General features: G+C 70.1%; 56 protein-coding genes and 1 pseudogene (2 of these 57 only partly in view). 32 read left to right on the top strand and 25 right to left on the bottom strand.

Going from position 1 to position 56,434, the window contains the following annotated elements:
* A protein-coding gene (locus IG04_RS0105265) for an FAD-dependent monooxygenase (protein ID WP_036013711.1) crosses the window boundary here: on the bottom strand, positions 1-547 show its beginning. 917 nt of this gene lie to the left of the window's left edge; only the first 547 of its 1,464 coding nucleotides appear in the window; the start codon lies at positions 545-547; its stop codon lies beyond the left edge, outside the window.
* 182 nt (positions 548-729) lie between these two features.
* On the opposite strand from IG04_RS0105265, the gene IG04_RS0105260 reads away from it, so the two are divergent.
* Complete coding sequence (locus IG04_RS0105260) at positions 730-1,866, top strand: carboxylate-amine ligase (RefSeq protein ID WP_248782516.1); 1,137 nt, start codon at positions 730-732, stop codon at positions 1,864-1,866.
* A gap of 10 nt (positions 1,867-1,876) precedes the next feature.
* On the opposite strand, the gene IG04_RS0105255 is transcribed toward IG04_RS0105260, so the two are convergent.
* From IG04_RS0105255 to IG04_RS0105250, 3 genes and pseudogenes are all read right to left on the bottom strand, one after another.
* Positions 1,877-3,160, bottom strand: coding sequence for a cation:proton antiporter (locus tag IG04_RS0105255; protein ID WP_036013708.1), 1,284 nt, complete (start codon positions 3,158-3,160; stop codon positions 1,877-1,879).
* 127 nt (positions 3,161-3,287) lie between these two features.
* A pseudogene (locus IG04_RS48875) lies at positions 3,288-3,347 on the bottom strand (hypothetical protein); the annotation flags it as partial.
* A gap of 4 nt (positions 3,348-3,351) precedes the next feature.
* Entirely contained in the window at positions 3,352-3,627 is a 276-nt protein-coding gene (locus IG04_RS0105250; RefSeq protein WP_030475377.1) for a zinc ribbon domain-containing protein, read from the bottom strand.
* A gap of 78 nt (positions 3,628-3,705) precedes the next feature.
* On the opposite strand from IG04_RS0105250, the gene IG04_RS0105245 reads away from it, so the two are divergent.
* Positions 3,706-4,053: a hypothetical protein gene (locus IG04_RS0105245; RefSeq protein WP_144065246.1), complete on the top strand. Its 348-nt coding sequence runs from the start codon at positions 3,706-3,708 to the stop codon at positions 4,051-4,053.
* Between the two features lie 60 nt (positions 4,054-4,113).
* Here IG04_RS0105245 and IG04_RS0105240 read toward each other — a convergent pair whose 3' ends face one another.
* Both IG04_RS0105240 and IG04_RS0105235 read right to left on the bottom strand, forming a co-directional pair.
* Positions 4,114-4,530 (bottom strand): ankyrin repeat domain-containing protein, encoded by a 417-nt coding sequence (locus IG04_RS0105240; RefSeq protein ID WP_030475375.1) that lies wholly within the window; start codon positions 4,528-4,530, stop codon positions 4,114-4,116.
* Positions 4,527-6,725 (bottom strand): catalase, encoded by a 2,199-nt coding sequence (locus tag IG04_RS0105235; RefSeq protein ID WP_030475374.1) that lies wholly within the window; start codon positions 6,723-6,725, stop codon positions 4,527-4,529. Before IG04_RS0105235 ends, IG04_RS0105240 begins: the two co-directional genes overlap by 4 nt.
* A gap of 143 nt (positions 6,726-6,868) precedes the next feature.
* Here IG04_RS0105235 and IG04_RS0105230 point away from each other — a divergent pair, with 143 nt between their 5' ends.
* On the top strand, positions 6,869-7,312 hold the full coding sequence (locus IG04_RS0105230) for a DUF4383 domain-containing protein (protein ID WP_030475373.1): 444 nt from the start codon (positions 6,869-6,871) through the stop codon (positions 7,310-7,312).
* 78 nt (positions 7,313-7,390) lie between these two features.
* Here the strand turns inward: IG04_RS0105230 and IG04_RS0105225 are convergent, their stop codons facing one another.
* Positions 7,391-8,581, bottom strand: coding sequence for a zinc-dependent alcohol dehydrogenase (locus IG04_RS0105225; RefSeq protein WP_030475372.1), 1,191 nt, complete (start codon positions 8,579-8,581; stop codon positions 7,391-7,393).
* Positions 8,582-8,692: 111 nt separating this feature from the next.
* On the opposite strand from IG04_RS0105225, the gene IG04_RS0105220 reads away from it, so the two are divergent.
* Together IG04_RS0105220 and IG04_RS44975 are read left to right on the top strand one after the other, a co-directional pair.
* Entirely contained in the window at positions 8,693-9,382 is a 690-nt protein-coding gene (locus tag IG04_RS0105220) for a HemK2/MTQ2 family protein methyltransferase (RefSeq protein WP_051768971.1), read from the top strand.
* Positions 9,324-9,551: a CDGSH iron-sulfur domain-containing protein gene (locus tag IG04_RS44975; RefSeq protein WP_084400989.1), complete on the top strand. Its 228-nt coding sequence runs from the start codon at positions 9,324-9,326 to the stop codon at positions 9,549-9,551. Before IG04_RS0105220 ends, IG04_RS44975 begins: the two co-directional genes overlap by 59 nt.
* Here the strand turns inward: IG04_RS44975 and IG04_RS0105215 are convergent.
* Positions 9,473-10,435: an iron-containing redox enzyme family protein gene (locus IG04_RS0105215; RefSeq protein WP_245815990.1), complete on the bottom strand. Its 963-nt coding sequence runs from the start codon at positions 10,433-10,435 to the stop codon at positions 9,473-9,475. The two genes, IG04_RS44975 and IG04_RS0105215, sit on opposite strands and share 79 nt — an antisense overlap.
* 34 nt (positions 10,436-10,469) lie before the next feature.
* The gene (locus IG04_RS0105210; RefSeq protein ID WP_051768925.1) at positions 10,470-11,429 is read right to left on the bottom strand and encodes a carboxylate-amine ligase; all 960 of its coding nucleotides are present in this window, start codon (positions 11,427-11,429) and stop codon (positions 10,470-10,472) included.
* A gap of 114 nt (positions 11,430-11,543) precedes the next feature.
* On the opposite strand from IG04_RS0105210, the gene IG04_RS0105205 reads away from it, so the two are divergent.
* Both IG04_RS0105205 and IG04_RS0105200 read left to right on the top strand, forming a co-directional pair.
* Positions 11,544-11,936, top strand: a complete 393-nt coding sequence (locus IG04_RS0105205; RefSeq protein WP_051768923.1) for a hypothetical protein — start codon at positions 11,544-11,546, stop codon at positions 11,934-11,936.
* A gap of 251 nt (positions 11,937-12,187) precedes the next feature.
* Positions 12,188-12,769 carry a LysM peptidoglycan-binding domain-containing protein gene (locus IG04_RS0105200; RefSeq protein WP_030475367.1) on the top strand — a complete coding sequence of 194 codons (582 nt, stop codon included), beginning with the start codon at positions 12,188-12,190 and terminating at the stop codon, positions 12,767-12,769.
* An 84-nt stretch (positions 12,770-12,853) separates the two neighbouring features.
* Here the strand turns inward: IG04_RS0105200 and IG04_RS0105195 are convergent, their stop codons facing one another.
* A complete protein-coding gene (locus IG04_RS0105195) occupies positions 12,854-13,066 on the bottom strand; it encodes a DUF2795 domain-containing protein (protein ID WP_030475366.1) in 213 nt (70 codons plus the stop codon).
* An 84-nt stretch (positions 13,067-13,150) separates the two neighbouring features.
* Positions 13,151-14,107: a threonine ammonia-lyase gene (locus IG04_RS0105190; RefSeq protein WP_245815991.1), complete on the bottom strand. Its 957-nt coding sequence runs from the start codon at positions 14,105-14,107 to the stop codon at positions 13,151-13,153.
* A 160-nt stretch (positions 14,108-14,267) separates the two neighbouring features.
* Here IG04_RS0105190 and modA point away from each other — a divergent pair, with 160 nt between their 5' ends.
* The 6 genes from modA (at position 14,268) to IG04_RS0105160 (ending at position 20,163) form a co-directional block, all read left to right on the top strand.
* Positions 14,268-15,038: a molybdate ABC transporter substrate-binding protein gene (modA, locus tag IG04_RS0105185; protein ID WP_030475364.1), complete on the top strand. Its 771-nt coding sequence runs from the start codon at positions 14,268-14,270 to the stop codon at positions 15,036-15,038.
* The gene (gene modB / locus IG04_RS0105180; RefSeq protein WP_030475363.1) at positions 15,035-15,832 is read left to right on the top strand and encodes a molybdate ABC transporter permease subunit; all 798 of its coding nucleotides are present in this window, start codon (positions 15,035-15,037) and stop codon (positions 15,830-15,832) included. Before modA ends, modB begins: the two co-directional genes overlap by 4 nt.
* The gene (locus tag IG04_RS0105175) at positions 15,829-16,875 is read left to right on the top strand and encodes an ABC transporter ATP-binding protein (protein WP_030475362.1); all 1,047 of its coding nucleotides are present in this window, start codon (positions 15,829-15,831) and stop codon (positions 16,873-16,875) included. Before modB ends, IG04_RS0105175 begins: the two co-directional genes overlap by 4 nt.
* 108 nt (positions 16,876-16,983) lie before the next feature.
* Positions 16,984-17,757 (top strand): HD domain-containing protein, encoded by a 774-nt coding sequence (locus IG04_RS42265; RefSeq protein ID WP_030475361.1) that lies wholly within the window; start codon positions 16,984-16,986, stop codon positions 17,755-17,757.
* 26 nt (positions 17,758-17,783) lie between these two features.
* Positions 17,784-19,082 carry a phenylacetate--CoA ligase PaaK gene (paaK, locus tag IG04_RS0105165; RefSeq protein WP_030475360.1) on the top strand — a complete coding sequence of 433 codons (1,299 nt, stop codon included), beginning with the start codon at positions 17,784-17,786 and terminating at the stop codon, positions 19,080-19,082.
* A gap of 58 nt (positions 19,083-19,140) precedes the next feature.
* Complete coding sequence (locus tag IG04_RS0105160; RefSeq protein WP_030475359.1) at positions 19,141-20,163, top strand: LLM class flavin-dependent oxidoreductase; 1,023 nt, start codon at positions 19,141-19,143, stop codon at positions 20,161-20,163.
* A gap of 42 nt (positions 20,164-20,205) precedes the next feature.
* Here IG04_RS0105160 and IG04_RS0105155 read toward each other — a convergent pair whose 3' ends face one another.
* A complete protein-coding gene (locus tag IG04_RS0105155; protein ID WP_030475358.1) occupies positions 20,206-20,961 on the bottom strand; it encodes an NYN domain-containing protein in 756 nt (251 codons plus the stop codon).
* Positions 20,962-21,191: 230 nt separating this feature from the next.
* Between IG04_RS0105155 and IG04_RS0105150 the strand changes: the two genes are divergently transcribed.
* From IG04_RS0105150 to IG04_RS0105135, 4 genes are all read left to right on the top strand, one after another.
* Complete coding sequence (locus IG04_RS0105150; protein WP_030475357.1) at positions 21,192-21,584, top strand: hypothetical protein; 393 nt, start codon at positions 21,192-21,194, stop codon at positions 21,582-21,584.
* A 101-nt stretch (positions 21,585-21,685) separates the two neighbouring features.
* Positions 21,686-23,047 carry a flavin monoamine oxidase family protein gene (locus IG04_RS0105145; protein ID WP_030475356.1) on the top strand — a complete coding sequence of 454 codons (1,362 nt, stop codon included), beginning with the start codon at positions 21,686-21,688 and terminating at the stop codon, positions 23,045-23,047.
* A gap of 290 nt (positions 23,048-23,337) precedes the next feature.
* Positions 23,338-25,641 (top strand): cellulose binding domain-containing protein, encoded by a 2,304-nt coding sequence (locus tag IG04_RS47610; RefSeq protein ID WP_030475355.1) that lies wholly within the window; start codon positions 23,338-23,340, stop codon positions 25,639-25,641.
* A complete protein-coding gene (locus IG04_RS0105135) occupies positions 25,641-27,311 on the top strand; it encodes a cellulose binding domain-containing protein (protein ID WP_030475354.1) in 1,671 nt (556 codons plus the stop codon). The genes IG04_RS47610 and IG04_RS0105135 overlap by 1 nt, the downstream gene beginning before the upstream one ends.
* Before the next feature lie 56 nt (positions 27,312-27,367).
* Here IG04_RS0105135 and IG04_RS0105130 read toward each other — a convergent pair whose 3' ends face one another.
* Together IG04_RS0105130 and IG04_RS0105125 are read right to left on the bottom strand one after the other, a co-directional pair.
* Positions 27,368-27,829: a P-loop NTPase family protein gene (locus tag IG04_RS0105130; RefSeq protein WP_030475353.1), complete on the bottom strand. Its 462-nt coding sequence runs from the start codon at positions 27,827-27,829 to the stop codon at positions 27,368-27,370.
* 38 nt (positions 27,830-27,867) lie between these two features.
* Positions 27,868-28,839, bottom strand: coding sequence for an EamA family transporter (locus tag IG04_RS0105125; protein WP_211257670.1), 972 nt, complete (start codon positions 28,837-28,839; stop codon positions 27,868-27,870).
* Between the two features lie 54 nt (positions 28,840-28,893).
* Here IG04_RS0105125 and IG04_RS0105120 point away from each other — a divergent pair, with 54 nt between their 5' ends.
* A complete protein-coding gene (locus IG04_RS0105120; RefSeq protein WP_030475351.1) occupies positions 28,894-29,448 on the top strand; it encodes a CGNR zinc finger domain-containing protein in 555 nt (184 codons plus the stop codon).
* On the opposite strand, the gene IG04_RS0105115 is transcribed toward IG04_RS0105120, so the two are convergent.
* Both IG04_RS0105115 and IG04_RS0105110 read right to left on the bottom strand, forming a co-directional pair.
* The gene (locus IG04_RS0105115) at positions 29,445-30,137 is read right to left on the bottom strand and encodes a hypothetical protein (RefSeq protein WP_030475350.1); all 693 of its coding nucleotides are present in this window, start codon (positions 30,135-30,137) and stop codon (positions 29,445-29,447) included. The two genes, IG04_RS0105120 and IG04_RS0105115, sit on opposite strands and share 4 nt — an antisense overlap.
* Positions 30,138-30,195: 58 nt before the next feature.
* Complete coding sequence (locus IG04_RS0105110) at positions 30,196-31,614, bottom strand: aldehyde dehydrogenase family protein (RefSeq protein WP_030475349.1); 1,419 nt, start codon at positions 31,612-31,614, stop codon at positions 30,196-30,198.
* 66 nt (positions 31,615-31,680) lie between these two features.
* On the opposite strand from IG04_RS0105110, the gene IG04_RS0105105 reads away from it, so the two are divergent.
* Positions 31,681-32,274, top strand: coding sequence for a TetR/AcrR family transcriptional regulator (locus tag IG04_RS0105105; protein WP_159460439.1), 594 nt, complete (start codon positions 31,681-31,683; stop codon positions 32,272-32,274).
* Positions 32,275-32,293: 19 nt separating this feature from the next.
* On the opposite strand, the gene IG04_RS0105100 is transcribed toward IG04_RS0105105, so the two are convergent.
* The 3 genes from IG04_RS0105100 to IG04_RS0105090 all read right to left on the bottom strand — a co-directional run bounded on the left by IG04_RS0105100 (position 32,294) and on the right by IG04_RS0105090 (position 35,005).
* On the bottom strand, positions 32,294-33,421 hold the full coding sequence (locus IG04_RS0105100; protein ID WP_030475347.1) for a BMP family lipoprotein: 1,128 nt from the start codon (positions 33,419-33,421) through the stop codon (positions 32,294-32,296).
* An 82-nt stretch (positions 33,422-33,503) separates the two neighbouring features.
* The gene (locus IG04_RS0105095; protein ID WP_245815992.1) at positions 33,504-34,028 is read right to left on the bottom strand and encodes a GNAT family N-acetyltransferase; all 525 of its coding nucleotides are present in this window, start codon (positions 34,026-34,028) and stop codon (positions 33,504-33,506) included.
* The gene (locus IG04_RS0105090; RefSeq protein ID WP_030475345.1) at positions 34,025-35,005 is read right to left on the bottom strand and encodes a hypothetical protein; all 981 of its coding nucleotides are present in this window, start codon (positions 35,003-35,005) and stop codon (positions 34,025-34,027) included. The genes IG04_RS0105095 and IG04_RS0105090 overlap by 4 nt, the downstream gene beginning before the upstream one ends.
* A 134-nt stretch (positions 35,006-35,139) precedes the next feature.
* On the opposite strand from IG04_RS0105090, the gene IG04_RS0105085 reads away from it, so the two are divergent.
* The 6 genes from IG04_RS0105085 (at position 35,140) to IG04_RS0105060 (ending at position 41,658) form a co-directional block, all read left to right on the top strand.
* Positions 35,140-35,706, top strand: coding sequence for a MerR family transcriptional regulator (locus IG04_RS0105085; protein ID WP_030475344.1), 567 nt, complete (start codon positions 35,140-35,142; stop codon positions 35,704-35,706).
* Positions 35,703-38,036 carry a VIT domain-containing protein gene (locus tag IG04_RS0105080; protein WP_030475343.1) on the top strand — a complete coding sequence of 778 codons (2,334 nt, stop codon included), beginning with the start codon at positions 35,703-35,705 and terminating at the stop codon, positions 38,034-38,036. Before IG04_RS0105085 ends, IG04_RS0105080 begins: the two co-directional genes overlap by 4 nt.
* A 210-nt stretch (positions 38,037-38,246) precedes the next feature.
* Positions 38,247-38,618, top strand: a complete 372-nt coding sequence (locus IG04_RS0105075; RefSeq protein WP_144065249.1) for a hypothetical protein — start codon at positions 38,247-38,249, stop codon at positions 38,616-38,618.
* A 63-nt stretch (positions 38,619-38,681) separates the two neighbouring features.
* Entirely contained in the window at positions 38,682-40,079 is a 1,398-nt protein-coding gene (locus IG04_RS0105070) for a fatty acid desaturase (protein WP_030475341.1), read from the top strand.
* 10 nt (positions 40,080-40,089) lie between these two features.
* Positions 40,090-40,701: a TetR/AcrR family transcriptional regulator gene (locus tag IG04_RS0105065; protein WP_036013703.1), complete on the top strand. Its 612-nt coding sequence runs from the start codon at positions 40,090-40,092 to the stop codon at positions 40,699-40,701.
* A gap of 12 nt (positions 40,702-40,713) precedes the next feature.
* Complete coding sequence (locus IG04_RS0105060) at positions 40,714-41,658, top strand: SDR family NAD(P)-dependent oxidoreductase (protein ID WP_036013699.1); 945 nt, start codon at positions 40,714-40,716, stop codon at positions 41,656-41,658.
* On the opposite strand, the gene IG04_RS0105055 is transcribed toward IG04_RS0105060, so the two are convergent.
* Positions 41,651-42,007: a 5-carboxymethyl-2-hydroxymuconate Delta-isomerase gene (locus IG04_RS0105055; protein WP_030475338.1), complete on the bottom strand. Its 357-nt coding sequence runs from the start codon at positions 42,005-42,007 to the stop codon at positions 41,651-41,653. The two genes, IG04_RS0105060 and IG04_RS0105055, sit on opposite strands and share 8 nt — an antisense overlap.
* Before the next feature lie 125 nt (positions 42,008-42,132).
* On the opposite strand from IG04_RS0105055, the gene IG04_RS0105050 reads away from it, so the two are divergent.
* The gene (locus IG04_RS0105050) at positions 42,133-43,608 is read left to right on the top strand and encodes an alpha/beta fold hydrolase (protein WP_144065250.1); all 1,476 of its coding nucleotides are present in this window, start codon (positions 42,133-42,135) and stop codon (positions 43,606-43,608) included.
* Here the strand turns inward: IG04_RS0105050 and IG04_RS0105045 are convergent, their stop codons facing one another.
* Positions 43,609-44,373 carry an SDR family oxidoreductase gene (locus tag IG04_RS0105045; protein ID WP_030475336.1) on the bottom strand — a complete coding sequence of 255 codons (765 nt, stop codon included), beginning with the start codon at positions 44,371-44,373 and terminating at the stop codon, positions 43,609-43,611.
* A 101-nt stretch (positions 44,374-44,474) separates the two neighbouring features.
* Here IG04_RS0105045 and IG04_RS0105040 point away from each other — a divergent pair, with 101 nt between their 5' ends.
* A complete protein-coding gene (locus IG04_RS0105040; protein WP_030475335.1) occupies positions 44,475-45,314 on the top strand; it encodes a helix-turn-helix transcriptional regulator in 840 nt (279 codons plus the stop codon).
* Here the strand turns inward: IG04_RS0105040 and IG04_RS0105035 are convergent.
* Entirely contained in the window at positions 45,307-45,783 is a 477-nt protein-coding gene (locus tag IG04_RS0105035; RefSeq protein WP_338043493.1) for a GNAT family N-acetyltransferase, read from the bottom strand. The two genes, IG04_RS0105040 and IG04_RS0105035, sit on opposite strands and share 8 nt — an antisense overlap.
* A gap of 148 nt (positions 45,784-45,931) precedes the next feature.
* On the opposite strand from IG04_RS0105035, the gene IG04_RS0105030 reads away from it, so the two are divergent.
* From IG04_RS0105030 to IG04_RS0105010, 5 genes are all read left to right on the top strand, one after another.
* On the top strand, positions 45,932-47,497 hold the full coding sequence (locus IG04_RS0105030; RefSeq protein ID WP_051768914.1) for a sigma-70 family RNA polymerase sigma factor: 1,566 nt from the start codon (positions 45,932-45,934) through the stop codon (positions 47,495-47,497).
* Between the two features lie 99 nt (positions 47,498-47,596).
* The gene (gene mptB, locus IG04_RS0105025; RefSeq protein ID WP_051768912.1) at positions 47,597-49,015 is read left to right on the top strand and encodes a polyprenol phosphomannose-dependent alpha 1,6 mannosyltransferase MptB; all 1,419 of its coding nucleotides are present in this window, start codon (positions 47,597-47,599) and stop codon (positions 49,013-49,015) included.
* The gene (gene lnt, locus IG04_RS0105020) at positions 49,002-50,492 is read left to right on the top strand and encodes an apolipoprotein N-acyltransferase (protein WP_245815995.1); all 1,491 of its coding nucleotides are present in this window, start codon (positions 49,002-49,004) and stop codon (positions 50,490-50,492) included. Before mptB ends, lnt begins: the two co-directional genes overlap by 14 nt.
* A gap of 171 nt (positions 50,493-50,663) precedes the next feature.
* Complete coding sequence (locus tag IG04_RS0105015) at positions 50,664-52,313, top strand: choice-of-anchor B family protein (RefSeq protein ID WP_030475330.1); 1,650 nt, start codon at positions 50,664-50,666, stop codon at positions 52,311-52,313.
* Positions 52,314-52,365: 52 nt separating this feature from the next.
* Positions 52,366-53,232: a hypothetical protein gene (locus IG04_RS0105010; RefSeq protein ID WP_030475329.1), complete on the top strand. Its 867-nt coding sequence runs from the start codon at positions 52,366-52,368 to the stop codon at positions 53,230-53,232.
* Positions 53,233-53,306: 74 nt separating this feature from the next.
* Here IG04_RS0105010 and IG04_RS0105005 read toward each other — a convergent pair whose 3' ends face one another.
* From IG04_RS0105005 to IG04_RS0104995, 3 genes are all read right to left on the bottom strand, one after another.
* Positions 53,307-54,035, bottom strand: a complete 729-nt coding sequence (locus IG04_RS0105005) for a response regulator transcription factor (RefSeq protein ID WP_084401041.1) — start codon at positions 54,033-54,035, stop codon at positions 53,307-53,309.
* Positions 54,036-54,237: 202 nt separating this feature from the next.
* A complete protein-coding gene (locus IG04_RS43715) occupies positions 54,238-55,029 on the bottom strand; it encodes a glycoside hydrolase family 20 zincin-like fold domain-containing protein (protein ID WP_276326647.1) in 792 nt (263 codons plus the stop codon).
* 34 nt (positions 55,030-55,063) lie between these two features.
* On the bottom strand, positions 55,064-56,434 hold the 3' portion of the coding sequence (locus IG04_RS0104995) for a HAMP domain-containing sensor histidine kinase (protein WP_030475326.1). The gene runs 327 nt beyond the window's last position; only the last 1,371 of its 1,698 coding nucleotides appear in the window; its start codon lies off the right edge, out of view — the gene reads right to left on this strand; the stop codon is at positions 55,064-55,066.

Raw genomic sequence — 56,434 nt, 5'->3', positions numbered from 1 at the left:
CTGCCGCCATCTCGCCCATCAACGTGTCGTTGCGGGAGGGTTCGCCGGGGAATCCGACGCCGAGGAGTTTGCGTACGGTGCTGCGCGCGCCGTCGCAGCCGACCAGGTAACGCGACCGCAGCCTCTCGCCGCCGGCCAGTTCGACCGTCACGCCCTCGTCGTCCTGCTCGAGCCCTGTCACCGCGCAACCGGGCCGGACCTGCGCGCCCAGTTCGATCGCGTGATCCCGGAGCAGGCCCTCGACGATCGGCTGCGGAATCCCCAGCAGTGACGTGTAGTCGGAGTCCAGGCCCTCAGGAGTCGGTTTGGGGATACCGGCGAAGGAGCCTCCGACCGGACGCTGCCTGCCGTGTTCCAGAAAACGGTCCACCAGCCCGCGCATCGCCAGGATCTCGAGACTGCGAATGTGCAGACTGACTATTCGAACGAACGACGAAGCGGGCTCGGGCTCCTTCTCCAGGACGAGCACCCGCACGTCGTGCAGCCGGAGTTCGGCGGCCAGCATCGCGCCGGTCGGCCCGCATCCGGCGATGACGACATCGAACATGAACCACCCGTTTTTCGCAGGTCCCGGTATCAGCGGCTCAGTGTGGGACATCGTGGGAAGTGCCGCAACCGAAATACCCGAGCGAAAACGCGGTCCGCCCCTGCCGGCTGACGGCCGCATCTGACGTTTTCTTCTTGCCACGAATGGGTATTCGCCGGTCCCGATGAGCAGGACGGTGTGACGTGGCGAGACCGCCATCGAAGGACATGTGGTGTCCCACGGTGGGTGTGGAGGAGGAGTTCCTCCTCGTGGATCCGGAGACCGGTGTCCCCGTGAACCGGGCGGACGAGGTGGTCGCCGTAGCGCGCGAGCAGCTCGGTCTCGAACTGGAGCACGAGCTCACCGGCGCCCAGGTGGAGATCAACACCACGGTGTGCCGCGATGTGGAGCAGGCCCGGCGCGAACTGGTCGAGGCTCGCCGTTCGGTCGCGCGGGCCGCGCGCACGGTGGGATGCAGGGCCATCGCGGTCGGGGCGCCTCCGCTGGGCGACGCGACGGGGGAGGTGACGGACAGCCTGCGGTACCGGCGGATCGCGCGCGAGTTCGGTGCCCTGGCTGAACAACAGCTCATCTGCGGCTGCCACGTCCACGTCGCCGTGCCCGACCGGGAGACCGCCGTCCAGGTGTGCAACCACGTGCGTCCGTGGTTGCCCGTGCTGGGGGCGGTGACCGCGAACTCGCCGTTCTCCGGTGGCGAGGACACCGGCTTCGCGAGCTGGCGGTCGACGGTGTGGTCGCGCTGGCCCGTGTCCGGGCCGCCGCCGGTCTTCACCTCGTGGCAGCACTACGAGGAAGTCTGCGACACCATGATCGAGGCGGGCACCGCCCTCGACCGGGCGATGATCTACTGGGACGTCCGGCCCGCCACCGAACTGCCGACGGTGGAGGTGCGCGTCTCGGACGTCGCGGCGACCGTGGCCGAGGCCGTGCTGCTGGCGGCTCTCGTCCGGGCACTGGTCGCCCAGGCCATCGTCGACGTCGAACGCGGGGTGCAGGCGGAACCGGTTCCCCAGGAGACGTTGCGGCAGGCGTGCTGGGGAGCGGCCAACGAAGGCCTGCGCGGCAGCACGCTGGACGTGCTGTCCGGCGAGTCGAGGCCGCTGCGGCGCCAGCTCGACGACCTGGTGACCCGATTGACGCCGGTGTTCGAAGCCAACGGCGATCTGCCTGCGGTACACCGAGGTCTGCGACTGCTGGATGGCCAGGGAACGGGTGCCGAGCGCCAGCGCCGGGCGTTCCGCGCGGGGCAGGTGGGATCGTTGCTGGACCTGCTCGACATCGACAACGCCGACCGCGCCGGACCCCGGCTGCGTCCCTGAACCGCTGACCTCACACGTGGGTGTCAGAGGTCTCTTCGTGCTGTGCCTGGGCTTTGCGCCGTCGTTTCCGGTCCAGCAGCCACATGACCGGGGACGCGGAGACCCCGTGCAGGAGGATCGAGCCGATCACGACGAGCCCGACGACCTGCCACAGCGCGGTCTGCTCGGCGAACTCGCCGTGCTGCAGGGCGTACACGAGGTAGAACAACGAGCCGACCCCACGCACCCCGAAGAACGCGATGACGGTCCGTTCGCGCGGACCGGTCCTGCCGCCGAGCAGGCCGATCCACCCCGCCAGCGGCCGCACGAGCAGCAGCACCGCCGCGGCGACGAGGACCTGCCGCCAGCCCACGCCCGCCAGCAGTCCGGTGGCGGCGGCACCGCCGAGCAGGAAGACGATCAGCACGGTGAGCATGCGCTCGGCCTGCTCGACGTAGCGGTGCAGGACCTGGTGGTAGCCGTGGCGGCGTTCGCCCGCCCGGACCGCGCACGCGCACACGAAGACCGCGACGAACCCGTACCCCTCCACCAGTTCGGCGATCCCGTAGGCGAGGAACGTCGCCGCGAGCGCCACGAAGCCCTCCGCGTGCTCGGCCAGGCGGAACTTCTTCGACGGTGCCGAGAAGAACAGCTTGCCCAGCGCCCAGCCGATCAGCAGGCCGACCGCGACCGCGGCCGCGAGCCGCCACAGCACGTCCACCGCGAGCCAGTGCCCGAGCCACTGCGACGGCGCCGCCCCGGCCAGGCTGATGGCGATGGCGGCGTAGGTGAACGGGAACGCCAGCCCGTCGTTGAGCCCCGCCTCCGAGGTGAGCGCGAACCTGGCCTCGTCCTCGTCGGAGTCCGGGTGCTCGGCGGGTTCGGCGACCTGCACCTCACTGGCCAGCACCGGGTCGGTGGGCGCGAGCACGGCCGCGAGCAGGACGGCGGCCCCGGCGCCGAGGCCCAGCGCACCCCAGCCGAGCAGGGCCACGGCGAGCATGGACAGGGGCATGGTGATGGCGAGCAGCCGCCAGGTGCTCGCCCAGCCGCGCAGGCTGACCTGGCGGTTCAGCGCGAGGCCCGCGCCCATCAGCGAGATGATCACGCAGAGCTCGGTCAGACGCAGGAGCACGCCGCTGTGCGCGACGGGGTCGGGATCGGGCAGGGCGTCGGCCACCGTGAACGTCAGGGCGCCCGCGCCGAGGAACAGCATCGGCATGGAGATCGGTGCGCGGTCGAGCAACCGGGGGAGCAGTGCGGCGGTGAGCGTCGCCAAGCCCGCACCGGCGTACAGCAGCGGTCCTGGATCCACTGTCTGCCTTCCGTTGAGCCAGATCTGATCAGGTACCCGTTCACTGAGGTCTAGGTAACATCAGTGATTCGTCTATTGCTGGACGAAAGTCCCCGTCTTGTCCAGGTAGCTGGTGGGGGTAGACGCTTCACGGCCACCTGCCGAGGTTGAGCGCGGCGTTCTCATCCCGATCGAGGACCAGGCCGCAGTGCTCACAGGCGTAGGTGTACTGATCGGAGAGGCAGTTTGGTTTTCACTGCCTGACAGCCCGAGCACGTCTTGGAACTGGGGAACCAGCGGCTCGCGACGTCGAGACGGCCGCCGTTCCAGGTGGTTTTGTAGGTGAGCTGGCGTCTGATCTCACCGAAGGAGACATCCGCCAGGTGCCGGGCCAGCGTGCGGTTGCTGAGCATGCCCGAGACATTGAGGTCTTCCACGACGACGGTGCCGTACTCGCGAGCCAGTCCGGTGGTGAGTGTGGATCGCATTCCGCCGGAGGGCGGCGGTGCGATGGTGAACCCTGTTGCGCTTCATCGGGACGCGCCGGGACGCTCTCGGTGCGCTGCATGACCAAACCTGACTCCGGTCGTCACGGTTATCCCGGTCCGGCCGGGGTATTTCTGACCATGGCCACCACACCGTCAGCGCCGCGCGGCGAACCACCCCGGCCGCCGGACAACCGAAAGCCGGTATCCGAACGCGGAAGTACCGTCACCGAGCACCTCGAGAACGGTGCCGTCGTGACGTACTTCGATCCCTCCCCGTCCGCCGAGCCGCCGTTCCGGCGTGCGGTCGCGGTCGGGCCGGAGATGGTCGACCCCGGCACGAACCTGCGGTGGATCCCGGTGATCCGCAGCGACCTGACGCTCGACATGGTGATGTGGCCGCTGGTCGTGGACATCGCTCCGAGGTAGGCCGGTTCGTCCGCGAATCGCGGGCGAGGCAGCGTGGCGCCGCCCCGCCCACGTGCGGTTTCACCGGGTATGCGCACCCAGGACGGGCTCCAGCAGCGCCAGCATCTCCGGCAGGTCGAAGTGCCGGGCGACGTCGAGCGCGGACCTCGGTCCGAGAGCGGGGTCCGCCCCCGCGGCGAGCAGCAGGCGGACGATGCGCTCCGAGCGCCGGAACACCGCGGCTCCCAGGGCGGTCTGTCCCCGGTCGTTGATCCTGCCGGTGTCGGCGCCCCGCTCCAGCAACGCCTCGACCGCGTCCGGATGGCGGTGGTAGGCGGCGAGGATCAGCAGGGTGTCGCCCGCACCGTTGGTGAGGTTGACCGGTATCCCCGCGTCGACCGCCTCGGCCAGTCGCGCCGTGTCCCCGGCGCGGGCCAGGTCGAACATCGAGCGGAGGAAGGCCAGCTCCTGCTCGGTGAGCGCTTCCTGGCCGCTCATGCGATGGCCGGGGGGAAGCGGTCCCACACGCGGTGGGCACCGAGCAGCGTGGTGACCTCCGCGAGGACCTTCGACGGGTCGTCGTCGACCACGATCCCCGGTCCCGTCCCGCATCCCGCGGCTTCCAGGGCGGTGCGTCCGGTGCCCCACGCCCCGATGGCCTTGGCATGGCGGAAGCACTCCTGGATCATGAGGGCGACGCGCGGGTCGGTGGCGTTGCCCGCGACCAGCAGTGCGTCGAACTCGATCGATCGCGCGGTGTGGAACGTGCGCTGCGCGACCAGATCGCTGTCGCCGAGCGGCCCGCCGGTCGGAGCGATCAGCAACGGCACCATTCCGCCCGCCAGGACGGTCTCGCGCACCGTGCGCACGCCGTCGAGATCGGCTGGGTCGACCACGATCCCGATGATGCGACCATCCGGGGGCCACGTGTGCCCGACCTGCGACAGGGCCGGACTGGGCGTGACCTTCTTCAGCCTGGCCGTCGCCGGCACCGGAAGTCCCAGCCCCCTGGCCACCCCCGCGCACAGCGTGGCGTCGACGCCTGCCAGCACCAGCAGCTCGCGTTCCTTGATCGCCTGCTCGTAGCACTTGCCCAGTTCGAAGGTGAACGCGTTCACGAGGTGTTCCTTCTCGACCGGCGACAGGCTCTGCCAGAACAACCTCGGCTGCGTGAAGTGGTCCGCGAACGACTTAGGCGCCTCACGGACCTTGACGGCCCTCGGCAACGGTTGCGCCACCTCGACGAGCGGCCGGTCCTGGGCCTTCGCGACGAACGGGTTGCCGCCGTCGAGCGTGTTCGGCCGGTAGGGGGCGACGCCCGCGTGCACCGCGTGCTGGTGGAACCCGTCGCGGAGCATGTCGTTGACCGGCGCGTGCGGGCGGTTGATCGGGATCTGGTTGAAGTTGGGACCCGCGAGCCTGGTCAGCTGGGTGTCCAGGTAGGAGAACAGCCGGGCCTGCAGCAGCGGGTCGTCGGTGACGTCGACGCCCGGCACCAGGTTGCCGACGTGGAACGCCACCTGCTCGGTCTCCGCGAAGTAGTTCTGCGGGTTGCGGTTGAGCGTCAGCATGCCGATCGGCTGCACCGGCGCGAGCTCCTCCGGGACGATCTTCGTCGGGTCGAGCAGGTCGATGCCCTCGAAGGTCTGTTGTGGACTGTCGGGCATGATCTGCAGGCCGAGCTCCCACTGCGGGTACGCGCCGGACTCGATGGCGTCGGCGAGGTCGCGGCGGTGGAAGTCGGGGTCGAAGCCGCCGGCCAGCTGGGCCTCCTCCCACACCAGGGAGTGCACGCCCAGCTTCGGCTTCCAGTGGAACTTCGCGAGCACGGTCTCGCCCTCGGCGTTGACGAGGCGGAACGTGTGGACGCCGAAGCCTTCCATCATGCGGTACGAGCGGGGGATGCCGCGGTCGGACATGTTCCACATGACGTGGTGGGTGGCCTCGGTGTGGGTCGAGACGAAGTCCCAGAACGTGTCGTGCGCGCTCTGTGCCTGCGGGATCTCCCGGTCCGGGTGGGGCTTGCCCGCGTGGATCACGTCCGGGAACTTGATCCCGTCCTGGATGAAGAACACCGGCATGTTGTTTCCCACCAGGTCGAAGTTGCCCTCCTTGGTGTAGAACTTCGTCGCGAACCCGCGGGTGTCCCGCACGGTGTCCGCCGAGCCGCGCGAGCCCAGCACGGTCGAGAACCGCACGAACACGGGCGTTTCCACGCCGTCGCCGAGAAAGCCGGCCATGCAGACGTTCGACGCGGTGCCGTAGCCGACGAACACGCCGTGCGCCCCGTACCCACGCGCGTGCACGACGCGCTCCGGAATGCGTTCGTGGTCGAAGTGCATGACCTTCTCACGCAGGTGGTGGTCCTGCAGCAACGTCGGCCCGCGTTCTCCGGCCTTCAGCGAGTGGTCGGTGTCGTGCAGCCGAGCGCCGGTGGAGGTGGTGAGGAACTCACCCTGCTGGCCCCGGGACAGCTGGGGTGCTCCGGTCGGGGCGCCCGTCGGCGACACCGTCTCCGGTCCGGTCTGGTCGGGCTTGGGCGGCAACGGCCCCCGCGGCTCGGTCGGCTCGTCGAGCGACGGCGGCTCACTGCCCGGGGTGCCGGGGATCGGCGGGTTCACCAGTTCGGTGACCTTGTCGACCGCCTTCTCCAGCGCCGCCTTCACGAGCTTGCCTGGCTTGTGGCTGGCCACTGCATCCTCCTACCGCACGGGAATGTCAGTGAGGGAGTATCCGGTGATTCGCGGACACCAACCACTCGAGCACAAACGTTTGGCGCGACTTCGCGGGGGTAGCCGATCGCGTCCGAAGAGGGCTCATATCCGAGGGAGTCGTCATGTCCCGAACCGAAACGGCGCGACGTGGCACCGTCCAGATCGCCGCGATGGTCGTCGCCGCCGTGTTCACGCTGGTGGGCATCGCCGGGTTCATCCCAGGCCTGACCACGAACTACGACATGCTGGAGCTGGCCGGCCACGAGTCCCAGGCGTTGCTGCTGGGGCTGTTCGCGGTGTCGGTCTTCCACAACATCGTGCACCTCGCCTTCGGCGTGGCCGGCTTCCTGATGGCCCGCACGCCCGGCGGCGCGTACTGGTACCTCGTCGGCGGCGGAGCGATCTACCTGGTGCTGTGGCTGTACGGGTTGGTGATCGACCACGACAGCCAGGCCAACTTCGTGCCGCTCAACAACGCCGACAACTGGCTGCACCTGTTCCTCGGCGTCGGCATGATCGCCCTCGGTCTGGCGCTGGGCCGCAGCCGCGTCGCGCGCACGCGCTGATCGGAGTGCCGGTATTCCTGATGACAGCGAAACGGTGGGCATCGCAAAGGCGATGCCCACCGTTTCGCCGTAGCGGTTCTAGCTCGCGGGTTGCAGCAGGACCTTCTGAGCGCCGTGGAGCTTCTTCTGGAACATCTCGTAGGCGCGCGGGGCTTCCTGCAACGGCAACCGGTGGGTGGCGAAGTCGTCGACGCCGAGCGGATCGTCGGTGCCGGAGAGCAACGGCAGGATCTCGTCGACCCAGCGGTGCACGTTCGCCTGTCCCATGTGGAGCCTGATCTGTTTGTCGAACAGTTCCATCATGGGCATCGGGTCGATCATGCCGCCGTACACGCCGGACAGCGAGATCGTGCCGCCGCGCCGCACGGAGTCGATGGCGGCGTACAGCACGCTCAGGCGGTCGATGCCCGCCTTCTCGGTGATCAGCGCACCGACGGCCTTGGGCAGTGCGGCCACCAGGTTGTGCGTGATCCGGGCGGCCGGTGCGCCGTGCGCCTCCATGCCCACCGCGTCGATGACGGAGTCCGCGCCCCGGCCCGAGGTGAGTGCGCGGACGGCGTCGCCGATGTTGTCGTGGTCGCGTGTGTCGATCACCGTTGCCCCGTGCGCTTCGGCGCGTGCCAGGCGTTCGGACACGAGGTCGATCCCGATGACCAGGCCGGCGCCCTTGTGCAGGGCGACGCGGGCGCACATCTGCCCGATCGGCCCGAGGCCGAAGACCACGACGGAGCCTTCCGCCGGGATCTCGGCGTACTCGACCGCCTGCCAGGCCGTCGGCAGCACGTCGGACAGGTAGACGAACCGGTCGTCCGGCGGGCCGTCCGGCACCTTGATCGGCCCGTACTGCGCCTGGGGCACCCGCAGGTACTCGGCCTGGCCGCCGGGCACCTGCCCGTAGAGCACCGTGTAGCCGAACAGCGCCGCGCCCTTGCCCTGGCTGGTGACCTGGGTCGTCTCGCACTGCGACTGCAGGCCGCGCTCGCACATGAAGCAGTGGCCGCAGGAGATGTTGAACGGCACGACCACCCGGTCTCCGGCCTTGAGCGAGGTGACCTCCGCGCCGACCTCCTCGACGACGCCCATGGGTTCGTGTCCCAGGACGTCGCCCTCGGTCATGAACGGGCCGAGCACCTCGTACAGGTGAAGATCCGAGCCGCACACACCGGTGGAGGTGACTCTGATGACGGCGTCCGTCGGAGACACGATCCGGGGATCGGGCACCGTCTCCACCCGGACGTCGCGCTTGCCGTGCCAGGTGACCGCCTTCATCGAGGCTCCTTCCCGAAAAACACAGTTGTGAGGCGGGTGCCCCCGTGACCGGCCCGCAAACACGCGATGTCAGCTTGTTTCAAGGCCTTGTGGCAGGCCGATTCCACGTTCGTGATGTTGCTCAGAGCGCGGGGCGTGTACGCGCCCCAAGACGACACCGCGCTTCTGCTTGAAGCGCTCCACGCGGCAGCGATCCCCAGGGGCGCCCGCGTTCTGGACATCGGGACCGGCACGGGCGCGCTCGCGCTGGCCGCCATGCGCGCCGGTGCCGCCGATGTGACCGCTGTGGATGTTTCCCGGCGTGCCGTGTGGACGGCACGGATCAACGCGTTGATGAACCGCGCGCCGATCCGTGTCCGCCAGGGCAACGTGCTCGACGTCGTGAGAGACGAGAGCTTCGACCTCGTGCTGGCCAATCCGCCGTACGTGCCCGCGAACTGCGTCGCGCGAGGAAGGGCGAGGGCGTGGGACGCCGGGCTGGACGGCCGCGAGCTCCTGAATCCCTTGTGCGCCTTATCGTTCGACCTGCTCGCGCCCGGCGGCGTGCTGCTGATGGTCCACTCCGCACTGTGCGGAGTGGACCTGACGTTGCAGCAGTTGCGTGAGTGCGGGTTGAAAGCCTCTGTCGTGCAACGGCGCCGGGTGCCGTTCGGGCCGGTGATGCGGTCCAGGACGGCGTTCCTGGAACGGCACGGCCTGATCGAGCCAGGACAGGTGGACGAGGAACTGGTGGTGATCCGCGGTGACCGAAGCCCGCTCGCGCAGGGTGACGATCGTGCCGAACGGCCCCGTGCTGGTTGAGGGGCCGGTCGAACTCGTCACCGACGACGGCGTGACCCACACGAGCGATCGGTTCGTCGTCGCGGTGTGCGCGTGCCGCCGCAGCAAGCGCTATCCGTTCTGCGACACCAGCCACCGTCGCCGGGTCCGCAGTGACGACTCGCCCGAGTCCCAGGACGACAGCAGGTGAGCGGCGAGCCGTGACTCGAGGTGTTCCGTCGCCTGGATGCCGAACACCACGTCGGCCCTGAGTGACGGTTCCTGCTCCAGCAACGAGCCGATGACGTCGTTGCGCATGATCTGCTCGTGCACGGCGTCGGCCTCGATGTGCTCGGTGAAGAACTCGACACATCGCGGGTCGGCGCCCAGGCGCTCCAACGCCTGGGCCATGCGCCGGGCACTCGGCGCCGTCGTGATCTCGGCTGCCGCGAAGTGGCCGACCAGGGCGCCGCGCGACGACCGGTGCAGGCCGAACAGCGACATCATGTTGACGATCGCGATGGCGGGCGCCGGCACGTCGTCGAGGTAGTGCAGGTAGCCGGGGGACATCCCCGCGCCTTCGAGCAGGTCGGCGTAGAGCCGGGAATGCATGCGATCGGCGCGTCCACCGCCGAACTCGTCGAACTCCACCGCCACCAGCGCGGCCTTCGCCCTGCCCCGTAACCGGGGGATGACCCACGCATGCGGGTCTGCTTCCTTGTGGTGGTACACCGAACGATGCGCGAAGTACTCGCACATCTGGTCCCAGGTCCCGTTGTCGCGCAGGTGGTGTGACACCCCGCTGCCGGGAACGTGCTCGACCAGCAGGTCTCCCAGGGCCGCGTCGAGGTCCTCGCCGCCGTCCACGTCGGACCGGAGTCGGGTGAGGAACACGTCCTCGATCCGAGCCCGCAGCCGCAGGAGTTCCGGATCCCACTCCCAGGCCGGGTGCACGCCGTCGAAACCGCCGTAATGCAGCTCGTACAACATGTGCAGAGCGATGGTCAGGTCTTCGCCGTACGGGTCGGCGTCGGCGAACTCGATGACGCGTCCGTCGGGTTCACCGTTCAGCGTGGCGACGACCCGCTCTGACAAGGGGCCGCGCGGCGAGGGTAGTTGCACTCCGATGTCATACCCGCGCGGCGACCAACTCACGCACGAGCGCCAGTTCGCGGCGCTCCTCCAACGCGGGCGTCACGTGCTCGACCAGGTCGTCCAGCAGCACGGTCGCGGGCACGCGGCACTCCCGCCACGGGTCGACCGCGTCACCGCCGATGCCGTACCTGGACGCGGTCCACACGGCGGCGGCGAGCACGTCGTCGCGCACCGCGGAAGGTTCCACGCCTTTCTGGACGTCCTCGTGGGCGGCGTGGACGAGAGCACGGGACAGTGCGGCCTGCAGCACTGCGCCGTCGACCTCCGCAGCGGCGTCCGCCGCGCGGAACTCCACGGTCGGCAGCCGGGATGCCAGCCGCACCAGCCAGAACGACTGCGCCGCGTCCACGAGCGTTCCGCAGGTCACCATCCGGGCGACGTGGGCGTCGTAGTCCCGCGCGTCGCGGAACAGCGGAGGCACGCCCGAGCCGGGGAACCTCGACTGCAGCACCATCCGCCAGCTCGCGTAGCCGTGGCCGGAGGAGTTGGCGGACAGGGCCAGCAGCGTCGGCAGCCACGGCCGTACGTGGTTCAGCACGGCCACCGCGGTCTCGCGGTCCGGCACACCGACGTGCACGTGGCAGCCGCACGCCTCGTAGTCCTCGACGACGCCCGCGTACATGTCGAGGACGCGGTGGAACCGTGAGCCGTCCGCGATGACCGAGCGCGTCGCGGCTTTGACCGGCGTGCCGCGGGAGATCAGCTCCACGCCTTCCGCACGGGCGGCGCCGGCGAGCATCGCGCGGGCCTGCGTGAGTGCCTCACCCAGGGCGGCCACACCGGTGCACGGTCCGGTCGCGGCCTCCACCTGGGTTCCGGCCAGCTCCGCGTGAAACTTCGTCAGTTCGGTGTCCCGCACCCTCGCCAGCACGGCCTGCGCGCGCATCACCGTCCGCTGGGACGCAGCGTCGACGAGCAGAAACTCTTCTTCCACCCCAACGGTGTCAGCGCACGCATCCGGCAAGTGCCCATCTCCGCTCTTCTGGACCTCGCCGCCCGAGTACCCGTGCGGGATAGGGGCGAACCACAACGGGGTACTCGGGCCGGTATGGACGACAAGACGATCGAGGCGCTGGGCAAGCTCCGCAAGGCGCTGGAGACCACCGAACGCGCCCGTGGTCACCTGTACTCGTTCCACCAGCTCACCGGCACCGCCGACTTCGAGCTCGGTGACGCGGTCACGGCGTTGCGCGAGGCGGGGCACACCGACCACGCGAACCGCGTGCAACGCGAGCTGCTCGGCCGCAACGTCCTTCCTGGACGGTGGACCTTCCAGATCGTCGAGGACTACGACGACATGTACCACGACGTGTTCCGCGACGTCGAACGCGCCGTCCGGGACGACTTGGCGGACGGCGAGCGGCACGGTTTCGAGAAGCAGCTCAAGCGCGAGCGTCAGCGACTCAGTGCCGCCGCGTACTCCGAGCACACCGACAGGTGAGCGAACACGTCATTTCGGCCGTTTACACATCGATCCCGGGAAAACGACCTATCGGGTGATCTTGCCCGCGTCCGGCCATGCGGATCCGGCGCGACGTTCCTACGGTCCTGCCAGCGGTCGTGAGACCGCCGCACCACCAGGGTTCGCCGTACGCTCACCTGTCCAGCGGCACGCCCTGTCCATGCCATGGACGAATTCCTCGTCGGACAGGCACCCCTCGCGGGCGAGAGCGGGACGGGGTTCAAAGGGACATGCGTCATCTCCGTGGCAACTTCACCAGTCGCGCCGTGCTCATCGCCTTCTCCGCGACGGCGCTCGTCACCGCAGGCGGCACGATCGCCTCAGCCTCGGCGCCGGTCGACTGGGACCGGATCGCACAGTGCGAGAGCGGCAACAACTGGTCGACCAACACCGGCAACGGCTACTACGGCGGACTCCAGTTCAGCCAGTCGACCTGGCAGGCCAACGGCGGCTCCGGCCACGCCCACCAGGCGTCCCGCGAGGAGCAGATCCGCGTCGCCGAAAACGTTCTGCGGACTCAGGGTCTGGGAGCGTGGGGCGTGTGCGGACGACGTGCCACCGGCGGTGAGCAACCGGCGCGCAAGGGGCAGGTCCCGGCCGGTCGCAAGGCCGCGTCGCGCGTGGTGCCGCTGGCCGCGCCGTCCACGAGCAACCCCGACGGCGACTACACGATCAAGTCCGGTGACACGCTGAGCGGCATCGCCGCGGAACTGCGCGTCGACGGGGGCTGGCAGGCGCTGGTGGCCAAGAACGCCCGCTACCTGACCAACCCGGACCTCATCAGGCCGGGCGACAAGATCGCGACGAAGTGACGTCCGGCGCGGGACCTGCCGGCTGACAGGTCCCGCGCCGTCACGGCGACCGCAAGCCGTGCCGGTCGTTGTCCCCCAACGAGTTCACGGCCGGGTCGTGCCGGACGACAGCGCGTCCAGCACCTCGGACGGAGAGGTGTAGCGGCGGTGGGGGAGGTGGTGCAGCCGGCGGCGGAGGTCGGTGCCGAGGTCGTGGACTTCGGCACAGATGACGATGCGCACCTTGTCGGCCGGGTAGGACAGGTCGTCCAGCACCTGCCGCAACTCGGTCTCCCCGTCCTCCTCCGTGGTCTCCATGTCAGCCGAGTACCCAGCGTTGAAGTGCGAAAACCAGCTCCACGGCCACGCCGCGAGACCGTCGAAACCGTTGCGCGCAGCGGCCTAGGAGTTCGTCCAGCGGGCCATGTCCGCGAAGGTCACGTTCCCGCCGCACACCACGATGCCCAGCCGCGCGCCGGGACCGACCCGGTCGAGCACGGCGGGCGCCGCCGCCACCAGGCACCCGGCGGCGGGTTCCGCCCACACCTTCTGCGTCTCGGCCAGCGTGACCGACCCCCGCACGGCGTCCGCGTCGGACACCACCAGGACGTCCTCGACCAGCGCGACGGCGTGGTCGTAGGTCAGCTGCGACACGTGCGGCGCCGAGAGGGTCGAGACGATCGACGTCGGCGCGATCTCCACCGGACCACCCGCGGCGAGTGCGCGGTGCATCGCGTCCGCGCCCTCGACCTCGACGCCCCACACGCGCACGCCGGGCACGAGCGCGTGGAACGCCGTCGCGACGCCCGCGATGAATCCACCGCCGCCGATGCTCACCAGCACGTCGGTGACGGCCGGCGCGTCGGTCGCGAACTCCAGGCCCGCGGTGCCCTGCCCGGCGACCACGACCGGGTCGTCGTAGGGGTGCACGAGCGTCGCGCCCGCCTCCACCAGGTCGTTCAGCAGCGCGAACGCCGCCGCCAGGCCGTCGGTGAGCCGCACGTCCGCACCGGATGCCCGAGCGAGTTCGACCGAGCGCGCGGGCGCCGTGGAGGGCATCACGACGGTCGCGGCCACGCCGAGTTCGCGCGCGGCGACGGCCAGCGCTATCCCGTGGTTGCCGCCGCTGACCCCGACGACACCAGCCGCCCGTGCATCGGCGGACAGCGAGAGGATCTTCGCGAACGCGCCGCGCGTCTTGAACGAACCGCTGCGCTGCAACAGTTCCAGCTTCACCGTCGTCGCAACGCCCAGCAGCGCGGACAGTCCCGGCGAGGGGAGCGTGGGCGTGCGCAGCACCCGTCCGTCGAGCACCTCGGCCGCGGCCCGGACGTCGTCGATGGTCAGCAGCTCCGCCATGGCGCCAGCCTAGGGTGCGCCGAACCGCCACGGTACGCCGTAGCAGCGATCCGCAGAAGCTCCTCAGGGTGGGCATTGCATCCGTAGAAGCGGAACCTAAGATGAGGGAGTGCCGAATCTGCGGATCGGCCTTGAAGTCGACCGCCTGGAGGCCGGGACCATGTCCAGAATCGCGAACAGCGTGCTCGTGGGCGCCGCGCTGGTGCTCGCGGGGTGCGGCTCCGGCGACCGGGCGGCCACCGCGTCCGGGACCGTCACCGGTGACGTCACCGTGTTCGCGGCGGCGTCGCTGACCGAGACGTTCACCCGGCTGGGCGAGGACTTCGAGGAGGCCAACCCCGGCACGAAGGTCAGGTTCAACTTCGGCGGCAGTTCGGCGCTCGCGCAGCAGCTCGACCAGGGCGCGCCCGCCGACGTGTTCGCGAGCGCCGCTCCTGCGAACATGAAGCAGGTGACCGACACGAAGACGATCACGGACGCGCCGAGGACGTTCGCGAAGAACAAGCTCGCCATCGTGGTGCCGAAGGGCAACCCCGGCGGGATCTCGCGACTCGCGGACTTCGCCGACGCCGGCAAGAAGATCGCGCTGTGCGCGGAGCAGGTGCCGTGCGGTGCCGCGTCGAAGAAGGTCTTCGAGCTCGCCAAGGTCACGCCCGCGCCGGACACGCTGGAGCAGGACGTCAAGGCGGTGCTCACCAAGGTCTCGCTCGGCGAGGTCGACGCCGCGCTCGTCTACCGGACGGACGCGAAGGCCGCGGGCGACAAGGTCGAGGGCATCGAGTTCGCCGAGTCCGCGCAGGCGGTCAACGACTACCCGATCGCCCCGCTGGCCAAGGCACCCAATGCCGTGGCCGCCAAGGCCTTCGTGGACTTCGTGCTGTCCGGCAAGGGCCGCGCGGTGCTGAGCGCGGCGGGCTTCGACAACCCGTGAGGCGCAACCGAGTGCACGGACGGCTGCCCGTCGTCCTCGTCCTGCCCGCCGTCATCGGCCTGGCGTTCCTGCTGGTGCCGCTCGCCGGGCTGCTCATCAAGACTCCCTGGGCCTCACTGTCCACTTCGCTCAGTGCCGAAGTCGGTGAGGCGCTGCGGTTGTCGCTGATCTGCGCCTCGCTGGCGACGGTGCTGTGCCTGTTCCTCGGCATCCCGCTGGCCTGGCTGCTGGCTCGGTCCGGCCTGCCGGGACGAGGATTCCTGCGCGCGCTTGTCACCGTGCCGCTCGTGCTGCCACCGGTCGTCGGCGGCGTCGCGTTGTTGCTGGTGCTGGGCCGGCGCGGGCTGATCGGCGAGCACCTCGACGCCTGGTTCGGCATCTCGCTGCCGTTCACCACCGCCGGGGTCGTCGTCGCGGAGGCGTTCGTGGCCATGCCGTTCCTGGTGATCTCGGTGGAGGGCGCGCTGCGGGCCGCCGATCCGCGTTACGAGGAGGCGGCGGCCACGCTGGGTGCGTCCCGGTGGCTGACGTTCCGGCGGGTGACGCTGCCGTCGGTGCTGCCCGGCGTGGTGGCGGGGGCGGTGCTGTGCTGGGCGCGGGCGCTGGGGGAGTTCGGTGCGACGATCACGTTCGCGGGCAACTTCCCCGGCGAGACGACGACCATGCCGCTGGCGGTCTACCTGGCCCTGGAAACGGACCCGGACGCGGCGATCGTGCTGAGCATCGTGCTGCTGCTGGTGTCCGTCGGTGTGCTGGCCGGTCTGCGCGACCGGTGGATCAGCGGGCCGACGTGACCCTGAAAGCGGACCTGCGCGTCACGCGCGGCACCTTCACCCTCGACCTCGGCCTGACGATCGCACCGGGCGAGGTCGTCGCGCTGCTCGGCCCGAACGGCGCCGGCAAGTCCACCGCGCTCCGCGCCCTGGCGGGCCTGCTCCCGTTGACGTCAGGGCACATCACCGTCGGTGAGTCCACCTGGGACGGTGCGGACGCGTTCCTGCCCGCCGAGAAACGGCCGATCGGCGTGGTGTTCCAGGACTACCTGCTCTTCGCGCACATGTCCGCGCTGGAGAACGTCGCGTTCGGCCTCAGATCCCGTGGCACGCGGCGGAACGAGGCACGGGCCGAGGCGGCGCGCTGGCTTGGACGGGTCGGGCTGGACGGCTACGCGCAGACCAAGCCGCGTTCGTTGTCGGGCGGGCAGGCGCAACGGGTCGCTCTCGCTCGTGCCCTGGCCACCGGCCCGAGCCTGCTGCTGCTCGACGAACCGCTCGCCGCGCTGGACGCGAGCACCCGCCTGCAGGTCCGCTCGGAACTGGGCCGGCACCTCGCGGACTTCGGCGGCCACACGCTGCTGGTCACCCACGATCCGTTGGACGCCATGGTGCTGGCCGACCGGCTGGTGATCCTGGAAGGCGGCCGTGCGGTGCAAACGGGGCCGCCGGCGGAGGTCGCCCGCCAGCCGCGCACCGACTACGTCGCCAACCTCGTCGGCCTGAACTTCTACCGCGGCACCGCATCGGGCACCGAGGCCGGCCTGGAGGGAGGCGGCACGCTCACGATCCCGCGGCCCGTCGACGGACCGGTGCACGTCGTGTTCCCGCCCAACGCCGTGAGCCTGCACGCGGAACGGCCGGGGGGAAGCCCGCGCAACGTCTGGCCTGTCACGGTCGACGCGATCGAGCAGCACGCACACACCACCCGCGTCCGCCTGGACGGCGCGCCGAACGTGCTCGCGGACATCACCACCGCCACGCTCGCCGACCTGCGGCTGCGTCCGGGAGACGCGTTGTGGGCGGCGGTGAAGGCGACCGAGGTCCACGTCTATCCGGCCTGAACCGCCCGCGCCCCGCGCCGAACTGCGGCGGCAGTCCGGCCCCCATGTGATCCAAACCCCGCGGAACGACGGTGGCCGAGGCGGTGCGCCAGAGCTTACGGTGGACGGGTGACGATCACAGCGGAGGTTGTGAGCCAGGCGGACGAGAAGATCCGGCGCCTGGAGTCCCAGCTGGTTCGTGAGTACGGCGACGTGCCACCGAGCCTCGTGCACGAGTGGATCGAACGGGCGCGAGCGCGGTTCGGAGGTGCGCGGCTGCAGGACTACGTGCCGTTGTTCGTGGCCCGTGAGGTGCGGGCTTCGGCGCGGGCGTTCCCGGTCGAGGCGACGGAGGGAACGTTCCTGTCGACCTGGGCGTGCAACACCGCCCGCCGCCTGCTCGCCGCCGAGCTGCCCCGTCGCTGGGCGCACACGGCCGGGGTGGCACGCCGTGCCGAACACGTGGCGCGCGTGCTGCCCGAAGAGGAACGCGAGCTGCTCGTCGCCGCGGCCTGGGTGCACGACATCGGCTACGCCGCCGAGGTGAGCGACACCGGCCTGCACTCGCTCGACGGGGCGCGCTACCTGCGCAGGGCGGGCGTGTCGGAACGGATCTGCGGCCTGGTCGCGCACCACTCCGGCGCGTCGGCCGTGGCCGAGCTCGTCGGGCTGGCAGGTGCCCTCGGGGAGTTCGCGGACAACCGCGGCCGTCTGCGGGACGCCCTCTGGTACTGCGACATGAGCACCGGTCCCGATGGCAGTCCTACGACGGTGCAGGGCAGGCTGGCCGAGATCCGGCAGCGAAGGGGACCGGACGACCCGGTGGTCCGCGCCCTCGCGATGAACGGCGACGAACGCCTCGCGGCGGTCCGGCGCACCCACCGGCTGCTCCGCCGGGCCTGAGCCGGACGGTCGTCTACGGTGGCGGCATGCTGGACCTGAGCCCGCGGCCGGGCGACCTGGAGGCCATCGAAACTGCCTCGATCGACGAGTTGCGGGCGTTGCAACTCGAACGGCTGCAGTGGTCGGTCCGCCACGCCTACGAGAACGTGCCGCACTACCGCGCCTCCCTCGACGCCGGTGGTGTGCACCCCGGTGACGTGAAGTCGCTGGAGGACCTGGCGAAGCTGCCCTTCACGACCAAGGCCGACCTGCGGGACAACTACCCGTTCGGCATGTTCGCCGTTCCGCGCGCGGAGGTCTCCCGCGTGCACGCCTCGTCGGGAACGACCGGCAAACCGACCGTCGTCGGCTACACGAAAGCCGACCTGGACACGTGGGCGAAGGTCATGGCGCGCAGCATCCGCGCCGCGGGCGGCCGGGCCGGGCACGTCCTGCACAACGCCTACGGCTACGGCCTGTTCACCGGCGGACTCGGCGCGCACGCGGGCGCGGAACTGCTGGGCTGCACGGTGGTTCCGGTGTCCGGTGGCATGACCGAGCGCCAGGTCCAGCTGATCCGCGACTTCGAGCCGGACGTCATCATGGTGACGCCGTCGTACATGCTCTCGATCATCGACGAGATGGAGCGGCAGGGCGTCGATCCGCGCTCGACGTCGTTGAAGGTCGGCATCTTCGGCGCCGAGCCGTGGACGAACGACATGCGCCACGAGATGGAACGCCGCCTGGACATGCACGCGGTGGACATCTACGGGCTGTCCGAGGTGATCGGGCCGGGCGTGGCGAGTGAATGCGTGGAGACCAAGGACGGTCTGCACGTCTGGGAGGACCACTTCTATCCGGAGATCATCGACCCGGTCACGGGTGAGGTGCTGCCCGACGGCGAGGAGGGCGAGCTCGTCTTCACCTCGCTGACCAAGCAGGCGATGCCGATCATCCGCTACCGCACGCGTGACCTGACCCGGTTGCTGCCGGGCACGGCGCGGACCATGCGACGGATCGAGAAGATCACCGGCCGCACCGACGACATGATCATCCTGCGCGGCGTGAACCTGTTCCCGACCCAGATCGAGGAGCTGATCCTGCGCGTTCCCGCGCTGTCGCCGCACTTCCAGTGCGTGCTGAGCCGCACCGGCAACCTCGACGACCTGACCGTGCTGGTGGAGTACCGCGAGGACGCCGCGGCCGGGGACGCGGGGGAGGAGCTGCGGCGGCTGGTGAAGAACTCGATCGGCGTCACCGTCGCGGTGGACGTCGTCGCGCCGGGCGGGATCGAGCGGTCCGTCGGCAAGATGAAGCGGATCGTGGACCGCCGGCCGAAGCGCTGATCGGCACGTGACGCACGAGTCACAGGCATTTACTTGAACATTGAACTATCTTGGCAGCATGAAGAAGATCGGTTTTCTGTCGTTCGGGCACTGGACGGACAGCCCGCACTCGCAGACGAGGTCGGCGGCCGACACGTTGCTGCAGTCGATCGACCTGGCCGTGGCCGCCGAGGAGCTCGGCGCGGACGGTGCCTACTTCCGCGTGCACCACTTCGCCCGGCAGCTCGCGTCGCCGTTCCCGCTGCTCGCCGCGATCGGCGCGAAGACCGAGCGCATCGAGATCGGCACCGGCGTGATCGACATGCGCTACGAGAACCCGATGTACATGGCCGAGGACGCGGGCGCCGCCGACCTCATCGCCGGTGGCAGGCTGCAGCTCGGCATCTCGCGGGGATCGCCCGAGCAGGTCATCGACGGCTGGCGGCACTTCGGCTACGGGCCCGGTGAGGGCGAGACCGACGCCGACATGGCCCGCATGCACGCCGAACTGTTCCTGAAGATGCTGGAAGGCGGCGGCTTCGCGGAGCCCCACCCCCGCCCGATGTTCCCGAACCCGCCCGGCCTGCTCCGCCTCGAGCCGCACGCGCCGGGCCTGCGCGACCGGATCTGGTGGGGCGCGGGTTCCAACGGCACCGCCGCCTGGGCAGCCCAGCAGGGCATGAACCTGATGAGCTCCACCCTGAAGTTCGACGAGGGCGGCGCGCCGTTCCACGTGCAGCAGGCCGACCAGATCAGGGCGTTCCGCAAGGCCTGGACCGAGGCCGGCTGGAAGCACGAGCCGCGCGTCTCGGTGTCACGCAGCATCTTCGCGCTCACCACGGACCTCGACCGCATGTACTTCGGCGGCGACGGCAAGAGCACCGACCAGGTCGGTTTCATCGACGGCCCGAACAAGGCGATCTTCGGCCGTTCCTACGCGGCCGAGCCCGACGTGCTGGTCGAGCAGCTCGCGGGGGACGAGGCGATCGCCGAGGCGGACACGCTGCTGCTGACCGTGCCGAACCAGCTCGGCGTCGAGTTCAACGTGCACGTCCTGGAGAACATCCTGACGCACGTGGCACCGGCACTGGGCTGGCGCTGACGGGTCAGCAATCTCTATTGCTTCAGTGTTGACCGAAAAGAATCATCGACGACGGTCCCGCACGTAGACCGCCGACTTCTTGCCCTGAACACGGCGGTCGACCTCGAACAACGTCGTCGCGGTGATCAGGTCGCTGAGCTTGGAGTAGCCGTACGTGCGGGAGTCGAACTCGGGCCGCTGCTTGGTGATGATGCTGCCGACCGCGGCGAGCGAGGCCCAGCCGTCCTCGTCGGACGCCGCCTCGACGGCGTTGCGCAGCAGCTTGACGAGGGTGGTGTCGCCCTTGAGTTGGGCGACGGACACCGTGGACTTCCGCGTCAGCGGCGTTTCGGTAGGGGCTTCGGCCTCGGGGTAGGCGAGGTTCTCGACGTAGATGAACTTGTCGCAGGCCGCGACGAACGGCTTGGGCGTCTTGCGTTCGCCGAAGCCGTAGACGGTGAGCCCGGACTCGCGCAGGCGGGCGGCGAGGCGGGTGAAGTCGGAGTCGCTCGAGACGATGCAGAAGCCGTCGAAGCGGTCGGAGTACAGCAGGTCCATCGCGTCGATGACCATCGCCGCGTCGGTCGCGTTCTTGCCGGTCGTGTAGGCGAACTGCTGGATCGGCTGGATCGACTGGGCCAGCAGGTGGTCCTTCCAGCCCTTGAGGCTGGTGCCGGTCCAGTCGCCGTACGCGCGCTTGACGTGTGCGGTGCCGTACTTGGCGATCTCGGCCAGCAGCGCCTCGGTGATCGAGGGCTGGGCGTTGTCCGCGTCGATCAGCACCGCGAGTTTGACGGCGCTCTCATTGGCAGTGACCACGGTCGTTCGCCTTTCAGGTGACCTGGCGCGGCGTCGGCGCGCGTTCGTCGGCCATGAGCGGAGGGTACTCGATCATCACCTAAGTGCACTGTGCGTCCGCTTCGTGTTCACCGGACACCTCATGACCCGGTTGCGACACCCGTCCGACACGATCGGCCAAAGCGGCACGAACGCCCTGTTCCCGCATTACGGTGGTGGTGGCAACGGGCGTGAGAGAGGCGGAACCGGGCGTGACGTCCTGGGTTGAAGTGATCAACTATGTCCGGCTGCGGTACGAGGTGCTGGAGGAGTCGGACGCCTGGCTGCGCTTCCGTCTCGACACCGACGGCGCGCGGACCCAGCAGGTCTCGGTGCACCACCTGCCGGACCTCGGCGGAGCGGCGTGGGTGGAGATCTCCTCGCCGGTCGGCCGCGCCGCGGACGTCGACCTGCGCCGTTTCCTTGAGCTCGCGGGCGAGTCGCAGGTGGGTGGGGCGGCCGTGGTGGACGGTCTCGCGTTGCTCAAGCACATGGTGCCGCTGGAGGACCTGAGCGTGCGGGAGGAGTTCGAACGCCCGCTCGCGTTGCTGGTCGCCCGCGCGGACGCCATGGAGCACGCGCTCACGAGCGGCGACGACTTCTGATGGTGCGGCTCGGCACGCCGGCTGGGCCACGCCACTAGGGCCTGTATCGCTGCGCGGCTCCTGCCTTGACTGCCAGGTCGGTTCTGCCCATCGTGTGCGTCGTGACTGGACTGGAGCAGCATTCCGCCGACGTCGTTGTCGTCGGCGCCGGCTACGCGGGTCTCGCGGCCGCGTCGCGCCTGACGGCTGCCGGACTCGGTGTGGTCGTCCTGGAGGCCGCGGACCGCGTGGGCGGCCGGGCGGTCAGCGAGGTGCTGCCGTCCGGAGTGCGCGTCGACCACGGCGCACAGTGGATCGGCCCGTCCCAGAAGCGGTTCCACGAGCTCGCGGCGCAGTACGAGTGCGGGACGTTCCCGGCCTGGGAGACCGGCCGGCACGTCGAGGTCTGGCACGACGGCACCCGGAGCGACTACTCCGGCACGTTGCCGAAGTCCGGTCCCGGCATCGTCGAGTACGGGCGCGTCACCGCGCTGCTCGACGAGCTCGCGCTGACCGTCGACCTGGACCAGCCCTGGCTCACGCCCAGCTTCGAGGTCCTCGACGCGATGTCCGCCGAGGAGTTCTTCCACTCGCAGACCGACGACGAGGACGCGCTGCGCAGGCTGGCGCACGCGGTGCAGGGCGTGTGGTGTTGCGAGCCGAGGGAGATCTCGTTCTTCCACGTGTTGTTCTACGTCGCCTCGGCGGGTGGTTACGGGCAGCTGGTCTCCGGAAGCGCGCAGGACTCCCGTTTCGCCGACGGCGCGGATGCTCTCGCCCTGGCGATGGCCGCGTCGCTGACCGTCCGGCTGGGCGAGCCGGTGCTGACGATCCGGCACACGGCCGACGGCGTCGAGGTGATCACCGGCAAGGCGGTGGTGCGGGCGCGGCGGGCGATCGTCACCGTGCCGCCCGCGGCGTTGGGACGCATCGGCTTCGAGCCCGCCTTACCTGCCGCGCGGCGCGGCTGGACGGGCCACACGCCGATGGGGCGGGTCGCGAAGGTGCACGCGGTCTACGAGGAACCGTTCTGGCGCAAGAAGGACCGCTCCGGCATCGCCGCCCTCCACGGCCGTAACCCCGTGGGAGCGGTGTTCGACAACTCGCCGCAGGACGCGTCACGAGGTGTGCTCGTCGCGTTCGTCCACGGCGACAGCGTCGACCGCTGGGCCGCCGCGCCCGACGACGTTCGCCGTGCCGATGTCCTCGCTGCGCTGGCGGAGGTCGCGGGCGCCCGTGCGCGCATGCCCATCGACTATGCCGAGATGGCCTGGTCCGAGGACGGCTGGACCATCGGCGGCTACGCGTGCTTCGTCTACCCCGGCGGCTGGACGCAGTACGGCGAGCACGGCTGGCGTGCCCCGACCGGTGCCCTGCACTGGGCGGGGACCGAGACGGCGTCGGTCTGGAACGGTTACGTCGACGGCGCCATCACCTCGGGTGACCGTGCCGCAGACGAGGTGCTCTCCGCGTCGAGGAGCTGAGTCTCCACTGTGGAGCGTCCGCTCCGGAGGCGGCGAACTTGATCCTGAATCCATTCTGGCGGTCGTTGAAAGTGCGGTCAAATAGACTTCTGCAAACGTTGCAGATTCCCTAATTCACATATCTGATGTTCACATGCTCGAACATTTCTGCGAATCTCGCACGAATTGTTGACGGGGACTTCGTGGGCTATTCACAATTCGATTCCGCAGTGTGAGCCGCCCCACAACCGCGGTCCGAACAGTCCCTGGAGGCATGCGTGTCCCGAAGTCAAGGCCTACGTCGAGCAGCTGTGCTCGGCATTGTGGGCACAGTCGCCGCGGCGGGTATCGCCGTGCTGGTGAACACGGCCGACGCGGCCCCTGGCGCGGGCGCGCTCACCGGGTTGGACACCTCGGCGGGCAATCGCCGGGCACCCGTCAGCGGGTTGTACGACTGGAGCAGGGCCGGTTATCGCGGAGGCCAGAACCTCCCCGGTCCGAGCGAGATCAACTCCAGCGCGGCGTGCCAGATCACCGCCGCCGAACTGGCGAGCCAGTTCGCTGTGAAGCCGAACGACGGACTCGACGACTCGGCGGGTCTGCAGGCGGCCATCGACTCGATCAGGACGACCTGCTCGCCGTCGGCGAGCTACTCCAGGCTCAGCCTGATCACGCTGCCCGCCGGCGAGCTGGCGGTCTCGCGCGAACTGCACGCCGACGCGGACTACCTGATCATCCGCGGCGCCGGCAGGGACGCCACGAAGATCACCTTCCGGCCGGACGCGAACACCCTGTACGACTCCCTGACCCCGGACGGTTCGGACTGGGACGAGGACGGGATGACGTCCGGGCAGGGCAAGGGCGGCTGGCTGTGGCCGGGCCGCGGCCTTTTCCGGGTGCAGTCGCGGGGCGTGCACTCCAGCTACGCGAGCGACTACGCGGCGGCACCGGAGAACCGCAAGGACATCTTCGAGGGCACGGTCAACGTGCACTGGAAGGCCGGCTCGAAGCTGCGCGCCAAGCCGGGTGACGCGGTGAACTCCGCCAAGCAGGGCGACCGCGTGGTCCACCTGGCGACGAACGCGAACATGGCGGCCATGACCGTCGGGTCGTTCATCAACATCCGCGCGGCGAACTCGGTGAAGTTCTACGAGCAGCAGAAGGCCACCGGCACCGACTTCCCGATGCTGAACATGCACATGCGGGCGCAGATCTTCACGATCTCGGCCGTGGACACGGCGAACAAGACCGTCACGCTCGACAAGCCGCTGGAGTACGACGTCCCGGTGACGTCCACTTCGGACGGTTCCGCGCCGATCGCGGGCGCCGCCTACGACTCCAAGGCCTCCCCGCTGGTGGACCCGGTCGTCGGCGTCGGCTTCGAGGACTTCGGCTTCTCCCAGGCGATGCCCGGCCTCAACCAGGCCGACTCGATCAACAACTACGGCAACATGGCTCCCGCCGCCGAGATGCACGGCATCGTCTTCAAGTGGGCGGCGAACTCGTGGGTGAAGGGCATCCGCGCGGAGATGACCGGGTCGCACCCGATCGTCACCGAGGAGGCCAAGAACCTGCAGATCGTGAACAACGAGCTCGACGGTTCGTGGAACAAGGGCAAGGGCGGCAACGGTTACTTCCGCGGCTCGCGTGTCTGGGACTCGCTCTACACCGGCAACACCTCGCGCAACCTGCGGCACTTCACGTTCCAGTGGTCCGCCTCGGGCAACGTCGTGATCGGCAACGACTTCGACTCCGACCTGAACCTGCACGGCGGCTGGGAGCGCAACAACCTCTTCGAGCTGAACACCGTGCGGGTGCCCTACGCCCACCGGTCGGCCAACTGCCGCGCCAACTGCGGTGAGGAGGGTGGCGGCGGACCCGACAGCTCCAGCTGGTTCCCGATCTGGTGGGGCGCGGGCAAGAAGGCCGTCAAGTGGTCCGGCGCGTCCGGTCCCCGCAACGTCTTCTTCAACAACACCATGACGAAGCAGACCGTGGCCGGCGGCCCGTTCAACGACTACTACGCCGACCACGCGCGGATCTACCAGTTCGGCTGGAACGGCACGGGCTACCAGCACCTCGACATCGGCGGCACGCCGATCACCGACTGGGCGTCGAACGAGCAGCGCGACTTCACCGGCGGCCACGGCGTGGACGCCACGAAGACCGACTCGGCGGCGTCACTGTTCCTCAGCTCGATCAACGGCACCCCGCCGACCAGCACCACCACGTCGACGACCACCACCACGACCACCACTACGACGACGAGCACCACGACCACGACGACCAATCCGCCGTCGGGCTCGTGTCTCACCGCCAAGATCACCCAGACCTCGGTGTGGAGCAGCGGTTACGGCGCCGACGTGACGCTGACCAACGGCTGCGCCACCGCGACGTCGTCGTGGACGATCGAGTTCGACCTGCCCTCGGGCACCACGGTCAGCAGTTCGTGGAGCTCGGTCCGCACCTCGACCGGCCAGCACCACAAGTTCACCAACGTGAGCTTCAACGGTGCCATCAAGCCGGGCACCAGCACGAAGTTCGGCTTCAACGCCTCGGGCACCGGGCTCCCCACCGGCTGCACCGTGAACGGCAACTCCTGCGGAGGCAACTGATGGGCACCAGGGCACTGGCATTGGCCGGGGTCGCCGCGACCGTCGCGGCACTGCTCAGCGGCGCGTCCGCACAGGCAGCGGCACCCGTGCTGAAGGCGGCGGTCACCCAGACGTCGGTGTGGAACGGCGGTTACGGCGCGGACGTGACGATCACCAACTCCGGTGACGCCGCGAGCACGTCGTGGACGGTCGAGTTCGACCTGCCGTCCGGCACCACGATCACCAGTTCGTGGAGCTCGGTCCGCACGTCCACGGGCCAGCACCACAAGTTCACCAACGCGGGCTTCAACGGTGCCGTCAAACCCGGTGCCAGCACGAAGTTCGGCTTCAACGCGTCCGGCGGCGGCCTGCCGGCGAACTGCACGATCAACGGTGTGTCGTGCGGCGGCGGCACCACCCCGCCCGTGGACACGCAGGCGCCCACCGTGCCGACCAGCCTGCGATCCACCGGCGTGACCTCCAGTTCGGTGTCGCTCGCATGGACGGCGTCGACCGACAACGTCGGCGTCACCGGCTACGAGGTGCTGCTCGGCAACGCGGTCAGCACGACCGTCACCGGCACGTCGGCGACCGTCAGCGGCCTGTCGCCGGCCACCGCGTACTCGTTCTCGGTGCGTGCCAGGGACGCGGCGGGCAACAGGTCGGCGGCGAGCACCGCCGTGAGCGCGACGACCAGCCCAGGCAGCGGCGGCGGCAGCACCGTCGACGTGTCCACCGCGGCACAGCTCCAGGCAGCGTTGGCGGCGGCCACTCCCGGCCAGACGATCAGGATGGCGGCGGGCACGTACCGCGGCTCGTTCGTCGCCAACGGCCGGGCGGGCACCGCGTCCCAGCGCATCACCCTGAGCGGCCCGCGTGACGCCGTCCTCATCAACGACGGCCCCAGCGGCGTCGCCCCGTCCTGCCCCGCGCCCACCGCGGGCTGGGACTCCGGCTACGGCCTGTGGCTCTTCGGGTCCCCGTACTGGAACCTCACCGGGTTCACCGTGCAGGAGTCGAAGAAGGGCATCGTCCTCGACAACTCGCACCACACCACGATCGACGCGGTCTCGGTGCACCACCTCGACGAGGAAGCGGTCCACTTCCGCCGTTCCTCGGCCGACGGCATCATCCGCAACTCCACGATCACCGACACCGGCCTGGTTCAGCGCGGCTACGGCGAAGGCGTGTACCTCGGTTCCGCCAACTCGAACTGGGCCTGCCACGGCAACAACGGCGGCATCGACCGCAGCGACCGCGTCCAGGTGCTGAACAACAGGATCGGCCCGAACGTCGCGGCCGAGGCCATCGACGTCAAGGAAGGCACCTACGACGGTGTTATCCGCGGCAACACCTTCGACGGCCAGGGCATCAGCGGTCAGAACTCGGCCGACTCCTGGGTCGACGTCAAGGGCATCGGCTACGTGATCGAGGACAACACGGGCACGTTCCGCAGCCCCGGCACCTTCGCCAACGGCTACGAGACGCACAACACCAGCACCACCCCGGCCCTGCCCAACGGCTGCGGCAACACCTGGCGCAACAACCGTTCGGACCTCGGCGGCGTGGGCCAGTACGCCATCTACGTCACGTCGGTGTCGAAGTGCTCGGCGCTGCCCAACGTCGTCCACTCCTCCAACACCGTGACCGGGGCGGTGAAGGGCCTGACCAACGCTCCCGTCACCCCGTAACACCTCCTGTCACGACCGTGCCCGGCGCTCCACTGTGGACGCCGGGCACGGTCGTGTCACGAGTGCTGCGCGAGGAAGCGAGCCGTCGCCCGCGGACTCCGGAACACGTGCAGCCGCGCGTTGCCGGCGTGAGCCGTGATCGCGTCCAGCAGGAGCGGCCGGTACCTGCGACGCCACGACCACACCCAGCGCCAGAAGTCGGCGTTCTCGCGGGACCTGAGCAGTGCGCGCCAGGCGCAGCGAGGGAAGGAGTAGTCGAGCAGGAGCACGGTGTCCGCCCTGCGCAGCCGGACCTCGAGGACGTCGTGGGGGCCGAGGTCGCCGTCCATGATCCACCGGTCTTCGGCGGCGAGTTCGCCCTGGACGATGGACCAGAGGTCGTGCGGGGTCGGTTCCAGGTCCGGTCCCCAGAAGTGCTTGTCGAGTTCGATGACGGGCAGCCCGGTCGCGGTGCCCAGGGCCGTGGCGAGGGTGGACTTCCCGGCGCCGCCACGGCCGAGGATGACGACGCGTTCCATGGCCGCGATCGTGCCAGAGGAACCGCGCCGCGCAGGACCTAGACGTGCGCGGGCGTGGCGACCGGTTCCACTGTCTGGCGTTCGGCGCGGACCGAGGCGATGCCGCCCAGGATCAGCAGGCCGCCGAGCAGCTGCAACGGCGAGAGCCCCTCGCCCAGCAGGAGCCAGGCGAACAGCGAGGCGGAGACGACCTCCAGCAGCGCGATGAACGACGCCAGCCGTGAGCCGAGGATCCCCGAGGCGGTGATGCCGCTCGCGTAGGCCAGCGCGGTGCCGATGACCGCGACGACGAGCAGCGGCACCCACCAGGGCGTGGGGGTGCCGAACAGCGGCACGTCGCCGAACGTGGCGGTGAACGGCAGCAGGCCCGTGGCTCCCACCAGGGCCAGCACCGGTACGGCGAGCAGCAGGCCGGCGCCGGCGAGTGCCACCGGCGGCAGGCCGTTGTTGGGGCGGGCGGCGATCACGAAGTACACGGAACACCCGATGGCGGCACCGAAAGCGGCGGCCAGGCCGATGGGGTCCACGGCCTGGATCGCGCCGGGGCCGATCACCAGCACCAGGCCGCCGACCGCGAGGACCGAGCCGACCAGGACGACGGGTGCGGGTGTGCGCCTGCTGACCGCCCAGGTGAAGCCGACGAGGAGGAGCGGCGCGAGGAACTCGATGAGCAGTGCCGTCGCCACCGGGATCCGCTGGATGGCGGCGAAGTAGAGCACCTGGGTGACCGCCACGCCCACCAGGCCCATGCCCAGCACCGGCCAGCGGGCCTGCCGCAGCAACGTCCAGCGGCCGCGCATCAGGACGAGGACGAACGGCAGCAGCACCAGACCGGCGGTGAGCGCGCGGACCGTGACGGCGGCGGCGGGGGACCAGCCGGCCTCCAGCAGCGGTTTGACGAACGCGCCGGAGGTACCGAACGAGATGAACGAGACCGCCGCCGCGATCAGGCCCGTGGACTTCGACGGAATCCCCATGGTCGCGTGCCTCCCGGTTCCGGACAGTGTCATGGTCTAACCTGGCTCATGACCCTGACGCTAGGCCGGTCTCGGTAAGGAGTCAATTTGCGTTTTGCCCCTGACACGGAGGAGTCGCTCGCGTTCGTCGTGGCACTGTGCAACACGGACCCGTCGGCGTCGCGTGGCGGCGATGACGAGCTGGCCACCGTCGGCCAGTTGACGGCCCTGCTCGGCCGGTTCCACTACTCGGGGCGCATCGACGGCGACGAGGCTGAACTGCGGGACGTCCATCTGACGCGCGCGCTGCTCAGGCGCGTGTGGTTGCTCGGCCGCGATGACGCCGTCGAGGCCGTCAACAAGATGTTGCGCGACGCGAAGGCGCTGCCGCATCTCGTGCGGCACGACGACCTCGACTGGCACATGCACGCCACCGAGCCCACCTCGCCGCTCGCCGAACGCATGCGGGTCGAGGCCGCGCTCGCCCTCATCGACGTGATCCGGATGAACGAGATGGATCGCCTGCGGGTCTGCGCGGCCGACGACTGCGAGGGGCTCCTGCTCGACCTGTCCCGCAACGGGTTGAAGCGGTTCTGCACGGTGCGGTGCGGCAACCGGATGAACATGATCGCGTTCCGCGAACGGCGTGCGGACGGTGGCTAGCCGCTGAACGTGAATCCGGTGCGCACGCGCAGTTCCGTGGTGGCGCAGTCCCCACCCGCGCGTTCGGCGACGAAGGTGTACTCGCGGTCGCTCGTCGTCGGGAACTCGGTGTTCACCAGGACATCGCGCGACACGGCCTCGGCGACGGTCCTGCCGTCGAGCTCGACGTGCCACCTCACCTCGGACTCGCAGCCGTGCAGTTCGACCGAGAGCCCGCCGTGTCCCGTGCGCGCCGGAGTGCGGCCGAGACCGCCGAACCGCGTCTTCACCTGCGCCCCGGCCGCCAGTTCGTACACGTGCACGGGCGCGCAGACCGTGGCTTCTCCGCTGCCGGCGCACTCCTGCACGGTCCGGGGAGCGTCACCGCCCACGACCCGGGTGCTCACGTGGTCCGGCAGGTTCGCCAGCATGACGGCCGCCAGGGCGATGGCTCCCAAAGACGCGATCATCGTCAACGTCGACACCACCACGGCGCGCACCCGGCGCTGCACGGCCTCCGAGCGCTCGCGTGCCTCCAGTTCGAGCGTCTGGAGCAGTTCCGGCTTGTCCGTGGCCGCCGCGACGAGCATCGCCATCTGGCGGGTGGCGAGTGCGGCGGAGCGGGACGCCATCAGCGACGCGATGAGCGCGATGACGGCACTGATGATCCCCGCTACCCACGACACCCGTTCGACCCAGTCCCAGAACACCGCATGATCAAAGCAGAACAACGGGATTCAGTGAGGCAGAACGGCGACGACCGTCACGTCACCCGCGGCGCATCACGCGCTGGGCGAGGCGCGATCCGAGGCCGCCGAACGGCGGCTGGGCGAGGCGGAGCGTGTCGAACGCAAGAGGCTTGCGCAGCACGGGCTTGAGGTGGGAGAAGGCGTTCCACGAGTACCGGCCGTGATAGGCGCCCATCCCGCTGGCGCCGACGCCGCCGAACGGCAGCCCGCTCGCCGCCACGTGGATCAGGCCCGCGTCGTGGACGACCGCGCCGGAGGACGTTCGCTGCTCGAACAGGCGGCGGGTGCGGGCGGACGACGTGAACACGTACAGCGCGAGGGGCTTGTCCCAGGCGTTGACGACGTCGATCGCCTGCTCGGCGGAGTCGACCGCGACGACGGGCAGCACGGGGCCGAAGATCTCCTCGCGCAGCACCGGATGGGCCGCGTCCGGGCCAACGGACAGACGGTCGCCACTCAAGGTCACGACCGTGGGCGCGAGGTACCGCTCCGCCCGGTCGTGGTCGCCGCCGATCACCACGTTCGTGCCGTCCAGCAGGGACACGAGCCGGTCGAACTGCCGCTCGTCCACGATCCGGCCGTAGTCCTCGCTCGCCCGCAGGTCGGCACCCCACAGGTCCGTGATCGCCCTCCCGAGCGCCTCCACGAGTGCGGGGACCCGGTCGGGGGTGGTCATCACGTAGTCGGGGGCGACGCACGTCTGGCCCGCGTTGGTGAACTTCGCCCACACCAGCCGCCGCGCCGCCTGGTCGAGGTGGGCGTCGTCGTCGAACCAGACGGGTGACTTGCCGCCCAGTTCCAGCGTCACCGGCGTCAGGTGCTCTGCCGCGGCCCGCATCACGATCCGGCCGACCGTGCCGCTGCCCGTGAAGACGATGTGGTCGAACCGTTGCGCCAGCAGTTCGGTCGCCTCCGGGACAGCACCCTCGACCACGCGCACGGTGCCGTCGGGGAAGTAGGCGGGCACGAGCCGCGCGATCAGTGCCGACGTCTCCGGCGCCAGCTCGCTCGGCTTGAGAACCGCCGTGTTGCCCGCCGCCAGCACACCGACCAGCGGGTCGAGCAGCAGCTGCATCGGGTAGTTCCACGGTGCGATCACCAGCACCACGCCGAGCGGCTCGGGCACCAGCCGCGCCCGCGCCGGCCACAGGCCCAGCGGCACCGGGCCGCGCCTGGATCGCGACCACCTCCGCAGGTGGCGCAGCGTGTGGCTGATCTCCGCCAGCACCACGCCGATCTCCGTCAGCTGCGCCTCGCCCGCGCCTTTGTGCAGGTCGCTCCACAGGGCAGCCTCGAACGCGGCCTCGTTCTCGGTGAGCATCGCGCGCAACGCCCGGAGACCGGCGGTACGGGCGGCCAGGGGACGGGTGACGCCGGAGTCGAACACCTCGCGGGCGCCGGAGACGGTCGCGGCGATGTCAGCTGTCGTCGTGGGCATGCGCCCCACCGTACCCCAATACGAAACAGATCCTTTTCGTTTCTTCGCCCGGGTATGCTGGCCGGGATGACGAAAGCCGACGCGGCACAGGGGCGCCCCAAAGACCCGCGGGTGGACGCGGCCCTGATCACCGCGGCGATCGAGGTCCTCACCGAGTCGGGGTGGGCCTCCTTCACCACGACCGCCGTCGCCAAGCGTGCGGGCGCCTCGACCGCGTCCCTCTACCGCCGCTGGCCCTCCAAGCAGGCCCTCGCCGGCGCCGTGGCCCGGCACATCGCCCAGGCGGAGCTGACCGGGATCAACACCGGCACCCTCGAGGGCGACCTGCGGGAACTCCTGGCGCGCAAGCGGAAGATCCTCGAAGCCGCCACCGGTCCCGCGTTGCTCTCGCTGATGGGCCAGGCCGCGCACGACCCGGACCTGCGCCGGATCCTGCACGACGACGTCTACCTGGCGGTGCGCGGCGAGCTCGGCGCGCTCATCGGCCGGGCCACCGGCCGAGGGGAGCTCGCGAACGCCGTCGGCAGCGCGCAGGTCGACGTGCTGACGCTGGTGCTGATCGGCACCGCCCTGGCCCGGTCGGTCTTCGTCGAGACCGGCGCCCACGACGCCGCCGAGGCCGAACTCCACCTCCTGCTCGCGGCGATCAACCTCGCCTGATCCCCGGCCGCGCGGTCGGCTAGACCGCGTCCGCGACCTTGATCCTGCCCTCGATGATCTGGGCCCTGTAGCCCTCCAGGATGCCCTGCAGCTTCGCGTCGATCTTGCCGCCCGACGTCGCGTAGCCCACGCCGTCCGACTTCAGGTCGAAGACCTTCGGCAGCGACGCGAGGTCGTTCGCCGCGGCGGCGTGGAAGAAGTCGTAGACGGCGACGTCCACGCGCTTGAGGCTGGAGGCCACGATGACGTCGCGGTTGGCCGCGACGGCGGGCTGGTTGTACTGGTCGGCGTCGCAGCCGATCGCCAGCACGCCCGCCTCCTTCACCGCCGCGAACACGCCGATGCCGGACGCGCCCGCCGCCGGGTAGACGACGTCGGCGCCCTTGTCGATCAGGCCCTTCGCGGCCTCCTGGCCCTTGGGCGGGTCCTGGAAACCGGTGAAGTCGCCGGCCGGGGTGATGTACTTCTTGTCGATCGAGACCTTCGGCGCGGCGGTCTTCGCGCCCTGGAAGTAGCCCGCCTCGAACTTCTGGATCAGCGGGATGTCCACGCCGCCGACGAAGCCCACGTGGCACTTCCTGCTCTGGTACGCGGCGACGACGCCCGCGAGGAACGCGCCCTCCTGCTCGGCGAAGACCAGCGGCGTCACGTTCGCGACACCGTCCACAGCGGAGTCGACCAGGCCGAACTTGACGTTCGGGAACTCCGGCGCGACCACCTTGAGCGACTCGGTGTAGGCGAAACCGACGCCGACGATCGGGTTGAAGCCCTCGGACGCGAGCTGGCGCAGGCGGGTCTGCTTGGCCGACTCGTCCTCGTTGGGCGCCGCGGACAGCTCGCGGGTGTTCTCCTTCTTCACGCCCATGTCCGCGATGGCCTTGTCGAACCCGGCGGCGGCCAGATCGTTGAACGACGCGTCGCCGCGGCCACCGATGTCGTAGGCCAGACCGATCTTCAACGCGCTGCCGTCGACCTTCTTGTCGTTGGCGGTGCTGGTGCTCGACGTGGCGGGCGCGGTGGGCGGCGCCGAGAACTCGCAGCCCTTGCCCGACGCGGCGGGGGTGGTGCCACCACCGGAGTCCTTCGCACAGGCGCTCACCACCATGAGGCTGGTCAGCGCGATCGCGGCCACGGCGGTGCCACGCATACGACGACGCACGGTTCGTCTCCTCTAACTCGGCTTGGAGAGGCGGACGCTACCTCGCACCTCGGCCAGACCGGTTGAGAGTTCACTTACTGGGATCGAGGAATTTACGGAAGACGAGGAAATCGCACGGGCACGCGAGGTGCGGCACCAGGAACGGATAAGCGCTTTCCAGGCTGTCCTTGCGCACGAGCCGATAGCCGGTGCGCGTGTACCAGCCGCGGAGGAACTCCTTCACCGGGTGCTCCCACGTCTGCGGGACGAGCAGCTCCAGCTGCATCTCCGCGAAGCCCTGCTCACGGCCCCAGTTCTCGGCGAACGACACGAGGTCCGTGCCGATGCCGGTGCCACGCTCCTCGGGCGCGGCGACCAGCATCCCGAACTCGCCCACACCGTCCTCGATCTCCTGCACGCGCACGGAACCCACGATGCGATCGCCCGACCACGCCACCGCGATCTGCCCGGTGGCGACGAGCTCCGCCACCTCGGCCTCGGTGGTCCGGGACTGGCCTTCGAGCCAGATTCCCTTCTCGGCGTCGCAGTACACGCGGTTGATCAGGGCGGCGATCTCCGCGGCGAGTCCCGTGTCGGAGATCAGGACCGGACTCACCACGGCGACGGCTGGGTGATCTTGGCGAGCTCGTCGGCGTGCTGGAGCACCCCGAGTTCGCGCAGCATCCGATCGCGCTGCACCGGGTCGTGCGCGACGTGCGAGGCGTGCAGTGCCTTGCGCAGCCGGGCTTTCCGACGCGGCGTCCACGGGCTTGCGATGGCGAGCTTCGCGGCGCGCAACGCCGCCTTGTCACGGGTGCGCGCCAGGGCGTCGCGGCCGTCGTCACCCAGGCCCAGCAACGACAACACGCGTTCGCGCAGCTCACGCCCGACGCGCGCCCAGGTGGTCGTGCGCCGGCGCGAAGCGCGGATCTCGATACCGAGCGCCAGGTGCAGCATGACCAGGCCGAGGACCGGACCGAGCAGGACGCGGGCGGTGCCGGCGACCGGGCCGGACAGGCTGAAGGCCGCGAAAGCGGCGAACGCCGTCAGCGCCCACGCCACGAGGCGAGCGGGACCGGGACGGCCGTTCTGGCGCACGCCACCGCGCATCGCCCAGCCGCACGCCACGAGCGCCGCCTCCATCACGGAGAACAGGACGACCCGTTCCACGACGTCGGTGATGCCCAGGCGCTGCTCGAAGAACCGCCACGAGGTGTCGACGCTGACGCCGATGCTCATCAGCGCGACGGCGTAGAAACCCTTGGCCCCGGCGGGCTTCGAGGGCTCGGTGGCCGGTTCCGGAGAGGGGGTCTCGGCCTTGTCGAGCTCAGCGATGAGTTCCGGCGTGAGCAGCACATGGCCGTTCGTGTCGCTCATGCGGTTACTGGCGCGCCACTCGTTCACGATCGTCCTGGTGTGGGAACTGCTGGGCACCGCCTGGCCCTGCTTGTGCAGCCAGCGGCGAACGTCCTCGACTGTGCAGTCGCGCGGAAGGCAGTGGTCCAACGCGTATCGGATCTTGGCCGACTGCGTCCTCAGCCGGGCTAACGCGGCGCTGTGGTCGGTCAGGGTGCCGACCTCGTCCGTGGTCACTCGTGCTCTCCGTCCTCATGTGGGGTGGCTTGCAGGGGCGCGCGGACGCGCCGGACCCTACCCGGCTGCCGGGCGTGAACATCATCAGGTTTACGACGTTGACACTGTCATGGTTGCAGTGTCAGTATCAACGGGTGTGGACGCTCGACGAGTTGCTGGACCGCGTCTCCGCCGCACTGACGGCGGAGTACTCGGGCGCGCCCAACGGCCGCGTCCGGGACGTGCCCGACAAGCGGGCCGTCCGCTGGTACGCGACGACGGGGCTGGTCGACAGACCGTCCGCGATGCGCGGCCGCACGGCGTTGTACGAGAAGCGCCACCTGCTCCAACTGGTGGCGGTGAAGAGACTGCAGTCCCAGGGGAGGGCGCTGGCCGACATTCAAGCCGAGCTCGCGGGCGCCACCGACACGACGCTGGCGGCCATCGCCCGCGTACCGGAAGACCTGCTCCTCACGGCTGAAGCACCACCGCCAGAGGCCGTTCGCCCGAGGTTCTGGGCCGAACCTGCTGCCGCACCGGCCGCGCCACCCGCACCCGCCGAGGCGTTCGCGCTGAACGGCGTCGCGCTCGGGGGAGGTGCCGTCGTGCTGGTGCCGGGGACGCCGACGGCCGCCGACCGCGCGGACATCGCCGCCGCCGCCCGGCCACTGCTCGACCTGCTCGCCGCCCGCGGCCTGCTCAACGAAAGGGAATCGTCATGACCTTGTCCGTCGCCCCGATGAAGGCCGCCGAAGCCGACCGCATCGGCCGGACGACCGAGGACGCGGGTCTGGGCGCGTTGCGCACCGAACGCGGCAACCTGCCGCTGGAGCGCCTCGGCGTGCGAGCCTCCATCACCGGTCTCGTGGGCCGCGTGGTCCTGACGACCGGGTTCGTGAACACCCACGACACCGCTCTCGAAGCGACCTACGTGTTCCCGCTGCCGGACCGTGCCGCCGTTACCGGGATGAAGATGACGGCCGGTGACCGCACGGTGGAAGCCGATCTGCAGGAACGCGCCCAGGCTCGCCAGACGTACGACGACGCGATCGCGGCGGGCAAGAGAGCGTCGATCGTGGAGGAGGAGCGCCCGGACGTCTTCACCATGCGCGTGGGCAACATCCCCGCCGGTGAACGGGTGACCGTCGAGCTGACCCTGGTGGGGCCGCTGGTGTTCGAGGACGGCGCGGCCACGTTCCGGTTCCCGCTCGTCGTGGCGCCTCGCTACGTGCCGGGCACGCCGCTGCCCGGACCGTCCGTCGGCGACGGGCACGCCCAGGACACGGACCTGGTGCCGGACGCCTCGCGGATCACGCCGCCGGTGCTGCTGCCGGGCTTCCCGAACCCCGTGCGGCTCGGCATCGACGTGGAGATCGACCCCGCCGGACTGGACCTCGGCGAGGTGCGGTCGAGCCTGCACACCGTGGTCACCGAGGGGAACACCGTGTCGGTCTCGCCGGGCGAGCGGGTCGACCGCGACTTCGTGCTTCGCCTGGCGTACCACGGGAACAGCTCGGCGGTCGTGTGCGTGCCCGACGAGGACGACAGCGGTGAGGGCACCTACCAGCTGACGGTGCTGCCGCCCGAGCCCGAGGCGCCGGTCCGCCCGCGTGACGTCGTGCTGCTGCTCGACCGGTCCGGCAGCATGTCGGGCTGGAAGATGGTCGCGGCCCGGCGTGCGGCGGCCCGCATCGTCGACACGCTGACCGCGGACGACACGTTCTCCGTGATCACCTTCGACCACCAGGTGGAACGGCCCGACACGCTCGGCGCGGGGCTGGTCACGGCCACCGACCGCCACCGTTTCCGCGCCGTCGAACACCTGGCCGCCATGCAGGCACGCGGCGGCACGGAGATGTTCGAGCCGCTGCGGCAGGGCCTGACCCTGCTCGCCGACGCGGGCTCGGAGCGTGCCCCGGTCCTCGTGCTCGTGACGGACGGTCAGGTCGGCAACGAGGACCAGATGCTGCGCGACATCGCACCGATGATCAACCGGACGCGGATCCACGCCGTCGGCATCGACACCGCCGTCAACGCGGGCTTCCTCGGCAGGCTGGCCGCCGCCGGTGCGGGCCGGTGCGAACTCGTCGAGAGCGAGGACCGGCTGGACGAGGCGATGACGCACATCCAGCGGCGGATCGGCGCGCCGGTCGTCACCGACGTCGTGGTGTCGCCCGGATCCGACCTGCCCCGGCTGCCCACCGCCATCTATCCGGGTGTGCCGCTGGTCGCCTTCGGCCGCTACCGCGGCGCCGCACCGGACTCCTACACCGTGCGCGGCCGGACCCGGGACGGCGCCGGCTGGCAGGAAACGGTGGCCGTACAGCAGCACACCTCGCCGGCCGTCCGGTCGCAGTGGGCCCGTGCCGCGCTGCGTGATCTGGAGGACCGGTACGCGGCCGGTGACCGGACGCTGGAGTCGTCGATCGTGGAGACCTCGCTGCGGTTCGGCGTGCTGTGCCGCTTCACCGCGTTCGTGGCGGTGGACGAGCGGGTCGTGTCCGACGGGACGGTGCACCGGGTGGTGCAGCCGGTCGAACAGCCCGCGGGCTGGGAGATGCGGGCTCCAGGTGGCCCGATGCCGATGTTCGCCGGTGGCGCGCCCGCGTTCGCCGCCGCTCCGGCGCCGTTCGCAGCCGCGCCCGCCGCGTTCGGCGGGGCGGTACCGCCACCTCCCTCCGCGGCGCCGCGGGCCATGCGTTCTCGTTCGGCGGCGCCGCTGTCCCCGCCCGGATCGATGCCGGCACCTCCGGCCGCCGACCCGGCGGACCTGCGAGAGGTCGTGACGCTGGAGATCCAGCGCCTGGAGAAGGACGCGTCCCTGCCGTCGTGGGAACGTCGTGACCTGCTCGCCGACCTGGCCAGCCGGCTCGGCATCCTCATCGCCGGCCGCACCGGCCCGGCTTACGAGCCGATGCGCGGCCTGCTCGCGGAGATCACGGCCGGCGGAGACGTCGACAAGCTGTGGGCGCGGACGCTGGAGGTGCTGCGGGAGTTCGTCGCGGACGGGACGCCTGCCGAGCCGGAGCGGCGCAAGAGGTTCTGGCGCTGATCGGACCATTGCCCGTGTGAGGGTTCCGCCGCAACGCTTCCCCTGTGAGCGCGTTCGGGGAGTGGACGACAGTCGAGGGCCTGCCCGCGTTCGAGTACAGGGCAGGCCGTGTGGACCGGCACCCTGTCCGGGCCTGCCCGGTCGCGAACCTGCACAGCCATTCGCAGCCCTTGCCGGCCTGTCTGCGGCTCGTCGGCGTACCTCGATTCGGTGAATGAGCGTGACGAACCGGGAACCGCCGTGGTCCTGACCGTCGCCCCGTACGAATCGCCCGAGGAGTCCTCGTTGTCCAGCCCCAGCCACCGAGTCGTCCAGCTGCGCACGCCCATGACGGAGGACCAGCGCCTGTCACTCGTGGAGCAGACCGCCCTGTGTCACCCGGCGGTGCACAGTGTCGAGCTGTCGTCGGACGCCGAGATTTACGTGGAGGTCGTGGTGTGGCGCGGAAGTTCGCCGCAGCGGACCGTGCACGACATCGCCGCGGCACTCGACGCCGTGCTGCCAGGCGTGCCGGTATGCGTGTCGGTGTCGGCCGTCGCCTACCGGAGGCGCGCTGCGACCCTGTTCGCGGTTTACAAATAGCGCTCTCTTGTCAAACGGGCTTTACGTGTCCTACCGTTCTGTCAACCTCCTGAGGAGAGTGGCATGAGCGACAAGAAGGCAACGGTGCCCGTCGGCTCAACCGAGCAGTGGACGGACGGCAAGCGGTACCTGTGGCTGCTGGGACTGGTCGTGCCGTCTCTGGCGTTCCTGGCGATCGGGATGCACGCGGCGACGGGCTGGGGCGTGTGGTTCTGGATCGGCCCGATCGTGGTGCTGGGCATCGTGCCGGCGATCGACCTCTTCGCCGGGCTCGACCGCAGCAACCCTCCGGACGACATGATCGAGCGGCTGGAGAACGACCGCTACTACCGCTGGATCACGTACCTGTTCCTGCCGATCCAGTACGCCGGGTTCGTGGTGGCGTTCTGGCTGATCGCGCGCGGTGATCTGTCCGTTGTGGACAAGATCGGGCTCGCGGTGTCGATCGGGTGCATCGGCGGCATCGGCATCAACACCGCGCACGAACTGGGCCACAAGAAGGAGAGCCACGAGCGGTGGCTGTCCAAGATCGCGCTGGCGCAGAGCTTCTACGGCCACTTCTACATCGAGCACAACCGCGGTCACCACGTGCGGGTCGCGACGCCGGAGGACCCGGCGAGCAGCAGGGTGGGGGAGAGCTTCTACCGCTTCTGGCCGCGCACCGTCTTCGGCTCGATCGGCTCGGCGTGGCGGCTCGAACGCAAGCGCTACGCGCGCCGCGACCGGCATCCGTACCGCCTGGGCAACGACGTGCTCAACGCGTGGCTGATGTCGGCGGTGCTCTGGGCGGCGATGCTCGTGTGGCTCGGCGCCGGCATCCTGCCGTACCTGCTGATCCAGGCGGTGATCGGCTTCTCGCTCCTGGAGGTCGTGAACTACATGGAGCACTACGGGATGCTGCGGCAGATGGTCGGGGCGCCAGGCCGCAGGCGGTACGAGCGGGTGGATCCCAGCCACAGCTGGAACTCCAACAACATCGCCACGAACGTCCTGCTCTACCACCTGCAGCGGCACAGCGACCACCACGCCAACCCGACCCGGCGCTACCAGACGCTGCGCGACTTCGCCGAGTCCCCGGTGCTGCCGACCGGCTACGCGGGCATGATCCTGCTGGCCCTGGTGCCACCGCTGTGGCGGCGCGTGATGGACCCGCGGGTGCGGGGTCACTTCGGCGGGGACATCGGCCGCGCCAACATCCAGCCCGGCAAGCGCGCGAAGGTGCTCGCCCGCTATGGAGGCACCGGCTCGGGCTCGGACGTCGTCCCGGACAGCCGTGGTGACGCGACGGCGGGCGGCATGTGCCCCGGTTGCGGCTACGTCTACGACGAGAAGACGGGCGACCCGCGCGAAGGCTTCCCCGCCGGAACGCCGTGGGCGGACATCCCGGACACCTGGTGCTGCCCGGACTGCGGCGTGCGCGAGAAGATCGACTTCGTCGCGCCGGGAAGGGTCACGGCCTAGGATCGTGACCATGGGCGGGACTTCTCCAGCGGCGGCCTCGGGTCGCCGGCAGCCGATCGTCGAGGCGGCGATCGAGATGACGGCCCGCGACGGCTGGGCCGCGGTCACCATGACGCGGCTCGCCGAGCAGGTCGGCGTCAGCCGCCAGACCGTCTACAACGAGATCGGTTCCAAGAACTCCCTCGCCGACGCCATGCTCGCGCACGAGCTGGACCGGTTCCTCACGGCGATCAGCGCCGCCTTCGACCGCCACGCCGACAACCTCGTCGAGGCCGTCCACGACGCCGTCCGCGACGTCCTCGAACTCGCCCGCGGCAACCTCCTGGTCCGCGCCATCGCCTCCGCGACGCACGGCGCCGACACCGAACTGGTGCCGTTGCTGACCACCCAGGCCGAAACCCTGCTCACCGACGTCAAAACGATGCTCGGGGCACGGGTCGAGGCATACCGGCCGGGCCTGACGGGCGAGCAGATCGAGGTGCTGGTCGACCTCATGACGAGGACGGTGCTCAGCCACGTCGTCCAGCCGACGGGCACCCCGGCCGGCACCGCCGACGGGCTCGCGTGGCTGGCGTCACGTGTGCTGGAGGAGCCCGCGAGGAAACCGCTCCGCTTCGGCTGACGAACACCAGAGGTGAACGGACTGATCAGCGTGCTCGACACCGTGGCCGACCGGCTCGTGGTGCCCGGCTACTCGAAGTGGGGCTACCGCCTCCGCGGGAAGAGCTGGTCCGACCTGGAACCGGACGCGCTGCAGGGCGCCAGGGCCGTCGTGACCGGAGCCGGTTCGGGCATCGGCAAGGCGACGGCACTGGGCCTGGCCCGCCTCGGCGCGGACGTGGTGCTGGCGGTGCGCGACGAACGCAAGGGCGAGTCGGCCCGGGCCGAGATCGTGGCCGCGGTCCCCGGCGCCGCCGTCGTGGTCCGGCACTGCGACGTGTCGAGCCTGGAGTCCGTGCGCCGGTTCGCCGCGGAGATCGACCGACTGGACGTTCTCGTGCACAACGCCGGAGTCCTGCCGCAGGAACGCACGGCCACCACGGACGGACACGAGCTGACGTTCGCCACGCACGTGCTGGGCCCACTGCTGATGACCGACCTGCTGCGCTCACGGCTCGCGGCCTCCACGGACCCACGGGTCGTGCTCGTCTCCTCCGGCGGCATGTACACCCAACGCCTCCGCGCCGACGACCCCGAGTACCGCGAGGGCACGTACAAGGGAGCGACCGCCTACGCGCGCACGAAACGCATGCAGGTCACGCTCGTCCCACTGCTGACGGAGCGCTATGCGGCAGAGGGCATCGCCGTGCATGGCATGCACCCCGGCTGGGCCGACACACCGGGTGTCGCCGGCTCCCTGCCGGGGTTCCATCGCCTGACCAGCGCGTTCCTGCGCACGGCCGAGGAAGGCGCGGACACGGTCGTCTGGCTCGCCGCGTCGAGTCCCGCTCCCCGCGCCGGACGCTTCTGGCACGACCGTCGTGCACGTCCGACGCACCTGCTGCCGGGCACAGCGGACAAGCCAGCGGACGTGGCGGCCTTCTGGCAGTACTGCGCCGGCGCTGCGGACCTCAGATGACGAACTTCTGGTACTGCTCGCGGTCCAGGTCGTACACCTCGAGCGTCACCTGGGTCGGCAGCCCTTCCACCGGCTTGAGGTGATCGCGCGCGATCCCGAGGGCCACCTGCCCGACCTTCTGCTTGAGCTCGACCGACCGGCCCGTCAGCAGACCTACCCTGATGTGGATCATCGCCGCGGGCGAGCCGTCGCCGATCACGGACTCCTCGATCACGCGGAACCGCGTCTTGAACGACGCCACCTCCGCGCTGACCAGCGGCCCCACGGTGCGGTGCAGCGCGAGGGCGAAGGCGCGGCGGTCGAAGGCCTCGCTCAGTTCGGCGGAGTGCTCGACGGTGATCTGTGGCATGGGCTCACGCTACCGGCGCGGTGATGATCAGCCTCAGGTCGGACGCGCGGATCATCCACGCGAACGATCCGCGCGCACGATCGGTCGTCCTACGCTGGCGCCGACCGGACCTGGGAAGAAGGCACATGTCCAACGCACTCGACGTCATCGGGCGCTGCGCGGCCGCCGCCGTGCTCGCCGTTCCACTCGTCACCGCGGCTCCCGCGCTGGCGGAACCGTCCACATTGGACTGGCAGCCGTGCAGACAGGTCCAGGAGCACTGGGATCCCGAGGACGGCGTCTCCGAGTGCGTCAAGGTCACCGTGCCGCTCGACCACTCCCGCCCGCACGGCCGCAAGATCGACCTGGCCGTCAGCCGCATCAAGGCCACCGACCCGCACAAGCGGCGCGGTGTGCTGCTGATGAACCCCGGCGGCCCAGGGAACGCGGGCCTCGGCATGCCGTACACGATGAGGCGGACCAAGCTCGCGGAGCTCGGCACCGACCACGACCTGATCGGGTTCGACCCGCGTGCGACCGCGGCCAGCGGGGGCGTCGAGTGCGAGGCCACGCCGGAGGACGGCCCTGAACCCGACCCGAAGGCGAGCCCCGAGCAGCAGTTCCGCCAGGACTACGAACGCAACGCGCGCACGAACGCCCGTTGCATCGGCTACGACCGTGACCTGCAGACGAACCTCTCGACCAGGGCCGTCGCCGACGACATGGACCTGATCCGCGCCGCACTGGGCGAGCGGAAGATCAGCTTCTTCGGCATCTCCTGGGGCACCGCGCTCGGCGCCGTCTACCGCAGCCACTACGACCACCGCGTGGACCGCATGCTGCTCGACTCGGTGATGCCGGCGGACTTCACGCTGGAGACCATGAACCTCGGCGCCTCCGCCGCCAAGCAGGCCAACTACGAGGTGCTCGCGGACTGGCTCGCCCAGCGAGACGAGACAGTCCGTCTCGGCAGCACCCCGCAGGCGGTGACGAGGTCGATCGGCGAGCTTGCCGCGAAGCTGGACCAAGTCCCTGTCACGGTCACGCCGCCCGGCGGGAAACCGCGCAAGTACACCGGCAGCCACCTGCGGTCGATGCTCACCTACAAGCGCGCGGCCTGGCAGCAGGTCGCCGAGTCGGTCGTGGCCCTGCGCGACGGTGGCGTACCTCCGCTGACCGGCGACGAACCCGAGCTCGAAGGCTTCGGCCTCACCCCCGTCTGGTACGGCGGCCTGCTCATGCAGCGTGCCGTCGTGTGCAACGACCAGGGCAGGGCACCGGACGTCGACGAGGCGTGGCGTCAGGTCCAGCACCGCCAGGAGGAGTACCCGTTCTTCCGCAACGGCCACGGTTACGGCAACTGGTGCGCGGGCTGGCCGTTGCCCGCGACGCCGTGGCAGCTCAAGCGGGCGGCCAGTCCTCTGCAGCTCTCCGGGCACCGGTACGAGACCAACACGCCGCTCTTCTTCGCCGAGCAGATGCGGCACGAGATCGGCGGCGCGCTGCTGACCGTGGACGACAGCGCGCACGGCTCGTTGTGGGCCATCGACTGCGCTGACAAGGCCGTGCGGTTCCTCCGCACGGGGCAGACCTCGAACGACGCCTGTCCCGGGATCAGCTGATCACTTCCGGTGCGGGTCCTCGGCGTTGAGCGTGGCGACCACCTGGTCGTAGTCGCCGCGCGCTTCGCCGTAGCGCAGGAACTTCACGCGCTCGACCTGGATCTCACGGGCGTCGGGCCGGGTCTCGATGATGCTCATGACCTCGGCGACGTACTCGTCGAGCGGCATGGCGTGCTCGTTGTCCGCGTGGCCCGGCATGAGGTCCGTCTGCACCGACGGCGGCTCCAGTTCCACGACCTTCACCGACGTGTCGGCGAGTTGGAGCCGCAGGGTCTCGCTCAGCATGTGGATCGCGGCCTTGGAGGCGTTGTAGCTCGGCGTGATCTTCAGCGGTGCGAAGGCGAGTCCGGACGAGACGGTCATGATCGTGGCGTCCGGCAGCGTCTGGAAATGCTCGACGAACGCGGCGATCAGGCGGATCGGGCCGAGGACGTTGGTCGTGACGGTGTCCTCGGCGGACTCCAGGAACGACTCGGGGCGGTGCCAGTCCTCGACGCGCATGACGCCGGCCATGGTGATCAGCACGTTGACCGACGGGAAACGGGCGAGGACGTCCTTGGCCGCGGCCTGGACACTCGCGGCGTCGGCGGTGTCGATCCGGACGGTCTCGACACCGGGGTGCTCGGCGGCGATCCGGTCGAGCAGTTCGGTGCGCCGGCCGCCCACGACCACGGTGTTGCCGCGCTCCCGCAGGGCGAGGGCAAGCGCCAGGCCGATGCCGCTGGTGGCTCCGGGGATGAAGACGGTGTTTCCGGTGATGTCCATGGCACTGAGCTTCTGCCGGTTTCCGCCGCTGCGGCAGAGAGCCCTTATCGGGGGATCGGCGATCCCTGGTTCACGACGCGCCGGTCCGGATACTGGGGTTCATGGATCGGGTCGAACTCGCGGGATTCCTCAGGCGCCGCCGGGAGGAGCTCAGGCCGGAGGACGTCGGCCTGCCGGTGGGCGCGCGCAGGCGGGCACCGGGGCTGCGGCGCGAGGAGGTCGCGGCGCTGGCCGCCATGTCCACCGACTACTACACGCGCCTGGAGCAGCAACGCGGCCCGCAGCCGAGTGAGCAGATGCTGGCCGCGCTGGCCCGCGCGCTGAGGCTGACCGACGACGAACGCGACTACCTGTTCCGCGTCGCCGGCCGCAACGCCCCGTCGCCCCAGGCCACCGCCACCCACGTGGCGCCGGCCCTGCAACGGGTGCTGGACCGGCTCGACGACACCCCCGCGCTGATCCTGTCGAACCTCGGCGAGGTCCTGGTGCAGAACCGGTTCGCCGAGGCGCTGTACGGCGACTCCTCGCGCTTCACCGGACATGCCCGCAGCGGGATCTACCGCTGGTTCACCGACCCCGGCGAGCGCCTGATCTACCCCGAGCAGGACCGCGACCGGCAGGGCCGCACCCAGGTCGCGAACCTGCGCGCCGCCTACGCCTCGATGGGCCCGCGCTCACGTGCCGGTGAGCTCGTTCGCGCGCTGCGGAAGGAAAGCGCGGAGTTCGCGCAGCTGTGGGAACGGCACGAGGTCGCGAAGCGGTTCGAGGACCACAAGGTGCTGGTCCACCCCCAGCTCGGTGAGATCGAGGTGGACTGCCAGGCGCTGTTCACCGAGGACCAGTCGCAGGCGCTGCTGGTGCTGACCGCGCCCCCGCGCACCGAGGCGTTCGACAAGCTGCAGCTGCTCGGTGTGCTGGGCACGGAGAAGTTCGTCAGCTGAGGATCAGGATCGTCTCTTCGATCTCGGCCTTCCTGGCCGCCGCATAGCCGATGTCGGTACCGACCGACTTGAACCCCGCCCTCGTCAGCACCCGCATCGACGCCGCGTTGTCACTGGCCACGCGGGCGTGCAGCGGCCGGACCGTCACCTGTTCCAGCAGCAACGCGACCGCCCGTCCGGCGACGCCCTGACCCCAGACCGCGCGGTCGATCCAGTAGGTGATCTCGGTGTCGCCCTCCATCACGAAGCTGGCGATGCTGCCCACGACCGCGCCGTCGCCGAGGATGACCTGGTTCAGGGTTTCGGGGTTGCCCCGGATCTTGCGCCAGTGCGCGTCGAACGCCTCACGGTCGTCCGGGTCCTCCGCGGTGAACGCGGCCATCCGCGCCGCTTCGGGATCACGCATGAACTCGAACAATATGTCCAAGTCCGCGTCCTCAATGCCTCTCAGGGTCACTTCACTGATCATCGAGCGAGCCTAGTCGCGGGCCACGCCGAAGACAGCGGACATCGGGGTTGCGTGTGACCCCGGTCACCTTCCGGCCCGGTTTCTGTGACCTGAGGTGAGACTCGCCGGTCTCCCATGGCGTACAGGACGGTCGGCGAAGGGTGCGGAAGTGACGGGTCGGGAGTGGCTGGGGCAGGTGGACGCGGAGCAGGTGCAGGCCGCGCGGGCCGGTGATCGGACGGCGCTCGACGCCGTGGTCGCGGGTTGCCTGCCGCTGGTCTACAACGTCGCCGGTCGGGCGCTGCACGCCGATTCCGATGTCGACGACGTGGTGCAGGAGACGATGGTCCGCGTGATCCGCGGCATCGACGCGCTGCGGGAGCCGGACCGGTTCCGGTCGTGGCTGGTCGCCGTGACCATCAACCAGGTCCGCGAGCACTACCGCCGCCGCGACCTGGCCCCGGCCCCGCTGGAGGAGTACGACCGGGCCGATCCGGGCGCCGAGTTCGTCGAGGTCGCGTTGTCCCGCCTGCACTTCGCCCAGCAGCGCCGCGAGGTCGACGAGGCCGCGCGCTGGCTGGATCCGGGCGACCGCGAGCTGCTGGCGCTGTGGACGCTCGAACGCGTCGGGCAGCTGACCAGGGCCGAGGTCACCGACGCGCTCGACCTGGGCGCGCACGCGGTGACGGTGCGCGTGAGCAGGCTGAAGGGCCGCGTGGAGACGATCAGGCACCTCGTCCGCGCGTTGACGATGGAGCCGCGGTGCGCCGGGCTCGACAGGGCCGCGCAGGGCTGGAACGGCGAGCCGAACCCGTTGTGGCGCAAGCGTCTCCTGCGGCACGTCGACGAGTGCGGGCGCTGCCGGCGCGGCGTGGACGACGCGATGCCCGTCGAGCGCATCCTGACCGGCGCCGCGCTGCTCGTGGTCCCGGCCGCCTACCTGCCCCGGCTGCTGGCGACCCTCACGGACGTCACGCCGGACCCCGTCGCACTCGAGTCGGACCTCGGCACGGTGTCCACGCACCTCGCCGAACCGGCCGGTGTGTTCGGCATGCTCGCGGGCAAGCCCGTTCTCGCCGTGGCGGGCGCTGTGGCCGTGTGCGCGCTCGTCGGCGTCGTCGGCACGATGGTGCTGCTGCCCTCCGACCCACCCGCGGCCGTGGCCGGACCGAACACCACCCAGGGACTGGCACTCAGCACGTCCTCATCGCAGCCGGCGGAGACCACGTCCGCGACGTCGAGCGCACCGTCCACCACGACCACAACGACGACCATCACGACAGCGGCGCCCGAGCCCGTCCGCGCCGCCACGCCGGAGGAACGCGTGCTGGCGCTGATCAACGAGACCAGGGCGAAGGCCGGCCTGGCCCCGCTGACGGTCGACCCGGCGCTGGTCACCGCGGCCGACCGGCACACCAGGGCCATGATGAGCAACGGCTGCGGCCTGTCGCACCAGTGCCCCGGCGAGAGCGGCCTCGGCGAGCGCAGCACCGCGGCGGGCGTGAAGTGGAGCTCGGTCGCGGAGAACGTCGGCATGGGCGGCCCGGTCAAGGACAACGTCGAGGCGATCTCCAAGATGGCGCTCGGCCTGACCCAGGGCATGATCGACGAGAAGCCGCCGAACGACGGCCACCGCAAGAACATCCTGAGCAAGTCGTCCACCCGCATCGGCATCGTCGTGATCCGCGACGCCAAGGGAACCGTGTGGATGACGCACGACTTCGCCGGAAGTTGAGCTGAGACGCATATCTAAAAAAGATCATCCTTAGGTCGTACATGGGAACGCGACCACAGTCGGACGCGTGACGATCTGTCCGCACAGCACTGTCTCTCCGTGCAGACCGTCACGTACCGCTGGCCGACCGCGGTCACCACCGACACCCCGGAACTGTTGCGCTGGACTGGTTTCGGCGGTGCGCTCCTGCTCACCGCCGGTGCCTGGGCCGTGAGCGCCAGAGTCGGCGGCGCGGTGGCACTGGGCGTCGCGATCGCGGGTGCCGGACTGGTCGTGCTGACGTGGGCCCTGCTCGGCCGCACGAGGCCGGACCCCGGCTGGCTGCGCCGGACGCTGGCCTGGTGGTGCGCGCCGCTGCTGGTGGCCCCGCCGCTGTTCAGCGCCGACGTCTTCAGCTACCTGGCCCAGGGCGAGGTGGCCGCGAACGGGCTCGACCCCAACGCGGTCAGCCCGGCGGTCGGCGCGAGCGCGGAGGCCGTGGCACGCGTCGGCGTCTACTGGCGCGAGACGCCGTCGCCTTACGGGCCGTTGTTCACCACGGTCGAGAGGGCGATCACCGAGGTCACCGGCGGTGACCCCGTCCTCGGCATCGGGCTGTACCGGCTGGTCGCCGCGCTGGGACTGCTGCTCGTCGTGTGGGCGGTGCCCAGGCTCGCCGCCATGACGGGCGTGCAGGAGCGCACGGCGTTGTGGCTGGGCGTGATGAACCCGTTGGTGCTGTGGCATCTCATCGGCGGTGTCCACAACGACGCGCTGATGCTCGGTCTCATGCTGTCCGGCACTGTCGTCGCGTTGGACGCGCTGCCGGAACTGAAGTGGTGGCAGTACACGGCCGGTGTCGTCCTCATCGGACTGGGCGCGCAGGTCAAGCTGCCCGCGCTGGTGGCGCTCGCGGTCGTGGGCACCGCACTGGCGCGCAGGCTGGGCGGCGGCTGGATCCGGTTCGTCACGGCGGGCTTCGCCATGGTCGCGGCCGCCGGGGTGGTGTCGGCCGCGACGTCGCTGGCCGGAGGGTCCGGTTTCGGCTGGGTGCGGGCGCTCGGCACGCCGTCGAAGGTCAACAGCTGGATGGCGCCGACGAACTGGCCCGGCTATCTGGCGGGTGCGGTGTTCGGTCCGGAAAGCGGTCAGGCGATGATCTCCTCGGCACGGATCGCGGGGTTCGTGCTGATCCTGTGCGGGGTGGCGGTGGTGTTGGGTCGCCAGCTGCGCGGACGGATCTCCGAGGTGACGTCGCTGGGAATGATGATGAGCCTGATCGTGGTGCTGGGGCCGGTGATCCAGCCGTGGTACCTGCTGTGGGCCGTGCTGCCGCTGGCCGCGTGCCTGCCGGTGGGGACCTGGCGGACGCGGGTCGCCGTGCTCGCCGGGGTGTTCGCGCTGCTGGTGCCGCCGCTCGCGGGCAACTTCGCCGGTCGGGTGCCCGAGCTGATCGGCGCCTACGTCGTCGGGATCGCTCTCGTCGGTGGCGCGTACCTCGTCCTGCGCCGGGCGAGGGTGTCCGTTGCGCAAGCCTGACCTCGCCCGTTACGGCGCGGCGGCGGTGGCCGGCGGCGCGCTGGCCCTGAGCTTCCCGCCGCGCACGCTCTGGTGGCTCGCCGTTCCCGCGTTCGTGGTGTTCTGGCTGGTGGTGAAGGGCGCGGGCGCCCGTCGGAGCGCCGGTCTCGGGTTCGCGTTCGGGTTCGCGTTCTTCCTCCCGCACCTGTGGTGGATCCAGCACTTCCTGGGTGACGACTTCGGGCCGTGGCCGTGGCTGGTGCTCAGCGCGTTGATGGCGTTGTTCATCTGCGGTGTCTGCGCGCTGTTCCCGCTGGTCGCCCGGCTACCGGCGGCTCCGGTGTGGGCGGCGCTGCTGTTCGTGCTGCAGGAGACCCTGCGCGGGCTGATCCCGTTCAACGGCTTCCCGTGGGGCCGCGTCGCGTTCGGCCAGGTCGACGGGCCGTTCGCGCGGCTCGCCGTGCTCGGTGGCGCGCCGCTCGTGACGTTCGCCGTCGTGTTCACCGGGTTCGGCCTGGCCGCCTGGTTCCCGAGGTGGACCCGCGCCTGGGCGCTGGTGCCGATCGTCGCCGCGCTCGCCGTGAGCCCGCTGATCTCGATCGAGGCCCAGACCGGCCAGCGGACCGTCGCGGTCGTGCAGGGCAACGCCCCCGACCTCGGCCTCGGCCTGCTCACCGAGGGCGCCACCCTGCGCGACAACCACCTGCGCAAGACCGCCGAGCTGGCCGCGCTGGTCCGCGGCGGCGCACTGCCGAAGCCGGACCTCGTGGTGTGGCCGGAGAGCGCGACCAGGACCGGTGACCGTGACCCGGTGCTCGACGCCGCCATCACCGACCTCGGCGTGCCGACCCTGGTGAGCGCGCTGCGCGACGGGCAGAACTCCGTCATCACGTGGGACCCGGAGACCGGCGCGGGGGAGTCGTACGCGAAGCAGGAGCTCGTCCCGTTCGCCGAGCACATCCCGCTGCGCCCGCTCGCCCGGATCTTCACGCCGTTCGCGGACCAGGCCGATCTCGACGCGGGCACCGAACCGGGCGTGCTGGACATCGCGGGCACGCGCGTCGGCGTCGGCATCTGCTACGAGGTCGCCTACGACTACGTCCTGCGGGAGAGCGCCGCCGACGGCGCGCAGCTCCTGGTGGTGCCGACGAACAACGCCTGGTACGGCCGTGGCGAGATGACCTACCAGCAGCTCGGGATGGCCCGGCTGCGCGCGATCGAACACGGCCGCGCGGTCGTGGTCGCGGCGATCAGCGGCGTGAGTGCCGTGGTGCGGCCGGACGGCAGTGTCGTGCGGTCGACCGGGATGTTCACCGACGACCTGATGGTGGACACCGTGCCGTTGCGCACGGACCTGACGTTCGCGACCAGGTTCGGCGGCGCGATCCACGTCGTGCTCACGGGCTTGGCGCTGGCCGCGTGCCCGGTGGCTTTGTGGTCGCGGCGGCGAGCACGACGTGCACCGGGCTCCGGCCCTCGGCGAACCGGCGAGGACTGAGTCCCGAGCGCAACCGGGCTCTGGCGGCTGCTGTCCGTGGTCCGGATGTATCGATCTGATCCACTTCGCCCCGAACCAGACGAATGACGGTTCACGGCGAGTACCTGCCGCTTCTACGGTCTGTTGGTGACCGGGAACCCCCTGCTTCCCGGTGCTAAGGAGCCCAACTACATGAAATCCCTGCGTATGGGGGCGCTGGCCGTCTTGACGGTCTCAGTGGTCGCCCTTTCGATGACGGGCGCCTCCGCCCACGATCCCAACACCGCCGAGGGCCAGGCCGCCGCCAGGGCTTTCCTGGCCGACCACCTGCCCGCCGACCGGCACGCCGTCTTAGGCCAGGCGGCCGGCGTTCCGTGCGTCAACGGCAAGGCCGACATCTATCCCTGCAAGAACGTCGACCTGCTCAGCGTGCTGCCCCTGTCCGCGATGGGCGGTGGCAACGGCAACGACATCTGGGGCTGGACCGACCCGTCCTCCGGCAAGGAGTACGCGGTCGTCGGCCGCACCAACGGCACCGCGTTCGTCGACGTCAGCACGCCCACGGCGCCGAAGTTCCTGGGCAACCTGCCGTCCAACGGCGGCAGCAGCACGTGGCGTGACATGAAGGTCTACAAGGACCACGCCTTCATCGTCGCCGACTTCATCACCGGCCACGGCATGCAGGTGTTCGACCTGACCCGCCTGCGGACGATCACCACGCCGCAGACGTTCACCGCCGACGCCCTGTACAAGGAGTTCGGCCCGGCGCACAACATCGCCATCAACGAGGAGACCGGGTACGCGTACGCGATCGGCTCCAACACGTGCAGCGGCGGCCCGCACATGGTCGACATCCGCACGCCGAAGTCGCCCAAGAACGCGGGCTGCGTCTCCCAGGACGGCTACACGCACGACAACCAATGCGTGGTCTACCGCGGGCCGGACGCGACCTACCGGGGCCGGGAGATCTGCTTCAACTCCAACGAGGACACGCTGACGATCGTCGACGTGACCGACAAGGCCAGGCCGGTCCAGATCTCGCGCAAGGCCTACTCCGGCGCGCAGTACTCGCACCAGGGCTGGCTGACCGAGGACCAGCGGTACTTCCTGCTCGACGACGAGCTGGACGAGTCGCGCGGCACCGACAAGCGCACCAAGACCTACATCTGGGACCTGGCGAGCCTCGCGAACCCGGTGCACACCGGCGTCTACAACTCGCCCGCGACGGCGATCGACCACAACCAGTACATCAAGGGCAAGTACTCCTACCAGGCCAACTACCAGGCCGGGTTGCGCATCCTCGACGTCAGCGGCGTCGCTTCGGCACAGCTGACGGAGGCCGGGTTCTTCGACATCTACCCGGCGGCGAACGAGGCGAAGTTCAACGGGGCGTGGAGCAACTACCCGTACTTCGCCAGCGGCATCGTCCTGGTCAACGGCATCGAGCAGGGCCTGGTCGTGGTCAAGCCCAACCTCGGCGCCGTCGAGCCGCCCCCGGGTGGCAAGTTCGAGAACACCGCGGACGTGCAGATCCCGGACAGGGGAGCGGCGGTGACGTCGTCCGTCTCGGTCTCCGGTGTGCCCGGCAAGGCCCCGGCCGCGCTGAAGGTCAACGTCGACATCAAGCACCCGTACCGCGGTGACCTGGTGATCGATCTCGTCGCGCCGGACGGGACCTCGTTCCGTCTCAAGGGTTCCAGCAGCGACTCCGGCGACAACGTGCTGACCACCTACGAGGTCAACGCCTCCGCTGAGGACGCCGCAGGCTCCTGGCAGCTCAAGGTGCAGGACGTGGCCAGCGCCGATGTCGGCTACATCGACGCGTGGAGCCTTCAGTTCTGACCCTGACGCGGGTGGGCGGTTCCGCCGCCCACCCGCGCCGCTAGGAGTTGTCATGCGCAAGCTCAGCCTTGTCGACTGGATGTTCGCCCTGCTCGCCGTCGCCGTGGTGGCAGGCGGCGGCATCATGGTGTTCGCCAGGTCCGCACCGCCGATGCAGCACCAGAACATGGGCGCCGTGGTCCCCGCCGCCCACAGCGACGGCCTGTCCGATGTGGAGAGTGGCTACCGCTTCGAACGTGTGATCATGCCCGAGACACGTGGCACCGCCGTACCGGTGGCGTTCCGGATCCTCGACGGCGCGGGCAAGCCCGTCACCCGGTTCCTGGACAACCAGACCAAGCAGATGCACTTCTTCTCCGTCCGCGAGGACATGTTCGTCTTCGAGCACCTGCACCCTGTGCTGGACGGCGACACCTGGCGCACCACGCTGTCCCTGCCCGACGGCGGCGCGTACCGCATGTTCGCGGAGTTCGTGCCACTCGACACGGCGGACCCGCGCCACCCGGTCGTGCTCGGGGTGCCGTTCAGCGTCCCCGGCGACACCACGTGGGCCCCGGTTCCCGCGCCCGAAGCCGGTGCGGTGGCAACAGACGGCTACACCGTCGTGCGGGTGGACGAGCCGGCCCAGCCCAAGGCGATGACCCAGCAGACGCTGCGGCTGTCGATCCGCGCCCCGGACGGCACACCGGTCAGCTCGCTGGAACCCCACCTCGGCGCCAACGGCCACATGACCGGGTTCCACACCATGCTGCTGTCGGCCACGCACCTGCATCCCGTCGAACTGGCCGGAATCCCGTTGAACAACGGTGAGTTGAGCTTTCAGGCGGTGTTCGCCGACCGGGGCGAGTACCGGCTGTTCCTGGAGTTCGCCCACGGCGGCAAGCTGCACCGGTCGGCGTTCACGGTCTCCGTCGGCTAGGTCAATTTTTAAAGCTCTATAGCTTCAGTGTTGACCAAATTCAACCCGGCCGAGCTGATCGCGATCACATCGAGTTACCTGCCTGTGCTGGAACTACGTACGGCCGAAAGTGCCGTGCCCCACGGATACTCGTCCATGACCTGGCCCCCCGTCCGTGGCGGATGCGGCACGAACCCACCCTCGCCGTAGTGCACGTAGGTGTCCACAATGGACTGGGAGGGCGCGTCGCAGAACACCGTGCGCCGCAACGCCGCCCGCGTGTGCACGGTCTCGGGATGCGTGGCGAGCACCCGCAGCAGCGCGAACTCCCTGGTGGTGAGCGGCACCTTCTCACCGTCGGGCAGCACTACCTGGTGTTGTTCGAGCTCCAGGCGGCCGGCGCCGATGCGCAGCACCACGGCCAGTTCCGCGGCCCGCCGGCACAGCGCCCGCAGCCGCGCGGTCAGCTCGCCCAGGTCGAACGGCTTCGCGAGGTAGTCGTCGGCGCCGGCGTCGAGGCCGTCGATCCGGTCGTGCACCGAGCCCATCGCGGTGAGCATCAGCGCCTGCGTCCGCACGGACCGGGAACGTAACCGGGACACCCGGTCCAGTCCGTCGACGGCCGGCAGGACGCGGTCGATCACGACCACGTCGTAGGGCCGGGTGAGCGCGAGGTGCAGTCCGCGTTGCCCGTCGAAGGCGACGTCGACGTCGTACCCCTCGCCGCGCAGCACCGCGGCGAGCAACTCCACCAGTTCCCGGTCGTCGTCCACGAGCAACAGCCGGAACCGGTGGACTGCCAGCGACTTCGAAGAGGCCCGCACGAAGCCACGATCGCACGTGATCAGCGTCGATTCAGGAGCCAACAGCCAACGGACAGGTTCACGGATGTGACCGGAAGGCTTGGTACGACGCAACTTCCCCGGTCGGACGGCTTCGGCGCACCCACGGCACCCGCCGGTGAAAGATAAACATGTGAACCGCGGTCGTCGCGTGACCTGCGATCACGCGACGACTGTGAACGACCTACCAGGCGGGCGCGACGGCCGAGGCGGTGCGCAGTTCGCCGACCCAGCCCGCGGTCGCGATGGCGCGCAGGACGTCGTCGCCCTCGGCGAGCTTGCCGTGCGGGCCGAGAACGGCCGCGTCGCCGTCGTGCCAGCGCACCGGCAGCTTGCCGTGGCGTTCGAGCAGACCGGCGAACTTCGTCGTCAGCTTCGCGGTGCCGATGTGCACCCAGCGGCTCGGGAACAGCTCCAGCAACTCGACCGTCGCCGGCCCGAGTTCGGGCACGACGGTGATGCCGTGATCGCGGCCGTACTCGACGAGGTCGCGCAGCGCGTCGGGATCACCGTCCGGGAAGACGTGCAGGACGTTGAGCTTGTAGGCGGCCATCCGGTCGATCGCCCTGCGCATCTCGGCCGGCGGCAGCAGCGCGCTCGACACACCACGCCACGCGAACGCGGGGGAGTCGCGCACGTCGGCCGCGCGGACCGTGCCGTCGCGGGTCATCAGCTGCCGGAACGACTGCACGCCGTGCCGCAGCCCGGCCTGGGTGCCCGCGCGCAGCATGATGGCGTCGTTGCTGACCAGCAGCGCGTACCCCTCGGGGCCGAGCCCGCGCATGGCCGGGTCGTGCGACACCATCAGCATGCCGTCGGGCGACTCCGCCAGCAGGTAGCCGGTCTGCCGGAAGACGTGCTCGCGCAGCATCGCGGCCGCGGTGCGCGCCTGCCCGGTCACCCGGACGGTCACGTCTTCGGTCAGTACGAACGAGCCCGTGCGACGGGGCGCGCTCGTGGGCATGGGAACAATCAACGGTTTCCTCTCCAGCGAGCTAACGCTGGGTGTATCAGCTGAGTTCCGGCAATCGGACGCGGAACGTGGTTCCGGCGCCTGTCGCGCTGGTCACATCGACCGTTCCGCCGTGCGCCTCGACGAGCTTGCGGACGATCGCGAGCCCCAGTCCGCTGCCGCCCGTGGCTCGGCTGCGCGACTTGTCCGCGCGCCAGAACCGGTCGAACACGTGCGGCAGATCGTCTTCGGAGATGCCCGGACCCGTGTCGGTCACCGTGATCACGACCTCGCCGTCCCCGGCCGTGCCCGCGACCGTCACCGATCCGCCGGAGGGCACGTGGCGCAGCGCGTTCGAGACGAGGTTGTCGAGGATCTGCCGCAGCCGCAGGGCATCGGCCCGGACGGTGAGGGAGGGGTCGGCGGACACCGTCAGTGTGACTCCGGCCTGCGCGGCTCTTGCCTCGTGCGCGGCTTGGAGCTGCTCCAACGCGATCGCGACGTTGAGCCGTTCGAGTGTCAGGCGCAACGAGCCCGCGTCGGCGACGGCGAGGTCCTGCAGGTCGTCCACCACGTGCTGCAGCACGAGCGCTTCCTTGAGCAGCAACGCCACCAGAGCCGGATCGAGGTCGCTCACCCCGTCCTCGGCCGCCTCCAGCCAGCCCCGGATGTTGCTCAACGGCGTCCGCAGCTCGTGCGCGACGTCGCTGACCATCGCTTTGCGCGCCCGCTCCAGGTTCGCCCTGTTCGCCGCCATCGTGTTGAACGCCCTGGTCAGGCCCGCGATCTCGTCCTGCCCGCGCACCGGCACCGGTGGGATGTCGCTCCCGGCGGACAGGTGCGTCGCCGCCGCGGTCAACGCCCTCAGCGGCCGGGTGATCCGGGCCCCCGCGAACGCCGTTACCCCGATCGCCGCCAGCAGCACCGCCGCCGCGGCCCCCACGACCTGCAGGCCGTTGCCCGACAACGAGATCGCGGTGGTCGGCGTGCCCATGGGGTTCGTCAGGTACAGCAGGACCGGCGGCGCCACATACTGGGCGAGCTGCTCCTTGCGTGACGCGGCCACGCACGCGGCGACGGCCGGTTCGTCCGGCGGCGGCGCGCCCGAGGACTGCTTGCGCGCCGGGGTGAAGTCGGGATCGAGGTCCACCGGTGGCAACGAGCGGCGTGCCAGGCAGGCGTTGGTCAGGTCCTCCAGGTCGAGCAACGCGAAGAAGTCCGCCGCGGTGTCGAACGGCAGGTCCCGCTCCCGGCAGTCCAGCCGGGCCTGCTCCTTCCTGACCAGCCGCAGGCAGTACAGCGTCCCGGTCCGGTCCTCCCGGTCGCGGAAGTCGATCGGCGTGCGGAACGGCCCCAGCACCCGCTTGTCGATCCGGTCGGCGGGCGCGCCGGGCACCAGGACCGGGTCGACGTCCAGCGGGTCCACCAC

It is taken from the genome of Lentzea albidocapillata (assembly GCF_000719115.1).
In the GTDB taxonomy this organism is placed as follows: Bacteria; Actinomycetota; Actinomycetes; order Mycobacteriales; family Pseudonocardiaceae; genus Lentzea; species Lentzea albidocapillata.
Note: the sequence above shows the minus strand (reverse complement) of the source record. Positions and strands in the feature narration are given on the sequence as shown.

Coding starts and splice junctions, on each gene's coding strand:
- IG04_RS0105250 (WP_030475377.1), bottom strand. CDS start 3,627: ATGCGATCCACACTCACCACCGGACTGGCTCGCGAGTACGGCACCGTC.
- IG04_RS0105245 (WP_144065246.1), top strand. CDS start 3,706: ATGACCAAACCTGACTCCGGTCGTCACGGTTATCCCGGTCCGGCCGGG.
- IG04_RS0105240 (WP_030475375.1), bottom strand. CDS start 4,530: ATGAGCGGCCAGGAAGCGCTCACCGAGCAGGAGCTGGCCTTCCTCCGC.
- IG04_RS0105230 (WP_030475373.1), top strand. CDS start 6,869: ATGTCCCGAACCGAAACGGCGCGACGTGGCACCGTCCAGATCGCCGCG.
- IG04_RS0105225 (WP_030475372.1), bottom strand. CDS start 8,581: ATGAAGGCGGTCACCTGGCACGGCAAGCGCGACGTCCGGGTGGAGACG.
- IG04_RS0105205 (WP_051768923.1), top strand. CDS start 11,544: ATGGACGACAAGACGATCGAGGCGCTGGGCAAGCTCCGCAAGGCGCTG.
- IG04_RS0105200 (WP_030475367.1), top strand. CDS start 12,188: ATGCGTCATCTCCGTGGCAACTTCACCAGTCGCGCCGTGCTCATCGCC.
- IG04_RS0105195 (WP_030475366.1), bottom strand. CDS start 13,066: ATGGAGACCACGGAGGAGGACGGGGAGACCGAGTTGCGGCAGGTGCTG.
- IG04_RS0105190 (WP_245815991.1), bottom strand. CDS start 14,107: ATGGCGGAGCTGCTGACCATCGACGACGTCCGGGCCGCGGCCGAGGTG.
- modA (WP_030475364.1), top strand. CDS start 14,268: ATGTCCAGAATCGCGAACAGCGTGCTCGTGGGCGCCGCGCTGGTGCTC.
- paaK (WP_030475360.1), top strand. CDS start 17,784: ATGCTGGACCTGAGCCCGCGGCCGGGCGACCTGGAGGCCATCGAAACT.
- IG04_RS0105160 (WP_030475359.1), top strand. CDS start 19,141: ATGAAGAAGATCGGTTTTCTGTCGTTCGGGCACTGGACGGACAGCCCG.
- IG04_RS0105135 (WP_030475354.1), top strand. CDS start 25,641: ATGGGCACCAGGGCACTGGCATTGGCCGGGGTCGCCGCGACCGTCGCG.
- IG04_RS0105130 (WP_030475353.1), bottom strand. CDS start 27,829: ATGGAACGCGTCGTCATCCTCGGCCGTGGCGGCGCCGGGAAGTCCACC.
- IG04_RS0105125 (WP_211257670.1), bottom strand. CDS start 28,839: ATGACACTGTCCGGAACCGGGAGGCACGCGACCATGGGGATTCCGTCG.
- IG04_RS0105110 (WP_030475349.1), bottom strand. CDS start 31,614: ATGCCCACGACGACAGCTGACATCGCCGCGACCGTCTCCGGCGCCCGC.
- IG04_RS0105105 (WP_159460439.1), top strand. CDS start 31,681: ATGACGAAAGCCGACGCGGCACAGGGGCGCCCCAAAGACCCGCGGGTG.
- IG04_RS0105100 (WP_030475347.1), bottom strand. CDS start 33,421: ATGCGTGGCACCGCCGTGGCCGCGATCGCGCTGACCAGCCTCATGGTG.
- IG04_RS0105080 (WP_030475343.1), top strand. CDS start 35,703: ATGACCTTGTCCGTCGCCCCGATGAAGGCCGCCGAAGCCGACCGCATC.
- IG04_RS0105070 (WP_030475341.1), top strand. CDS start 38,682: ATGAGCGACAAGAAGGCAACGGTGCCCGTCGGCTCAACCGAGCAGTGG.
- IG04_RS0105065 (WP_036013703.1), top strand. CDS start 40,090: ATGGGCGGGACTTCTCCAGCGGCGGCCTCGGGTCGCCGGCAGCCGATC.
- IG04_RS0105055 (WP_030475338.1), bottom strand. CDS start 42,007: ATGCCACAGATCACCGTCGAGCACTCCGCCGAACTGAGCGAGGCCTTC.
- IG04_RS0105050 (WP_144065250.1), top strand. CDS start 42,133: ATGTCCAACGCACTCGACGTCATCGGGCGCTGCGCGGCCGCCGCCGTG.
- IG04_RS0105045 (WP_030475336.1), bottom strand. CDS start 44,373: ATGGACATCACCGGAAACACCGTCTTCATCCCCGGAGCCACCAGCGGC.
- IG04_RS0105040 (WP_030475335.1), top strand. CDS start 44,475: ATGGATCGGGTCGAACTCGCGGGATTCCTCAGGCGCCGCCGGGAGGAG.
- IG04_RS0105035 (WP_338043493.1), bottom strand. CDS start 45,783: ATGATCAGTGAAGTGACCCTGAGAGGCATTGAGGACGCGGACTTGGAC.
- IG04_RS0105015 (WP_030475330.1), top strand. CDS start 50,664: ATGAAATCCCTGCGTATGGGGGCGCTGGCCGTCTTGACGGTCTCAGTG.
- IG04_RS0105010 (WP_030475329.1), top strand. CDS start 52,366: ATGCGCAAGCTCAGCCTTGTCGACTGGATGTTCGCCCTGCTCGCCGTC.